General features: G+C 58.1%; 54 protein-coding genes, 4 tRNA genes and 1 pseudogene (1 of these 59 only partly in view). 36 read left to right on the top strand and 23 right to left on the bottom strand.

Annotation, left to right across the window (positions count from 1 at the left end):
• Positions 1–335 carry the 5' end (the start) of an MDR family MFS transporter gene (locus tag AAGW23_RS03640; protein ID WP_342405008.1) on the bottom strand. The gene continues 1,216 nt to the left of window position 1, outside the view, so the window shows 335 of its 1,551 coding nt (coding positions 1–335); it begins with the start codon at positions 333–335; its stop codon lies beyond the left edge, outside the window.
• Positions 325–1,359, bottom strand: a complete 1,035-nt coding sequence (locus AAGW23_RS03635; protein ID WP_342405007.1) for an HlyD family secretion protein — start codon at positions 1,357–1,359, stop codon at positions 325–327. Before AAGW23_RS03635 ends, AAGW23_RS03640 begins: the two co-directional genes overlap by 11 nt.
• Before the next feature lie 104 nt (positions 1,360–1,463).
• On the opposite strand from AAGW23_RS03635, the gene AAGW23_RS03630 reads away from it, so the two are divergent.
• From AAGW23_RS03630 to AAGW23_RS03600, 7 genes are all read left to right on the top strand, one after another.
• Positions 1,464–2,393, top strand: coding sequence for a LysR family transcriptional regulator (locus tag AAGW23_RS03630; RefSeq protein WP_342405006.1), 930 nt, complete (start codon positions 1,464–1,466; stop codon positions 2,391–2,393).
• 63 nt (positions 2,394–2,456) lie between these two features.
• The gene (gltX, locus tag AAGW23_RS03625; protein ID WP_342405004.1) at positions 2,457–3,938 is read left to right on the top strand and encodes a glutamate--tRNA ligase; all 1,482 of its coding nucleotides are present in this window, start codon (positions 2,457–2,459) and stop codon (positions 3,936–3,938) included.
• 168 nt (positions 3,939–4,106) lie between these two features.
• Positions 4,107–4,182 (top strand) — tRNA-Ala (locus AAGW23_RS03620).
• A 48-nt stretch (positions 4,183–4,230) separates the two neighbouring features.
• A tRNA-Glu gene (locus tag AAGW23_RS03615) sits at positions 4,231–4,306 on the top strand.
• Positions 4,307–4,356: 50 nt separating this feature from the next.
• Positions 4,357–4,432 (top strand) — tRNA-Ala (locus tag AAGW23_RS03610).
• 48 nt (positions 4,433–4,480) lie between these two features.
• Positions 4,481–4,556, top strand: a tRNA-Glu gene (locus AAGW23_RS03605).
• A 215-nt stretch (positions 4,557–4,771) separates the two neighbouring features.
• Complete coding sequence (locus AAGW23_RS03600) at positions 4,772–5,221, top strand: thioesterase family protein (protein WP_342405003.1); 450 nt, start codon at positions 4,772–4,774, stop codon at positions 5,219–5,221.
• Between the two features lie 12 nt (positions 5,222–5,233).
• On the opposite strand, the gene AAGW23_RS03595 is transcribed toward AAGW23_RS03600, so the two are convergent.
• Positions 5,234–5,509: a hypothetical protein gene (locus tag AAGW23_RS03595; RefSeq protein ID WP_342405002.1), complete on the bottom strand. Its 276-nt coding sequence runs from the start codon at positions 5,507–5,509 to the stop codon at positions 5,234–5,236.
• Between the two features lie 381 nt (positions 5,510–5,890).
• Here AAGW23_RS03595 and dinB point away from each other — a divergent pair, with 381 nt between their 5' ends.
• The 17 genes from dinB to AAGW23_RS03510 all read left to right on the top strand — a co-directional run bounded on the left by dinB (position 5,891) and on the right by AAGW23_RS03510 (position 24,700).
• On the top strand, positions 5,891–6,946 hold the full coding sequence (gene dinB / locus AAGW23_RS03590) for a DNA polymerase IV (RefSeq protein WP_342405490.1): 1,056 nt from the start codon (positions 5,891–5,893) through the stop codon (positions 6,944–6,946).
• Between the two features lie 269 nt (positions 6,947–7,215).
• Positions 7,216–8,136: an MSHA biogenesis protein MshI gene (gene pilM / locus AAGW23_RS03585; protein WP_342405001.1), complete on the top strand. Its 921-nt coding sequence runs from the start codon at positions 7,216–7,218 to the stop codon at positions 8,134–8,136.
• A complete protein-coding gene (locus AAGW23_RS03580) occupies positions 8,136–8,741 on the top strand; it encodes a PilN domain-containing protein (RefSeq protein ID WP_342405000.1) in 606 nt (201 codons plus the stop codon). The genes pilM and AAGW23_RS03580 overlap by 1 nt, the downstream gene beginning before the upstream one ends.
• Positions 8,734–9,399, top strand: coding sequence for a type II secretion system protein GspM (gene gspM / locus AAGW23_RS03575; protein WP_342404999.1), 666 nt, complete (start codon positions 8,734–8,736; stop codon positions 9,397–9,399). Before AAGW23_RS03580 ends, gspM begins: the two co-directional genes overlap by 8 nt.
• A complete protein-coding gene (locus AAGW23_RS03570; protein ID WP_342404998.1) occupies positions 9,392–9,724 on the top strand; it encodes a Type II secretory pathway component in 333 nt (110 codons plus the stop codon). The genes gspM and AAGW23_RS03570 overlap by 8 nt, the downstream gene beginning before the upstream one ends.
• Entirely contained in the window at positions 9,721–11,319 is a 1,599-nt protein-coding gene (mshL, locus tag AAGW23_RS03565; protein WP_342404997.1) for a pilus (MSHA type) biogenesis protein MshL, read from the top strand. The genes AAGW23_RS03570 and mshL overlap by 4 nt, the downstream gene beginning before the upstream one ends.
• Positions 11,320–11,327: 8 nt before the next feature.
• Positions 11,328–12,260 carry an ExeA family protein gene (locus tag AAGW23_RS03560; protein ID WP_342404996.1) on the top strand — a complete coding sequence of 311 codons (933 nt, stop codon included), beginning with the start codon at positions 11,328–11,330 and terminating at the stop codon, positions 12,258–12,260.
• Positions 12,257–13,660: a tetratricopeptide repeat protein gene (locus AAGW23_RS03555; RefSeq protein ID WP_342404995.1), complete on the top strand. Its 1,404-nt coding sequence runs from the start codon at positions 12,257–12,259 to the stop codon at positions 13,658–13,660. The genes AAGW23_RS03560 and AAGW23_RS03555 overlap by 4 nt, the downstream gene beginning before the upstream one ends.
• Positions 13,657–15,381, top strand: coding sequence for a GspE/PulE family protein (locus AAGW23_RS03550; protein ID WP_342404994.1), 1,725 nt, complete (start codon positions 13,657–13,659; stop codon positions 15,379–15,381). Before AAGW23_RS03555 ends, AAGW23_RS03550 begins: the two co-directional genes overlap by 4 nt.
• Before the next feature lie 178 nt (positions 15,382–15,559).
• Complete coding sequence (locus AAGW23_RS03545) at positions 15,560–16,798, top strand: type II secretion system F family protein (RefSeq protein ID WP_342404993.1); 1,239 nt, start codon at positions 15,560–15,562, stop codon at positions 16,796–16,798.
• Positions 16,799–16,963: 165 nt separating this feature from the next.
• Positions 16,964–17,467, top strand: a complete 504-nt coding sequence (locus AAGW23_RS03540) for a type II secretion system protein (protein WP_342404992.1) — start codon at positions 16,964–16,966, stop codon at positions 17,465–17,467.
• Between the two features lie 25 nt (positions 17,468–17,492).
• Positions 17,493–17,954 (top strand): type II secretion system protein, encoded by a 462-nt coding sequence (locus tag AAGW23_RS03535; protein ID WP_342404990.1) that lies wholly within the window; start codon positions 17,493–17,495, stop codon positions 17,952–17,954.
• Between the two features lie 80 nt (positions 17,955–18,034).
• Entirely contained in the window at positions 18,035–18,478 is a 444-nt protein-coding gene (locus tag AAGW23_RS03530) for a type II secretion system protein (protein ID WP_342404989.1), read from the top strand.
• The gene (locus AAGW23_RS03525; protein WP_342404988.1) at positions 18,475–18,948 is read left to right on the top strand and encodes a prepilin-type N-terminal cleavage/methylation domain-containing protein; all 474 of its coding nucleotides are present in this window, start codon (positions 18,475–18,477) and stop codon (positions 18,946–18,948) included. Before AAGW23_RS03530 ends, AAGW23_RS03525 begins: the two co-directional genes overlap by 4 nt.
• Positions 18,939–19,820, top strand: coding sequence for a type II secretion system protein (locus AAGW23_RS03520; RefSeq protein WP_342404987.1), 882 nt, complete (start codon positions 18,939–18,941; stop codon positions 19,818–19,820). The genes AAGW23_RS03525 and AAGW23_RS03520 overlap by 10 nt, the downstream gene beginning before the upstream one ends.
• On the top strand, positions 19,810–20,223 hold the full coding sequence (locus tag AAGW23_RS03515) for a hypothetical protein (RefSeq protein WP_342404986.1): 414 nt from the start codon (positions 19,810–19,812) through the stop codon (positions 20,221–20,223). Before AAGW23_RS03520 ends, AAGW23_RS03515 begins: the two co-directional genes overlap by 11 nt.
• A gap of 88 nt (positions 20,224–20,311) precedes the next feature.
• Positions 20,312–24,700: a DUF6701 domain-containing protein gene (locus AAGW23_RS03510; protein ID WP_342404985.1), complete on the top strand. Its 4,389-nt coding sequence runs from the start codon at positions 20,312–20,314 to the stop codon at positions 24,698–24,700.
• Positions 24,701–25,054: 354 nt separating this feature from the next.
• Here the strand turns inward: AAGW23_RS03510 and AAGW23_RS03505 are convergent, their stop codons facing one another.
• The 8 genes from AAGW23_RS03505 to AAGW23_RS03470 all read right to left on the bottom strand — a co-directional run bounded on the left by AAGW23_RS03505 (position 25,055) and on the right by AAGW23_RS03470 (position 31,433).
• Entirely contained in the window at positions 25,055–25,456 is a 402-nt protein-coding gene (locus AAGW23_RS03505; protein ID WP_342404984.1) for an META domain-containing protein, read from the bottom strand.
• Positions 25,453–25,890 (bottom strand): hypothetical protein, encoded by a 438-nt coding sequence (locus AAGW23_RS03500; protein WP_342404983.1) that lies wholly within the window; start codon positions 25,888–25,890, stop codon positions 25,453–25,455. The genes AAGW23_RS03505 and AAGW23_RS03500 overlap by 4 nt, the downstream gene beginning before the upstream one ends.
• Before the next feature lie 445 nt (positions 25,891–26,335).
• Positions 26,336–27,133: a dienelactone hydrolase family protein gene (locus AAGW23_RS03495; RefSeq protein WP_342404982.1), complete on the bottom strand. Its 798-nt coding sequence runs from the start codon at positions 27,131–27,133 to the stop codon at positions 26,336–26,338.
• Between the two features lie 193 nt (positions 27,134–27,326).
• Positions 27,327–27,923, bottom strand: a complete 597-nt coding sequence (locus tag AAGW23_RS03490; RefSeq protein WP_342404981.1) for a cytochrome c3 family protein — start codon at positions 27,921–27,923, stop codon at positions 27,327–27,329.
• Between the two features lie 10 nt (positions 27,924–27,933).
• Positions 27,934–28,416 carry a nitrate reductase cytochrome c-type subunit gene (locus tag AAGW23_RS03485; RefSeq protein WP_102834686.1) on the bottom strand — a complete coding sequence of 161 codons (483 nt, stop codon included), beginning with the start codon at positions 28,414–28,416 and terminating at the stop codon, positions 27,934–27,936.
• 11 nt (positions 28,417–28,427) lie between these two features.
• Positions 28,428–30,932, bottom strand: coding sequence for a nitrate reductase catalytic subunit NapA (gene napA, locus AAGW23_RS03480; RefSeq protein WP_319297883.1), 2,505 nt, complete (start codon positions 30,930–30,932; stop codon positions 28,428–28,430).
• Entirely contained in the window at positions 30,929–31,189 is a 261-nt protein-coding gene (locus AAGW23_RS03475) for a chaperone NapD (RefSeq protein WP_342404980.1), read from the bottom strand. The genes napA and AAGW23_RS03475 overlap by 4 nt, the downstream gene beginning before the upstream one ends.
• A gap of 73 nt (positions 31,190–31,262) precedes the next feature.
• Positions 31,263–31,433: a nitrate reductase gene (locus tag AAGW23_RS03470; protein WP_342404979.1), complete on the bottom strand. Its 171-nt coding sequence runs from the start codon at positions 31,431–31,433 to the stop codon at positions 31,263–31,265.
• A 286-nt stretch (positions 31,434–31,719) separates the two neighbouring features.
• Here AAGW23_RS03470 and AAGW23_RS03465 point away from each other — a divergent pair, with 286 nt between their 5' ends.
• Entirely contained in the window at positions 31,720–32,904 is a 1,185-nt protein-coding gene (locus tag AAGW23_RS03465) for an MFS transporter (RefSeq protein WP_342404978.1), read from the top strand.
• Between the two features lie 12 nt (positions 32,905–32,916).
• Here the strand turns inward: AAGW23_RS03465 and AAGW23_RS03460 are convergent, their stop codons facing one another.
• The 4 genes from AAGW23_RS03460 to AAGW23_RS03445 all read right to left on the bottom strand — a co-directional run bounded on the left by AAGW23_RS03460 (position 32,917) and on the right by AAGW23_RS03445 (position 35,637).
• Positions 32,917–33,411, bottom strand: coding sequence for a SprT family zinc-dependent metalloprotease (locus AAGW23_RS03460; protein ID WP_319297877.1), 495 nt, complete (start codon positions 33,409–33,411; stop codon positions 32,917–32,919).
• A 54-nt stretch (positions 33,412–33,465) separates the two neighbouring features.
• Entirely contained in the window at positions 33,466–34,131 is a 666-nt protein-coding gene (locus tag AAGW23_RS03455; RefSeq protein ID WP_342404977.1) for a Yip1 family protein, read from the bottom strand.
• 139 nt (positions 34,132–34,270) lie between these two features.
• On the bottom strand, positions 34,271–34,870 hold the full coding sequence (locus AAGW23_RS03450) for a Yip1 family protein (protein ID WP_102834680.1): 600 nt from the start codon (positions 34,868–34,870) through the stop codon (positions 34,271–34,273).
• A gap of 137 nt (positions 34,871–35,007) precedes the next feature.
• Positions 35,008–35,637 (bottom strand): DNA-J related domain-containing protein, encoded by a 630-nt coding sequence (locus AAGW23_RS03445; protein WP_342404976.1) that lies wholly within the window; start codon positions 35,635–35,637, stop codon positions 35,008–35,010.
• 113 nt (positions 35,638–35,750) lie between these two features.
• Between AAGW23_RS03445 and AAGW23_RS03440 the strand changes: the two are divergent.
• The 5 genes and pseudogenes from AAGW23_RS03440 to AAGW23_RS03420 all read left to right on the top strand — a co-directional run.
• A pseudogene (locus tag AAGW23_RS03440) lies at positions 35,751–35,879 on the top strand (tRNA 2-thiocytidine(32) synthetase TtcA); the annotation flags it as partial.
• A gap of 203 nt (positions 35,880–36,082) precedes the next feature.
• Complete coding sequence (locus tag AAGW23_RS03435) at positions 36,083–37,282, top strand: site-specific integrase (RefSeq protein WP_227343405.1); 1,200 nt, start codon at positions 36,083–36,085, stop codon at positions 37,280–37,282.
• Positions 37,279–38,931 carry a hypothetical protein gene (locus AAGW23_RS03430; protein WP_023082702.1) on the top strand — a complete coding sequence of 551 codons (1,653 nt, stop codon included), beginning with the start codon at positions 37,279–37,281 and terminating at the stop codon, positions 38,929–38,931. The genes AAGW23_RS03435 and AAGW23_RS03430 overlap by 4 nt, the downstream gene beginning before the upstream one ends.
• A complete protein-coding gene (locus AAGW23_RS03425) occupies positions 38,894–41,221 on the top strand; it encodes a hypothetical protein (RefSeq protein WP_041106970.1) in 2,328 nt (775 codons plus the stop codon). The genes AAGW23_RS03430 and AAGW23_RS03425 overlap by 38 nt, the downstream gene beginning before the upstream one ends.
• A gap of 1 nt (position 41,222) precedes the next feature.
• Positions 41,223–41,633, top strand: coding sequence for a hypothetical protein (locus tag AAGW23_RS03420; protein WP_052649197.1), 411 nt, complete (start codon positions 41,223–41,225; stop codon positions 41,631–41,633).
• 103 nt (positions 41,634–41,736) lie between these two features.
• Here the strand turns inward: AAGW23_RS03420 and AAGW23_RS03415 are convergent, their stop codons facing one another.
• The 4 genes from AAGW23_RS03415 to AAGW23_RS03400 form a co-directional block, all read right to left on the bottom strand.
• Complete coding sequence (locus AAGW23_RS03415; protein WP_023082699.1) at positions 41,737–42,945, bottom strand: GIY-YIG nuclease family protein; 1,209 nt, start codon at positions 42,943–42,945, stop codon at positions 41,737–41,739.
• Positions 42,938–45,049, bottom strand: coding sequence for a DEAD/DEAH box helicase (locus AAGW23_RS03410; RefSeq protein WP_041106968.1), 2,112 nt, complete (start codon positions 45,047–45,049; stop codon positions 42,938–42,940). Before AAGW23_RS03410 ends, AAGW23_RS03415 begins: the two co-directional genes overlap by 8 nt.
• A gap of 101 nt (positions 45,050–45,150) precedes the next feature.
• The gene (locus AAGW23_RS03405) at positions 45,151–47,952 is read right to left on the bottom strand and encodes a class I SAM-dependent DNA methyltransferase (protein ID WP_045428537.1); all 2,802 of its coding nucleotides are present in this window, start codon (positions 47,950–47,952) and stop codon (positions 45,151–45,153) included.
• 349 nt (positions 47,953–48,301) lie between these two features.
• The gene (locus AAGW23_RS03400; protein WP_041106964.1) at positions 48,302–48,523 is read right to left on the bottom strand and encodes a helix-turn-helix domain-containing protein; all 222 of its coding nucleotides are present in this window, start codon (positions 48,521–48,523) and stop codon (positions 48,302–48,304) included.
• A 104-nt stretch (positions 48,524–48,627) separates the two neighbouring features.
• Here AAGW23_RS03400 and AAGW23_RS03395 point away from each other — a divergent pair, with 104 nt between their 5' ends.
• The 4 genes from AAGW23_RS03395 to AAGW23_RS03380 all read left to right on the top strand — a co-directional run bounded on the left by AAGW23_RS03395 (position 48,628) and on the right by AAGW23_RS03380 (position 51,553).
• Positions 48,628–49,215: a hypothetical protein gene (locus tag AAGW23_RS03395; RefSeq protein WP_041106962.1), complete on the top strand. Its 588-nt coding sequence runs from the start codon at positions 48,628–48,630 to the stop codon at positions 49,213–49,215.
• A complete protein-coding gene (locus AAGW23_RS03390; RefSeq protein ID WP_342404973.1) occupies positions 49,212–50,612 on the top strand; it encodes a DEAD/DEAH box helicase in 1,401 nt (466 codons plus the stop codon). The genes AAGW23_RS03395 and AAGW23_RS03390 overlap by 4 nt, the downstream gene beginning before the upstream one ends.
• Before the next feature lie 66 nt (positions 50,613–50,678).
• On the top strand, positions 50,679–50,942 hold the full coding sequence (locus tag AAGW23_RS03385) for a BPSL0761 family protein (protein WP_023083089.1): 264 nt from the start codon (positions 50,679–50,681) through the stop codon (positions 50,940–50,942).
• Positions 50,943–50,956: 14 nt separating this feature from the next.
• Positions 50,957–51,553, top strand: coding sequence for a DUF6088 family protein (locus tag AAGW23_RS03380; RefSeq protein ID WP_041106958.1), 597 nt, complete (start codon positions 50,957–50,959; stop codon positions 51,551–51,553).
• 102 nt (positions 51,554–51,655) lie between these two features.
• On the opposite strand, the gene AAGW23_RS03375 is transcribed toward AAGW23_RS03380, so the two are convergent.
• Both AAGW23_RS03375 and AAGW23_RS03370 read right to left on the bottom strand, forming a co-directional pair.
• Complete coding sequence (locus tag AAGW23_RS03375; RefSeq protein ID WP_031653271.1) at positions 51,656–52,810, bottom strand: helix-turn-helix domain-containing protein; 1,155 nt, start codon at positions 52,808–52,810, stop codon at positions 51,656–51,658.
• A gap of 6 nt (positions 52,811–52,816) precedes the next feature.
• Positions 52,817–53,467 carry a hypothetical protein gene (locus AAGW23_RS03370; protein ID WP_045428535.1) on the bottom strand — a complete coding sequence of 217 codons (651 nt, stop codon included), beginning with the start codon at positions 53,465–53,467 and terminating at the stop codon, positions 52,817–52,819.
• A 333-nt stretch (positions 53,468–53,800) separates the two neighbouring features.
• Between AAGW23_RS03370 and AAGW23_RS03365 the strand changes: the two genes are divergently transcribed.
• Both AAGW23_RS03365 and AAGW23_RS03360 read left to right on the top strand, forming a co-directional pair.
• On the top strand, positions 53,801–54,034 hold the full coding sequence (locus AAGW23_RS03365) for a hypothetical protein (RefSeq protein WP_031653269.1): 234 nt from the start codon (positions 53,801–53,803) through the stop codon (positions 54,032–54,034).
• A 166-nt stretch (positions 54,035–54,200) separates the two neighbouring features.
• Complete coding sequence (locus AAGW23_RS03360) at positions 54,201–54,524, top strand: hypothetical protein (RefSeq protein ID WP_342404972.1); 324 nt, start codon at positions 54,201–54,203, stop codon at positions 54,522–54,524.
• On the opposite strand, the gene AAGW23_RS03355 is transcribed toward AAGW23_RS03360, so the two are convergent.
• A protein-coding gene (locus AAGW23_RS03355) for an IS3 family transposase (protein ID WP_085985502.1) occupies positions 54,440–55,593 on the bottom strand; the annotation gives its coding sequence in 2 pieces (ribosomal slippage) (positions 54,440–55,347 and positions 55,347–55,593; 1,155 coding nt in all). The two genes, AAGW23_RS03360 and AAGW23_RS03355, sit on opposite strands and share 85 nt — an antisense overlap.
• A gap of 66 nt (positions 55,594–55,659) precedes the next feature.
• The gene (cadR, locus tag AAGW23_RS03350) at positions 55,660–56,094 is read right to left on the bottom strand and encodes a Cd(II)/Pb(II)-responsive transcriptional regulator (protein WP_008175821.1); all 435 of its coding nucleotides are present in this window, start codon (positions 56,092–56,094) and stop codon (positions 55,660–55,662) included.
• Positions 56,095–56,130 lie beyond the last annotated feature (36 nt).

The raw sequence follows: 56,130 nt of genomic DNA, 5'->3' as shown, positions 1-56,130 counted from the left end.
ACGATCATGCTCTCGAGGTTCCAGGCGAAGGAGCAGAGCAGGGAGGAGATCAGAAAACCGATCGATACCCAGACCGCCAGCCGGCGTGCCGAGAGCAACTGGACCAGCCAGGCCGTCAGCGGAATCATGATGATTTCCGCGACCAGATAGGACGTCGAAATCCAGGAGCCTTCCTCCAGCGTGGCGGACAACGCGCCTTGGATGTCCTTCAGCGAAGAGTTGGTGATCTGGATATCCAACACCGCCATGAACGCACCCAGCATGGCGCTCATCACGGCAATCCAGTCACGCCGGCTGGGCTCGCCCACCGGCCGGATCAGCGCATCAGCGGCCACGGATATCGATCTTCACATCCACCGACATGCCGGGGCGGATGCGGCCCGTGAGCGGGTTGTCGCTGGCGAAGGTCACTTTGACCGGAATGCGCTGAACCACCTTGGTGAAGTTGCCGGTGGCGTTGTCTGGCGGCAGCAGGCTGAACTGGGCGCCGGAAGCGGGGAACAAGCTTTCGACACGGCCTTCGACAGGTGTATCGGGGTAGCTGTCGAAGGTCAGTTCTGCGCGTTGGCCTTCCTGCATGGAGCCAATCTGGGTTTCCTTGAAGTTGGCCTGTACCCAGATCTCCTTGTCGGGGACGATGGACATCAGGTACGCGCCGACAGGCACATACTGACCGCTGCGCGCCGATCGTTGGCCGACGATGCCGCTGATGGGCGAGCGGATTTCCGTTCGGCCGAGGTTGAGCTCGGCTTGCTCGATGTCGGCTTGAGCACTGGCGATCTGCGCTTGCAAACGCTTGACGTCGGCTTCCAAGGCCTCCACCTGTTGGCGCTGGGCGGCCAGATCCGCTTCAGCCTTTTGTCGCTGGGAGCGGGCGACCTTGGCATCGGCAGAGAGCGTAGTGACGCGTTCTTCCGAGATGAAGCCGGGCTTTCGCAACGCCTCGACGCGCGAAAGGTCCATCTGGCTCCGCTCGAGATTGGCCTGAGCGGCGCCGACCGATGCCTGGCTGGCCGCGATCGTGCTGCTCTGCTGTGCCAGCCGGCTGCGCGCCTGGGCGAGTTCGGCTTCACGGATGGCAAGGGTGGCTCGGGCTTGTTCGAGTGCCAGGCGGAAGTCGCCCGGTTCCAGCGTCACCAACAGGTCTCCGGGCTTCACATGCTGATTGTCCTGAACGTGAAGCTGTTCGATACGGGCAGGAAGCTGGCTGGAAACGCGCGTGATTTCACCTTGCACATAGGCATTGTCGGTGTGCTCGTAGTAACGGCCAACAAAATACCAGTGGGCGAAAAAGGCAGCCGCCACCAGCAGGACCAGGGCAATGAAAATGAACAGTCGGCGTTTCAGCTTGGTGGGCATTTTGTCGCTCTTGGCCGGTAAGTGAGCCGGTCAATCTATCAGTGTTCCGGTTCTGTAATAAGCCGTTACAATCGCTAAACTTTGTTGCGCATAGGGAACAATGGATGGGGCTGGACGACGCGTTGATCTTCACCCGCGTGGTGGAGTGCCACAGTTTTACCCAAGCAGCTACAGGTCTAGGGATGCAGAAATCGACTGTGAGCCGGCGCATCGTCCAGCTCGAAGAACGACTCGGTGTGCGTTTGATCCACCGCACCACAAGGCGTTTGCGCTTGACGGAAGTCGGCCAGGCCTACTACGAGCGCTGTCGGCAGATCATGCTCGACTTTGCCGAGGCTGAGCAGACGGTGATGCAGCTTCAGCAGGCACCGGCAGGTTTGCTGAGAATCACGGCACCTATCGAGGTTGGTCAGTGGATTCTGGGTCGGGTGCTGGGAGAATTCATGCGCCTGTATCCGGATATCAACGCTGAAGTCGAGTTGGCTTCACGGTCTGTCGACCCCGTGGAAGAGGGCGTCGATATCGCCATATCGGTCGGCCAACCGCAGGATTCAACGCTGATCGCGCGCAAACTGTTCGAGACCCGGCGGCGATTTTGCGCAAGCCCGGCGTATCTGGCACAACACGGTGTGCCACTGCAGGTAGAGGATCTGGTTCATCACCGAGCGATCACGCTGTCGCGAGACCCTGTGCGCTACTGGCCGATCACAGAGCAGAACATCACCTGCCACCGCGCCTTGACCTGCAACAACATCACCTTCGCCCGTGAAGCGGCCCTGGCGGGGGCAGGTATCGCAGCATTGCCAACCATGATCACTGATCAGGAGGTGCGTGAGGGGCATCTGGTGGAGCTCTTGCCCGATGTCGTCTTGCCCACCGGAGAAGTCTACGCGGTGTACCCAACGCGTCGGTTCCAGGCGATGAAGGTCAAGGCGTTTCTCGACTTCCTGATGCAATCGCTGCCGGTTGTTGAGGGGCGTCTGGTGGAGCCGGTAGAGGCACGCCTGCTAACATCGCGCCTTTACACGCGCTGACTCAGCCGACCGAGCCGGCTATTGCAGCCGCCGTGTCTTCCTGTGCCTTGATTCGAGAACATCATGACCACCGTTCGCACCCGCATCGCACCATCCCCCACCGGCGATCCACACGTCGGCACCGCTTATATCGCGCTTTTCAATCTCTGCTTCGCACGCCAGCACGGCGGCCAGTTCATTCTGCGCATCGAAGACACGGATCAGCTGCGCTCCACGCGCGAGTCGGAACAACAGATCTATGACGCGCTGCGCTGGTTGGGGATTGAGTGGGACGAGGGCCCGGACGTGGGCGGCCCGCATGGCCCCTATCGGCAGAGCGAGCGCGGCGAGATCTATAAGAAGTATTCCGACGAATTGGTCGCCAAAGGGCATGCCTTTCCGTGTTTCTGCAGTGCAGAGCGTCTGGATCAGGTCCGTGCCGAGCAGATGGCGAACAAGGAAACGCCGCGCTATGACGGCCACTGCATGCACATCCCGGGCGAGGCCTCGCAGCAGCGTATTGCGGCGGGCGAATCGCACGTGATTCGCATGAAGGTGCCGAGCGAGGGCGTGTGCCAGGTCAATGACATGCTGCGCGGTACGGTCGAGATCGGCTGGGATCGCATGGACATGCAGGTGCTGATGAAGGCTGATGGCCTGCCCACGTACTTCCTGGCCAATGTCGTCGACGACCATCTGATGGGCATCACCCATGTGCTACGCGGCGAGGAGTGGCTGCCGTCGGCGCCGAAACTGATCAAGCTGTACGAGTACTTTGGTTGGGAACAGCCGCAGCTCTGCTATATGCCGCTGCTGCGCAACCCGGACAAGAGCAAGCTTTCCAAACGCAAGAATCCGACCTCGGTGACCTTCTACGAGCGCATGGGCTTCATGCCCGAAGCGATGCTCAACTACCTCGGCCGCATGGGGTGGTCGATGCCGGACGAGCGTGAAAAATTCACGCTGGCGGAAATGATCGAGCACTTCGACATCAGTCGTGTCTCTCTGGGCGGGCCGATCTTCGACGTCGAGAAGCTGTCCTGGCTCAATGGCCAGTGGCTGCGTGAGCTACCCGTCGAGCAGTTCGCAGCCGAAGTGCAGAATTGGGCATTCAACCCTGACTACATGATGAAGATTGCGCCCCATGTGCAGCAGCGTGTCGAGACCTTCAGTCAAATTGCGCCATTGGCAGGGTTTTTCTTCTCTGGCGCACTGAATCTCGATCCAGCCTTGTTCGAGCACAAGAAGCTAGACGCCACACGGGTTCGACAGGTGCTGCAATTGACGCTGTGGAAGCTGGAAGCGTTGCGTCAGTGGGACAAAGAGCGCATCACCGAGTGCATTCAGGCGGTTGGGGCGCATCTCGAATTGAAGCTGCGCGATGTCATGCCCTTGATGTTCGCCTCGATCACGGGCCAGGCCAGCTCCGTGTCGGTACTCGACGCCATGGAAATCATCGGGCCAGACCTGACCCGGTTCCGCCTGCGTCAGGCGCTGGAGCTGTTGGGAGGCGCCTCGAAGAAGGAAGTGAAGGAGTGGGAGAAGCTCTTCGCTGCGATGGGCTGACCCGCGCTTGCTTCATGGGCGGCGGTTGGCGCTGCGCCGCAGTTGTCCGCCGCTTGCCACTCGTCGCCGGTAAGTATTTGTTCTGCTGCTGAAAAATCTTCGGGGTCAGGCAAAAATATCGTTGACACTCCGAGAGGCCACACCTAATATGCGCCCCGTCCTCGAGATGGGGCTATAGCTCAGCTGGGAGAGCGCTTGCATGGCATGCAAGAGGTCGACGGTTCGATCCCGTCTAGCTCCACCAATCTCGATTGCCACACCAGTTCACGCTGGTTGCCTTTGAAGGGCTTGCGTCCCCTTCGTCTAGTGGCCTAGGACACCGCCCTTTCACGGCGGTAACAGGGGTTCGAGTCCCCTAGGGGACGCCATTATTAAAATCGCGACGCGAAAGCGAGGCGAGTCGAGAGACGTTAAATCCGGGGCTATAGCTCAGCTGGGAGAGCGCTTGCATGGCATGCAAGAGGTCGACGGTTCGATCCCGTCTAGCTCCACCAATCTCGATTGCCACACCAGTTCACGCTGGTTGCCTTTGAAGGGCTTGCGTCCCCTTCGTCTAGTGGCCTAGGACACCGCCCTTTCACGGCGGTAACAGGGGTTCGAGTCCCCTAGGGGACGCCATTTTTTTTGCCCGGTTTGGGCGTCGAAGGGTCATTTCTCACGAAATGACCCTTTTTGTTTTGCCTGTAATTCAGCGCCGCGTCATCAATCTGAAATGAACCGGCATGCTGAATGGTTCGTCATAGATGTCCGCAGTTCGCGTGACAATCATCCATGCGTGGCTTCCAATAGGCGACACGGCCGCATCGGCGGCGCACTGTACAGCGAGGGTATGCATGATCTGGGACCAGGCCGACGCATTCGTCATCGATATCGAGGTGCAGTCCGAGCATATCGACGAGCTCGGCCACGCTAACAATGCGGTGTATGTGACCTGGCTGGAAACGTGCGCCTGGCGCCATTCACAGAGTCTAGGGCTGGGGTTGGAGGATTATCGCCGTCTGGATCGGGCGATGGCCGTGCTACGGCACGAGATCGACTACCTGGCTGCTGCGTATAAGGGCGATCAATTGCAGCTTGGCACCTGGATCGTGGACTCTGATCAGCGCTTGAAGATGAAGCGTAATTTCCAGTTGATCAGATCGGCAGACCAGGTGACGCTGCTGCGTGCGCAAACCACGTTCGTCTGCATTCAGCTGTCCACCGGCAAGCCTAAACGCATGCCGGGCGAATTTGTCGAGGGGTACGGCAAGGCGTTGGTTCAGCCTTATCCCCTCGAACTCTGATGCCAGTATCGATCAGCGCTGTTCTGGCTTGCTGACATCTGCCTCGCGACGCTCCTCGGCATCGCCGCGCCAGTCGTCCTGCACCTCGTTCTCCATTTTCTGCTCGAGAGTCTTGGGGTCATTCTTGATGTTCGCCGTGTTGGCGCGCTGGTGGTTTTCGTTCATTGCGCTGCCCTGGGCAGTGCTGGATAAGCCAAGGTCGTCATCCTGCGTGGCTTCCTGATTGGCCATGGCGCCGGTTGCAAGCAGACTGGTGAAAAGGGCAGTGGCAATACTCAAGGTCTTCATCGGTAATCCTCCGGGTAGGTTGGAAGTGTTTACTGCTCTACCTCTTAAAATCCGACTCGGTGGCCCGGAAATTGTTCGTGGATAGCCCCGGCCGCCCTGCGTGCAGGCGTTGGCGTCGCCTCTAGCGCAGCGCTTTCGAGCGTCTTACCTCTGGTCGGTTTGCCGTCTGGGTGACTTGATCAGGTGGGTAAATACTTTGATTGAAGAGCAAGCGGCTAAGTTTTCTGGACGAATCTCAGGTCGACGCCTCGCTTATCCGCTCATCCTCGCAATATCCTCGCGGCCGTCCGGATCGGCCATAATGTCGCGCGGCCCGCTTCGCTCTTGATGGCCCCGTCCAGAGGCGCGGCGTTTCAGTCCACTCACGAGTCTCCTACCGTTATTCCGTCCAGAAAAATCATCCATGTCGATTGCGATTGCTTCTATGCCGCGATTGAGATGCGCGACGATCCCAGCCTCGCTAACCGGCCCATCGCGGTCGGCGGCTTGGCTGATCGGCGCGGCGTGATCGCAACCTGCAACTACGAAGCTCGCGCCTACGGCGTGCGCTCGGCGATGGCTTCCGGTCATGCGCTAAAGCTCTGTCCGGATCTGCTGATCGTGCGGCCGCGGATGGATGCCTATAAGGAAGCGTCACGCGAGATCCACGGGATTTTCCGGACGTACACGGATCTCATCGAACCCCTATCGCTTGACGAGGCTTTTCTCGACGTGAGTGGCTGCGAGCATTTTGCCGGCAGTGCCACGCGTATCGCTCAGGACATCCGTCGGCGAGTCTGGCAGCAGCTGCGCATCACGGTTTCGGCTGGTGTTGCGCCGAACAAGTTTCTGGCGAAGATCGCCAGCGATTGGAACAAGCCGGACGGCCTGTTCGTGATTACCCCAGATCAGGTGGACAACTTCGTGCTCGCTCTGCCGGTCACCAAACTCCATGGTGTCGGCCGGGTGACGGCGGAGAAGCTGAAGCGCATGGGCATTCACACCTGCGCTGATCTGCGCAGTTGGAGGCGCCTTGATCTCATTCGGGATTTCGGTTCGTTCGGTGAGCGGCTCTGGGGGCTGGCGCATGGCGTCGACGAGCGCCAGGTTCAGGTCGAGAGCCGGCGCCAGTCGGTCAGTGTCGAGAACACGTACGAACGCGACTTGCCGGACCTCGCCGCCTGCCTTGAGTGCCTCCCGGAGCTGCTCGAGCAGCTCGCCGGCAGAATGGCCCGACTCGATAGTGGCTACCGGCCCGGGAAGCCTTTCGTGAAGCTGAAGTTCCATGACTTCACCCAGACGACCCTCGAACAGTCCGGTGCGGGACTGGAGCTTGAAGACTATGCCGACCTTCTGGCGGGTGCATTTGCCCGTGGCAAGCGACCGGTGCGGCTGATTGGCGTCGGGGTTCGTCTGATCGACCTGCGCAGCGGTTTCGAGCAGTTGCGGTTGTTTTAGGTCACCACCCGTCGGCCAATCGTCTCTGTAAAATTTCATCCTGCTTTCTGGTACGCCTGTTGCTGCAGGCGTAGCGGTCGCCCATATGGCGCAAGTTTCTTGACGCGCTTCAGTGATGAAGAGGCGCCGGAGACGGTGATTGGACCGGGCGACGCATTTTGTTAGGCTTCCCGTGGTAAAGGTGGCAATCTGATTTCAGGCTGGGTGAGTGTGTTCCGTCTCGTGTTTACAGTTGTGCAAGTCGCGAAGCGGCAGGAGTGCCTTCCCTGATGGGGCTATTTTTCAAGCGTCGCAAAGCCGCTGCAGCTGGGCTGCTGGGCCTAGAATTCGCGCCGCAAGGCGTCGCGCTCGCGCAGGTCCAGCGGGCTGACGGCGATGCACCGCAATTGCTGCGTTGCGACTACCTCGAAGGTCAGCCGGAGGCACAAGCCGAGCTGCTCAGGCAAGTCGTTGCCGACCATGGACTGAGCGGTATGCCAGTCAATCTCCTGCTCCATCCTTCGGCTTATCAGATGTTCCTGCTGGAAGCGCCAGATGTTCCGGCCGAAGAGCTGCGCGACGCCATGCGCTGGCGCGTCAAGGATCTGCTCAGCGAACCGCTTGAAGACGTTGTCATCGATTGTTTTAGCCTCCCTGAAGATGCCTACCGTGGCCGCACGCGCATGGTTTATTGCCTAGTACTGAAAAAGTCCCAGATGAACGAGTTTAGCTCGCTCGTTCAGCAGGCCGGCCTGACTCTCGCAAGCATCGACATCACCGAGATGGCCTTTCGCAACCTCGGGCTGCTGGCGGGTGCCGATGCCATCAATCTGGCGCTTTTGCGCCTGCGCACCAGTGAAGGCTTGATCAGTGTGCAGAATGGCGCCTATCTGTACATGGCGCGGCGTATCGAACACGGGCTGGCGCGTGCCGAGCAGGACCTGTCCAGCACGACGCTGGAAATCCAACGCTCGCTCGATTACTACGAAAGCCAGCTGGGTAAAGGCTACATCAGCCGCCTGCTGCTGCTGCCGATGAAACAGGACGGTGAGCGGACCCATCAGGCGCTGGCGGCCGGGTTGGCAGTCAATCTGCAACGGATGGACCTGCGCGAGCTGTTCCCGGGGCAACCGGCGGCTGACCTCTCCGAATCGAGTCAGGCCTTCTGTATCGGCGCGGTCGGCGCCGCCCTGCGTCAGGATGCAGGCTGATGCAGAACATCAACCTCTATCAACGCGAACGCCGTAGCGGCGGCGGGCCACGACCCGGGCAAATGCTGCTTGGCGCTGTACTGGTTATCGCAGTGCTGGCAATCCATGGCGCATGGCAGGGTTGGCAGCTGCATACCGCTGGCCAAGCGGCCATGCGAGCTGAACAACAGGCCGCGCAGTCAGAGACCCGGTTAGATGTAGTCAAGGCGGATTTTCGCGAGCCGACACTCGACCCGCAGCTCCCGCTGCAGCTGGCCGAACGTGAAGCCGAGAACCGCGAACTGCAACGACTGGCCGACCACCTTAAAACGCTCGATGCGCAGCGCAGCAGCGGCTTCTCGGCGTTGCTGCAGGGTTTGGCTGATCGCCACCCGCCGCAGGGGCTGTGGCTGACAAAGATTCGCCTCCAGGCGGGCGGGGATGAGATGGCGCTGCTGGGGCTGACGCAGGATCAGGAACTTCTTCCGCTCTATTTGCAGAGTCTGGGCCAGAGCAGCGCGTTCAGCGGGCGAGCGTTTGCCCGGTTCGAGATTCAGCGCGACGACAGTGATCTGCTGCAATTCCGCTTGTCCTCGCAAGCCGTGACGGAGCAGAACGATGAATAAGCTCATCCAGCATTGGCAGGCCCTGGCGCCGCGTGAGCAATGGTTGACCTACGGCGTCGGGTTGGCACTGCTGATCGTGTTCTACGTGTTGCTAGTCGCCGAGCCGCTGGGCTTGCGCATCGCGGCCGAAGGCAGTCGGCAACAGGACGCGCAGACCCGTCTCCTCGCGGCCGACAACAGCTTGCTGGAAATCCAGGCCAAGCTCGCGGCTGATCCGAACCTGAGCTACCGCCAGGCCTTGGCGGTCGCCCAGACCAGCCACGACAACCTGTTGCAGCGCATCGATCTGGAAACCAGCACGCTGATATCGCCGGCACGAATGAAGGCGCTGCTGCAGGATCTGTTGCGCAACCAGGTCAAGTTGAAACTGGTCGCCCTGCAGAGTTCGAGCGGGCCCCTTGCTGTGCCTTCTGCTGTGACAGCCGATAACAAAGAACAGAAGACGCCGCCGGTGGTGTTCTACCGTCACGGCCTGCGCCTGACGCTGGAAGGTGGCTATTTCGATCTGCTGGCCTATCTCAACGCGATTCAGGCAAGTGGCTGGCGCTTGCATTGGGACAGCCTGAAATACGAAGTGGGCGAGGAGGGCGCCAGCCGGGCTCGCGTCATCCTCGACTTGCATACCTTGAGTCGCGATGCGGGGTGGGTTGGTGTTTAAGTCTGCAGTCAACTCGATCTGCCTGGCCGCGCTGTGTTTCACGGCGCCGGTCTTGGCCCTTGATCCTACCCAGCCGCCGCCCGGGCGGGTTGCTGGCGATGCACCCGCAGAGGCTACGGCCGACTTGCATCTGCAGGCGATCCTGCGAGGTCCTGGGCGCGCCAGTGCCGTGATCAACGGAAACATCCTGCGGGTTGGAGACCGAGTGGGGGAGGCGCGCATCCTCGCAGTCCACCGGCACGCCGTCGTAATCGATCGCCAGGGTCAGCAGCAAGAACTGCGCCTGAGCGCCCCCCTCATTCAAACGAGCCGTACCCAGCCATGATGCCGATCCAGATGTCTCGCTTCGGCGTGTTGAGCCTGTTCTGCCTGCTGTCTGCCTGTCAGACCTTTGAAGACGGCGACAAACGCCTGTACGAGCAGAGCAATCGACTGTTCGAGGAAAGCCTGGAACAGAATCAGCTGAAGGTTGTGCCTCCGGTTTCGGTACAGGCCGGTCTGATACCGCCGCTGGCAGCCGACAACCTGGTCGTGTCGGGGCCTCGGTTCGATGTGGCCGTCAGCGACATGCCGGCCCGCGAATTTTTTCTGAGCCTGATGGAAAGCGCTGGGGAGAATCTGCTGGTGCATCCCGGGGTGACCGGCAACGTGACCTTCAGCCTGCGTGACGTGACCCTCGAAGAAACACTGTCGGCGGTACGGGATAGCTACGGCTACGATTACCGCCGCACTGCCTACGGCTATCAGATCCAGCCCAATCAGGCGATCACGCGCACCTACGATCTGGACTACCTGAACGTCCAGCGCCAAGGCATGACCGATACCCGCGTGAGTTCCGGCCAGGTCACCAGCAGCGACAGTACCGGTGTGGGCGCGGCAGGCACCACGACCAGCAGCACCTCCTCGACCGTGAACGCCAGCCAGTTGCTGACCACCAGCAACGTAGACTTCTGGAGTGAAGTACGCGCGGTGATCGAAATGATGATCGGCGGCGAAGAGGGTAATCAGGTCGTGGTCAATCCGCAAAGCGGATTGCTCGTGGTACGCGCCTCCAGCGCAGACCAGCAGGCGGTGGAACGTTTTCTTGCCCTGGCGCAGCGCAACCTGCAGCGTCAGGTCATCCTCGAAACCAAGATTCTTGAAGTGAATCTGTCCGATGGCTTTCAGTCCGGGATCAACTGGGCGCAGCTCGGCAGCATGGGCAACGCCGATTTCAGCCTCGGCGTGCAAGGCGACACCCTGAGCGGACCGAACAGTGTTGGCGGTGTGTTCAGTGCCGCTGTGCAGGTCGGCGATTTCAGCGGTGTGCTGCAGCTATTGGAGACCCAGGGTGAAGTGCGGGTGCTGTCCAGTCCGCGGATTTCGACCCTGAACAACCAGAAAGCGGTCATCAAGGTCGGGACCGACGAATTCTTCGTGACTGATGTCTCGACCACCACCACTTCCCTGGTGGGCGGCACCACCGCGCCAGATCTGGACATCACCCTCACTCCCTTCTTCTCCGGCATCTCGCTGGACGTCACCCCGCAGATCGATGAAAGCGGCCAGGTCACGCTGCATGTGCGGCCTACTGTCAGCCGCGTGCAGGACCAGAACAAGAGCATCCAGTTGGGCGGCTCGGACAACGTCTTCAATCTGCCGCTGGCACTCTCGACCACGCGTCAGTCCGACTCCATCGTGCGCGCTCGCAGCGGTCAGGTTGTAGTGATCGGCGGCCTCTTGGAAAACCGAAACACCAATACCGACGCGAACATTCCTTGGGCATCGAAGCTGCCAATAGTCGGCACGCTGTTTCAGCAGCAGCGCAAAGCCTTGCTGCAGACCGAGCTGGTGATCCTCATGCGGCCACAGGTGGTGGACGATCAGGTCTGGCTGGATGACCTGCGCAAATCCGCCGAATCCTTCCGGTCGACCAGGTAACGGCCGGTATGTACGAAGCATTTTTCGGCCTGCGCGAGAAGCCCTTCGCGCTGACGCCGAACACAGGCTTCATGGTCCAGTTGGCGCCGTACCAGGCCTGCCTCAATCTGCTGCGCGTGGCACTGGGCGAAGGCGAAGGCTTCATCAAGGTCACCGGGGAAGTGGGCACGGGCAAGACGCTGCTGTGCCGCGCGTTGCTCAACGAACTGGACGCTGCTCAATACCAGGTCGCCTGGCTGCCGAATCCGACGTTGACGCCGATGGCCTTGCGCCAGGCGCTGGCGCAAGAGCTACATATAGCCGAGGCGGCGGAGCTGGATAATCACGGCTTGCTCACCGCGCTCCATGCGCGCCTGATCCAGCTGGCCGGGCAGGGCAAGAGCACCGTCTTGCTGATCGACGAAGCCCAGGCGCTGCCGACAGCGACGCTGGAAGCGTTGCGCCTGCTGACCAACCTCGAGACCGAACACCGCAAGCTGCTGCAAGTGGTGCTGTTCGGTCAGCCGGAATTGGACGCGACGCTGGCCCGTGAAGACTTTCGCCAGCTGCGTCAGCGCATCACCTTTTCCTATAGCCTGCGACCGCTGGATGTCAGCGATGCTACCCGCTACCTGCAGGAACGCCTGGCCGTGGCCGGCTACCGTGGCGAGCCGTTGTTCAAAGCTGCGGCGGTACGTTTGCTGGTGCGCGGCAGTGGCGGCATTCCACGCTTGCTTAACATTCTGGCGAACAAGTGCCTGATGGTGGCGTTCGGCGAAGGGGCTCGTCAGGTCCTGGCCCGCCATGTCCGTCGGGCGCTGGACGACACCGAAGGGGCAAAGCCGTTCTGGCGAAGCGCCTCGAGACTGTTTGGTTGGAAGATCGCTGCTGGCGGCTTGTCACTGGCGCTGATCGTCGGTGCCTGGCCCTGGCTGTCGCACCTCGCGGAGGTGCTGCCGTGAGCCTGGTCAACGACATGTTGCGGGATCTGGAGACACGCCGCGCCGCGCCGGCCGAGCGTGAGCAACTGGGCAGCCTTTACGCCGTGGACGAGGCCGGTGCGGCAAGGCGTGAGCGCTATCGGCGCATGCGTCGTGGCTTGCTGGTCGCTGGGGCCCTCGTGGTAGCGGCCGTTGGGCTGTTCCTGCTTTCAGAACGCCTGCAGCCGGTTGCCCAGCCCCCCGTCGTCTCAGCCCCTGTTGCCCCGGCATTGATCGAAGAGGTGGCACCGCCGCCAGAGGTTGTCGCTGCGACGCGGCTGCTGGATGTGTTGCCGCAAAACGACGGGCGGCGTTTCGTTCTGCAACTGCTGCTTGATCGATCCGTCAGCTATCAGCGCGTCGATACGACCGGATCGGTCAACTTCCGGCTCAACGATGTGCAGTTCACAGGCGAGCCACGCACCGGGCGCATCGAAAAAGCCGGGCAGACCCTCTCATGGCGCGTCGAGCCGCAGGACGGCGATGTCAATGTGCTGATCATCGGTTTCGGCGACCAGTTGAACGTCGCTGATCGCCTCGAATCGATGGGTGAACGCTCGCAGCTCTGGCTCGATGTGTCGCTTGGCAGCATCGCTGAAGCCGACCCGCAGACCCTGTCGCTGCCAGTTGCCGAATCGCCGGATATGGACGAGGAATTGCCGGACTGGGTGACCCGTGAAGTCGAGCCGGCTGAGACGCTCAACGAGCCGGCCCGCGCCAAGCCGTCCCCTGAGCCCAAGGCTATGCTCCGCGCTGCAGTTGCAGCAGAGCCCGTTGCTCCCTCAGCGAAAGCAAATCTCACCATCGGTGCGCATCAGCCCGATCCCCTCGCGCAAGCCCGCAGCGCCCTGGATCGCGGTGATCATCTAACGGCTATTCAACAATTGCAGGCACTGCATCAAGCACAACCTGACAACCCTGAGATCAGCCGCTGGCTGGCTCGTGCGTACCTCAGTGCCGGCGACACTGCCGCATTGCTCAAGTGGCTGCCGGACCAGCTGCAGGCGCGTCCGTTCGATGCCGAGCTGCGCGAGCTGCTCGCGCGCGGCCAGCTACAGCTCGGGGATCAAGGCGCAGCCATCGCGACGCTGCAGCAGAACGCGCCGCCACTGCAGCGTCACACGGCGTATCACGCGCTGCTGGCTGCGCTCTACCAGCAGGTCAACGACTGGTCCGCAAGCGCTGCGACCTACCGCCAGCTGATCGCGGTTCAACCCGGACACGGCGCTTGGCAGCTCGGCTTGGCTATCGCGCTGGAACAACTCGATCAGCCGGCGCAGGCCGGCCGGCATTACCGGCTCGCTCTGCAAGGGCAGGGGCTGGATGAAAGCGCGCGTCGGTTCGCCACCGAACGCGCCGGTTCACTCGGAGGCACGCAATGACTCAGGATATCCGCCAGCGCAAGATTCGCCTCGGCGATCTCCTGGTCCAGGCCGGGCTGATCAGTGACGCTCAGTTGCAGCTCGCGCTTCAGGACCAGAAGCGGACCGGCTCCAAGCTGGGTCGCACGGTGCTGGACCTTGGCTTTATCGATGAAGGCCGCCTGCTCAGGGCTCTGTCTGAGCAGTTGCAGATTCCCTTCGTCGAGCTCAAACACTACAAATTCGACAATCAGCTGACGCAGAGCCTGCCCGAGGCGGTGGCGCGACGTTTCCGCGTGATCGTGCTGTCGCGCCAGACAGAGGGCGTGCTGGTCGGCATGACCGATCCACTCGACCTGTTCGCCCAGGACGAGATGGAGCGCATGCTGGGCAAGCGGGTATTCCCGGCCGTGGTGCGCGAAAGCGAGTTGTTAGGCGCGCTCGACCAGCTCTACCGCCGCACCAGTGAAATCGCCTCGCTGGCCGGTGAGCTGGAAGGCGAACTGCAGGAGAGCGATTTCGACCTCTCGCGCCTTGGTGCCGAAAGCAACAGTGACGCACCCGTGGTGCGGCTGCTGCAGACGCTGTTCGAAGATGCCGTGCAGATGAAGGCGTCGGACATCCATATCGAACCCGACGAAGGCGTGGTGCGGATCCGTCAGCGTATCGATGGCGTGCTCAATGAGCAGGTGATGAAGGAGCACCGCGTCGCCTCGGCGCTGGTCATGCGGCTGAAGATCATGTCCGGTCTGGATATCTCCGAAAAGCGCCTGCCGCAGGACGGCCGCTTCAATATCCGGGTCAAGAACCGCAACCTCGATGTGCGGGTCTCGACCATGCCCGTGCAATTCGGTGAGTCGGTGGTGATGCGCCTGCTCGACCAGAGCGGGGCGATGTTCCAACTCGATGGCACCGGCATGCCGGTAGCGATGCTCGAACGCTTCCGTCGCTTGCTGCAACGTCCGCACGGCATGGTGCTGGTCACCGGCCCGACTGGCTCGGGCAAAACCACCACGCTCTACGCCGGCCTGTCGGAGCTGAATAGCCCGGAAAAGAAGATCATCACCGTCGAGGACCCGGTGGAATACCGCCTGCCACGGATCAACCAGGTGCAGGTCAACGCCAAGATCGAACTGACCTTTGCCCGTGTGTTGCGTGCCGCGCTGCGTCAGGACCCGGACATCGTCCTGGTCGGCGAGATCCGAGACCAGGAAACCGCCGAGATCGGCCTGCGCGCGGCGCTGACCGGCCACCTTGTGCTGTCGACGCTGCACACCAACGACGCCTTGACCTCGGCCATGCGCCTGATCGACATGGGCGTGGAGCCCTTCCTCGTCGCCACGGCGCTCAACGCGGTGCTGGCCCAGCGCCTGATTCGCCGCGTCTGCGAGAACTGCCAGGAAGACCACCAGCCGGATCCGCGCCAGCTGGTTTGGCTGGAGACGCTGCACGGTGGCTCGCTGGCTGACAAACGATTCCGTCGCGGCAGCGGCTGCCACCAGTGCCACAACAGTGGGTACAGCGGCCGGATTGGCGTCTACGAGCTGCTCGAACTCGACGAGCCGATGATCGCCGCGCTGCGGCGGGGTGATCCGCAAGGTTTTGCCGAGGCGGCACGCCAGCAACCGCACTACCGACCACTGGCCGAATGCGCGCTGGATTACGCCATCGCCGGCATCACCAGCGTAGATGAAGTGCTCAAGGTCTGCGCGACCCTCGCGGATGACGAGGTGAGCGCGTGATTGCCGTGCTCGCACCACTCTGCACCGCTCCTGTAGGAACCCGCTTGCTGGCGAACCCGGGATGCTCGACGGAGCACCGCTTTCGCGATCGAGCTCGCGCCTACGGACGCTTGAACGGCTCGCGGGTCGTGGCTGGCACCCTGCTTTCGGCACTCCGATTTGCCGGAGCGTTCAGCTGATGCCTGCCTTCCGCTACACCGGCCGCAATGCCCAGGGCGTGAAGGTCAGCGGAGCGCTCGAGGGCACCAGCGCCGACTCCGTGGCGGGCGAGCTGCTGTCACGGCAAATTACACCGCTGACCATCGAAGCCAGCGAGAGCCAAGCGGGTAGCAGTGATGCGTTGGCGATGCTGCGCGAAAAGCTGCGCCGCAAGCGCGTCGATCTTGATGAGCTGATCATCTTCAGCCGCCAGATGTACAGCCTGAGCAAAGCGGGTGTGCCGATCATCCGCGCCATTGGCGGTCTGGCCGAGTCGAACCGAAACCTGTTCTTCCGTCAGATCCTGCAGGACGTGCGCGCCAGCCTGGAAAGCGGCCAGTCGATGGCCGTGGCGCTAAATGCTCACCCCAAGGTATTCAACAACCTGTTCGTCAGCATGGTCAGCGTCGGCGAGAACACCGGCCAGCTCGATCAGGCGTTCAGGCAACTGGCGGCCTATCTCGAGCTGGAACGCGAAACCCGCAAGCGCATCAAGCAGGCCACGCGCTACCCGATCTTCGTCATGGTCGCGATGGGCGTCGCGCTGGCGGTGATCAACCTCCTGGTAATCCCCGCGTTCGCCAAGGTGTTCGCCCAGTTTCACGCCCAGCTGCCCTGGGCCACCCGCGTGCTTATCGGCACCTCCAACTTCATGCGCGACTACTGGTGGCTGTTGCTTCTGGGCATCGTTGGCGGACTTTACGCCTTCTTCAAATGGATCGAGACCGACCCAGGTCAACTCAAGTGGGACCGGATCAAGTTACGGTTGCCCATTGTCGGCGGCATCTTCGAACGCATCGCGCTGGCGCGCTTCACCCGCACCTTCGCGATGATGTACCGCGCCGGTGTGCCGTTGCTGCAGACCCTCTCGATCAACAGCGCCAGCGTCGGCAACCAGCATATCGGCCAGGCGATTCTCGGCATCCGCGAAAGCGTCGAACGCGGCGAAGCGCTGACTCGCTCTGCCCACAACTCCGGCTTATTCACTCCGTTGGTCCTGCAGATGATGGCCGTCGGTGAAGAAACCGGCGCGCTGGACGACCTCTTTATCGAAGTCGCCGACTTCTACGAACAGGAGGTCGACTACGACCTCAAGCAATTGGCGGATGCCATCGAACCGATTCTCATCGTCTGCATGGGCGTGATGGTGCTGGTATTGGCGCTGGGCGTTTTTCTGCCGATGTGGGAGCTGGGTAGTGCAGCGCAGGGGAGGGGGTAAGACAACTGGCCGGGAGCTTGCTAAGGCCGTGCACCGGCGGGATTACCGTCAAGCACTCGGCGTGACGTGCAAAAGATTGCTGACAGGTCAGGGAAGACGTGTTGGTACAAACAAAACGGTTCGGCCACGGAAAGGCCGCGTTGACCGGCAAAACGAGGAGCAGCAATGAGCAGGAACAAGGGTTTCACGATGATCGAGCTGGTGGTGGTAATCGCCATCCTCGGCATCTTGGCGGCGGTTGCGCTGCCGCGTTTTATCGATGTCGCAGATGATGCACATGAGGCTTCGGTGCGAGGCGTCGGCGGTGCGCTAGCGTCCGCAGTCATGCTCGCGCGTGCACAGTGGGAAGTTAACCGGGGCAAGGGCATTACGTCGAACGATAACGTTGTGGGCTTTGGCGCTGGCAACGTCGACGTCAACACCAGTGGCTGGCCGGTAGGTATCGATGGCGGTAACACCCTTGGCTCGGTTGCCGACTGTCAGGCGCTCTGGACCAACCTGCTGCAGGGCTCCGCACCGACCATCACGGGAACCAGCGCGGATTACGTCGCGACTCTGGCTGGCGCCACTGGCCAGGCCTGCACCTATACCTATCAAGGGCAGGGCAACAACGACACGATCGTCTACGACTCGGCACTCGGTACTGTCGTCACCACTTTCAAACCGTAATACCAACTGCCTCGGGGGCATAGAAATGAAGAAACAACAAAGCGGTTTCACCATGATTGAGTTGATTATGGTGATTGTGATTCTGGGGATTCTGGCGGCATTTGCTATCCCTCAATTCGTAGATCTAGGCGGTGATGCACGGCGGGGCACCCTTCAGGGCGCCTATGGATCGATAAAGTCTGCCTCTGCGCTGACACACTCTGCCTGGCTTGCCCAAAACAATGCTGATGCCGCTTCGGTAAAGGTTGAAGGAGGCACGGTCGCGATGGTTAAGAAAAGTGGGTATCCGGCGGACTCTGCAATCGCTGCAGCGGCTGGAATTATCTCCTCTGACTTTACTATCGATACTGATGCTACTGCAGGAACTGTGATCAGCCCTAAAGGCGCAACGGATAAAACAAAGTGCAACGTAACCTACAAGGCTCCTGGAGAGACTGCAGGGACAGTGCCGACGATCACCTTGTCGTCTGACTTGACGGGTTGCTAATAGCTATCAAGAAAGCGAGGGCTCTTTATCAAGGCCCTCGGGACGGGTGCCAGCCAACACGAAACACTTTTGAGACTGCAATGAGCGATGCCCGCGGCTTCACCCTCGTCGAGCTGATCATGACACTCGTCGTCATCGGCATCCTCGCCGCTGTGGTGGGGCCGCGATTCTTCGATCGACGGGTGTTCGACGAGCGCCTGTTTTTCGAAGAGACAGTCTCGGCCGTGCGTTACGCACAGAAGCTAGCCTTGGCGAGCGGCTGCCTGACCGAGGTCAGCTTGGGGACTGGTGGCTACCATCTGCGCCGTGCGGCGAACTGCACCTCGGGCGCGTTCAGCGCCGAGGTGCAGGGACCGGACGGCCAGACACCCTTTGCCAATACCGACTTGCCTGCGGGCGTATCGGTGTCGGCTTCCAATTTCCCCGTGGTGTTCGACTCGCTGGGGCGGCCCTCCAGCGCGGCGAGCGCGACCATCGGCGCGTTCACCTTTAGCGTGACTGCCGAAACCGGGCTGGTGCAATGAGACGCCAGCGCGGCATGACGCTGGTCGAGCTGGTGATCACCATCGTGATCATCGGTATTGCGGCCGCGGCACTGTTTAATGCCATGGCCTCGATAACGGCACGTTCCGCCGATCCACTGCTGCGTCAGCAGAGCCTGGCGATCGCTGAGGCATATCTGGAAGAAATCGAGTTGCAGGCGTTTGTCACACAGGCCAACGGCGCGTGCAGCCCTGCGCGCGCCTGCTTCAACGACGTTCGTGATTACGCAGGGTTGTCCGAGACGCCGCATGATGCCTTCGGTACCGCGATTGCTGACTTGGCAGCCTATAACGTCGCCGTTTCGGTGAGCGGCCCAGATGCCTGGAGCGGCGTACAGGCTCTGCGTATTGACGTCAGCGTAACCGATCCGGCTGGCGCTACATTGCAGCTCAGCGGCTATCGAACCTGCTACGGCGAAACGGACGCCTCGGGGGCGAGCCTATGCCCCTGAAGTTGCGCGGCTTCACTTTGGTCGAGCTGGTTATGGTCATCGCACTGGCCGGCTTGGTGGCTGTGATGATTTCGACGGTGTTGGGTCGACCGATGGAAAGCTTCGCGGCGCAGAGTCGTCGTGCCGAGTTGGTCGATCTCGGTGCGAGCGCCCTTCAGCGGATGACGCGGGACGTCAGGCTTGCGGTCCCCAACTCCCTGCGTGTGTCCGCCGACGGGCAGGCGCTCGAATTGCTGTTGATCCACAGCGCCGGTCGATACCGTCCGAACCGCAACGACAGCGATGGGCTGCGTTTCGGTGAAGCCGCGACCACCTGCGGAAGTACGACAGCTGATCTGAGCTGTGACAGCGTTCAGCTGCTTGCTCCGTCGATGGATCTCTCGGGGGCGCGTTGGATGGTGCTGTACAACGTCGGCGCCGAGTCTGGCGGTGTACCGCTTGCCGGCGCGAACGTCTGGAAGTTTGCCAATCCGGGTGTGATCACTCCGAGCGGGACGACCTTTTCGCTGCGGGCCGGTGCGCCGGCGGACGAGTCGCTCATTGCACTTGGCAGCCTGCCTGCCAGCGGGTTCCGCTTCGCCCTGGCCTCACCCCAGCGGCGGCTGTACTTTGCTGAAAGCGTGGTTGGGTATCGCTGCCAGGGTGGCGAGCTGGTGCGCTATAGCTACAACCAGTTACTGGAGAGTCTGCCCCTGTCGCCACCGAGCGGTTCCAACCCGCGAAAACTCACCGGCGACGTCAGCCAGTGCCGCTTCAGCTACCGAGCCGGCACCGCGCAGCGGGGAGGGCTGTTGAGCCTTGAGCTCGGTATCGCTCAGGATGGTGAGACCCTTCGCCTCACCCAACAGGTTCACGTCGACAATGCGCCCTGATTTCCGAGCACCACGACATTCGGCCGGATTCGGCCTGGTTGCAGCGTTGTTCCTGATGATTGTGGTAACCGTCATCATCATGACCATGGCACATCTGTCTGCGATCCAGCACGGGACCAGCAGTCTTTCGATTCAGCAGGCACGCGCGTACCAGGCCGCGCGAGCGGGGCTTGAATGGAGCATCGCTCGAACTCTGGACAACGGGACCTGCGCGGTGGGTTCACTGAGCCTGAGCGGCAGTCTGTCGGAGTACAGCGTGGCCGTAACCTGCGTCTCGAGTGTTTACACGGAAGGCACATCCAGCGTCGCGATCTACCGACTGACCGCGACTGCACAGAACGGCACGCCAGGCAGTCGCCCGGATTATGCCTATCGCCAGTTGACCGCCGTCGTGGAGCGTTGAGTTGAAAGAGGCAAGCGTAATAGGGCGTCTATCGATGGTTGTTTGCCGGCTCTTGACGCTGGGGACGCTCCTCCTGACGGGACAGGCGATGGCCGAGAGTTATGCGCTGGAGACGAACCAGAAGAATCTGCCCCCCTGCAGCGGTGACTGGAGCAGGAGCAACGGCAATAGTGTCTACACCTGCTCGGGTCAGGTCACGCTCAGTGCTGGTGACATGCTTGCTGCAAGCGGTGCTGTAACGCTGCGGGCTGCCGGTTTCTCAATTGCCAGCGCCACGATCGGCAGCAGCAGCGGGCCGATCTCCATCGAGGCTGACTGGGGTGGCATCACGGCGACTGGCACGTCCAGTTTCAGCGGGACGGTGTCGTCCAACGGCAATATTTCGTTGGACAATACGACCATCGCTGGCAGCCTGACTGGGAGAAGCCCAATCGCCATGAGCGGTGGCAGCGTCGGAGGGGATGTCAGCTCGGTATCGGGCTCGATTCGGCTCACCGGGGTTACCGTAACAGGCGCGGTAACGGCCAATAGCGGATCTATTACGCTCAGTGGCGGCAGCGTGGCAGGGCTGGTCAACAGCGACTGCTGCGACGTGGTGACCACTGGAACCAATCTTCAAGGCGGAGCCCGTTCGGGGTCGTCTTCGCTGTCGATCACCGGTGGGGCCATCCAGGGCGATTTCTCCTCGAATAACGCTGCCACCTTCAACACCGTGACGATGGTGTCCGGCACGGTCTTGGCGGGATCGATTTCATTCACTGACAGTACGGTTGGCTCTTCCACGGCGTCTGTGACCATGACGTCGCGCAATAACGCGATCACTTTGTCCGGGTCGCTGGTGTACGGCGATCTCACTGCCCCTAATTACTCGACGGTGAATGTGAAAGATGGCAGTGCCGTCTATGGCACCTGCCGGCCAAACTCTACGCCGGCTAATGCCTGCAAGAGCAAGACGTTGCTGCTTAGCTGGTGGCTGAACGAGGGGAGTTGGAGTGGGGCCGCGGGCGAAGTGCTGGATCGCTCTGGCAACAACCTGAACGGTCAGGCTTATAACGGTGCTTCGACCGCCGCTACGACGCCGGCGCTCGCCACGGTAGGCGGGCAGGGCACCTGCCGCTATGGCAGTTTTACTGCGGCGTCCCGGCAGTATGTTCAGACCGCTCACAGCGATCTACTGAGCCTGCAGCAGGAATTCACCATTGGCGTATGGGTCAGACCGCGGACCCTGCCAGCAAGCGGTCTCATGAGCATTCTGTCCAAGGACGAAAACTACGAGTTCCATCTGCGCCCGGACGGCACGGTCAACTGGTGGTGGCAAACCACCGGCCCGAGCGCCACTCGAGAGTTCAGCAGTACTGGCAAGGTTACGCTTGGCCAATGGAACCATGTGGTCATCCGATATACCGCAGCCCAACAGTCCATCTACATAAACGGAGCGGTGGCAGGCCAGGCGAGCCTGAGTGGTACGCCGCGCTCCAACAACGACCCACTGCAATTGGGCTGGGATCAGCTTGCCGGACGTTACTTCGACGGCGATCTGGACGAGCTGCGCATCTATCAAGGGGCGCTCAGCAACTCGGATATCGCTGCGTTGGCGACCGAGCGCCACGCCTGCAGCAAGGCACTGCAGTGCGTCAGCGATGATTTCAACAGGCCGCAATTGGGTATCGATTGGGTTGTATCCAGCCGAGGCTTGACGGGATTCACGCCTGCGATCACCGGCAATCGACTGCGCCTGACCAGCAATCAGGGCAACGTGGCCACGGCGAGTGCCTTGCAACGACTGTTTCCGGGGGAGGGCAATTTCATCCAGGCCCAGTTCAAGTACTACGCCTACAACGGTAATGGAGCTGACGGCATCGCGCTGATCCTGTCGGATGCTACGCAGACGCCACAGCCGGGAGGGTACGGCGGCTCGCTGGGCTATGCCCAGCTCAATTCCACCAGCGGCTTTGCAGGCGGCTGGTTGGGGATCGCGCTGGATGAATACGGTAACTTTTCCAACCCGACGGAAAATCGCCAGGGTGGGCCAGGACTGCGACAGGACTCCGTTTCCATACGCGGCCCAGGCTCGGGAACATCCGGTTATCGTTACCTTGCAGGCACCCCAGCAGGGCTGAATCCCGGAGTAGACAGCGCCACCAGCAGCAGCGCTGCGCCTGGCCACACCTACCGCATCACCATAGATGCGCGGACGGCGGGCAAGGCGTTGGTTACCGTCGAACGCGACACCGGTTCAGGCTTCGTGGTACTTCCGGGGCTGGAGAGTTTCGATGCCCTGGCCGCTTCAGGCCAGACATCAATCCCGGAAAACCTCTACCTGTCCCTGACGGGGTCAACCGGCGGCTCGAACAACGTCCATGAGATCGATGACCTGCAAGTCTGCGCCAGCGAGATCAAGCCAATCGGTCAGCAGATACATCATTTCGACCTGAGTTATTCGACCCCTGTCCTTACCTGCAACCCACAGGCGGTCATCGTGACGGCATGCTTGAACGCCGACTGCTCGCAGCGCTATACGGATCCAGTGAAGGTCACATTGACCGCAACTAACGGCGCAGTCTGGCAGAACGGAAACGCCGTCAGTTTCACAGGCGGCCAAGGCAGGGCGAGTGTCCAGGTCACCAAAGTGGGCGAAGCCGTGATTGGCGTCGGCGGATCGACTCCGTCCGCGCTGTCATTCAACACCACGACCTGTTCCAGCACTGGGTGCAAGCTGATGAGCGTCGAAAGCGGCTTCATATTCGATGTGCCTACACTTACTGCTGCCAAGCCTCGGGAGAAGATTGCCTTCCGTGCGGTCAAGGCTGATCCAAACGATCCCTTGCAGTGCATACCCGGTTTCGATGGCGGCACGCGGAACGTCGCGTTCAGTTCAACCTATGCCAACCCGGCCACTGGCACTCAGCCTGTCATCGTCAACGGTCAGGCAATAGGCGCGAACGCGACCGAGGTGCCGCTCAGCTTCGACAGCCAGGCGGTCGCCTGGCTTTCGGTGCGCTACGACGACGCCGGGAAGATGATCCTAGCAGCAAGTTACGCGCCCACTTCCGGCAACGAGGCAGGACTGCTGATGCACGGCAGTGATCAGTTCGTCAGCAAGCCCTACGGACTCTGCATCCAGACGATTCCTGCTGCGGAACAAGCCTGTACCAGCAATGACACCACGTGCCCATTGTTCAGCAAAGACAGCACAATCATCCGAGCCGGCGATCCTTTCCCGGTCTCGGTTCGGGCAGTGGGTTGGCAGAGTGACGGCGAGGCGCTCACCGCTGATCAACTGTGTGTCGGGAATATTACAACGCCGAACTTTGAGCTGGCCGGAATCGCACTGACCACTGAATTACTGGCTCCCGCGTCCGGTAAGCCCGGGACGCTCTCGTTGACGGCTTACTCCCATGTTCGGGGCGTAGAGACAAAGCTGGTCGATGCCGCTCAGCGAAACGTAATGTCTGTATCTGAAGTCGGCATCTTTCGCTTGATCGCTACGCCGCCAGTTTACTTTGATGAGCCAATAAACGGTGGAACGAGCAACCGGCTCGGACGGTTCTCGCCGGCCTTTCTCGGCGCGACCGGCAGCGCCAGCCTGACGCCCAGCTGCGGCCCTGGATTCAGCTATCAAGGCCAGCCGATGGAATTCGCGGCTGGCTGGGAGCCGACGCTGACGGTGACCGGACACAACCGTCAGGGTGGTATCACGCGAAACTATGACCGAGGGGGATTCTGGCGATTGAGTCCGCCGGAGGCAGGCAGCTACAGCTCGGCAGTAGGGCGCTCTGGACTCGACACACGGTTGACCACGATTGGAAATGCCACGACTGCCATTGAAGGCGCGGGCGATGGTGACGGCAGCCGGACCTACCGCTGGAGCGGGCAATCCCTCGTCTATGACCCGGCGGCCAAGCCGTCAGCCGATGACTTACCGTTCAAGGCGAAGATCAATCAAGTGTTCAACGCTGCCAGTCTGACCGACGCCGATGCTGCATGCCTGATGGGGGCTACCCTGTGCCAGTCATACAGCTACGATTTTGTCGACCAGCCGGGCAGTGCAGTGCGCCTGGGTCGATTGAGCATCGGCAATGGCCACGGCTCGGAACTGCAGCCATTGACGCTGCCGTTGACGGTGGAGTCCTGGCAGACGATGCCGGCCGGTCACGGCTTTCGAACCGAGTCCGAGGACTCGTGCACCAATGCAGCTTCGCTCGGCAACGCGCTGCTGGATGGTTTCACCGGGCGGCTGACCGATGGCGAAACCTCGGCGGTCGTGCCCGGCCTCGGTTCGGGGATGGGGCGCGTCGAACTCAATGCGCCAGGGCCTGGTAACGATGGGTCTGTACAGGTGTCGTTTCCCGGCATCCCTGAATGGCTCCGCTATGACTGGCGCGGAGCGGGGCGCGAACCAGGACGAGGACTTGCTACATTCGGTATCTACGGCGGCTCGAAGCCGCTGATATTCCGCCGCGAACTCTATCGCTAGATAAGCAAAAGGGCCGCATTTGCGGCCCTTTTGGCGGGTGTAAAAGAGGGGAATCCCTGGCCTGCCTGTACCAGGGTCCCCAAAACTGGTTACCTGGGTTATTGCAGAGGGCGTGCCAACTGTTGCAACTTTCTCTGCTGTCACGGTTGGTGGCTGTCAGACGGTAGCCTTGGGGCTTCGGTGAGTGGCCTGGGTGCAGCGTCTGTGCGGGTTTCAGCGGCTTTTGGCGGTTTTGACTGCAGACGGCCCGAGCGGTATGGCTGGTTGCCAGAGGCTTTAAGTGCTGGCCCAGGCAGGGTCTTTACGCTTGTTCGAAGGGCACGCCACTGTCGTCGTGCCCACCTTTGGCGCAGCTCAGTTCTGTTCCGGCCAAACTCGCAGCGGAGCGCCTTCTGCGGGCCAGAAGCGCAGTTGATCGATCCTGGAAACGTCCCAGCGCTCTATCTGCGAGAGTAGTTCGAGGAAGTGCTGTTCCTGCTTCATGAGGTGTTCAGGGCACATCTTGCGCGTACTACCGATTTCGCTGAAGCGCAGCTTTTGGCCGTCCAGCTGGTTGCTGGCGAACCAGTGGTTACAACCGGCGTTGCCATAGGCGCGGTCTTCGCTGAAGGTCAGCGAGACAGGGTTACGGCCTACCACGGGATCGTCACCGATCCACTCGGCGATATAGGTGACTTCGTTCTGCAGGGTCAAGGGTTCTACCGAACAGCCCGTTGTGGACAAAAAGGCCAAACCGGCCAACAGGGTTTTTTTCATGGATTTGCCCTCTGGCACGCAGGACACAGGTGACGGCCTGCGTCGTTCTTCCAGCCCAGTTCGGCGATCCGCGCTTCGGCCGCAGGGGCGCGGGCGGCTTCGCCCTTGGCGGCATCTACGGCGAACTCGAAATCCAGCTGTTTGCCGCATTCGTCGCAGTCGACCTGCCAGTTGATGATCGCCAGTTCCTTGAAGACCGGCCCGTTCGCCACGGCCATCCACTGGCCTGGTGGATTGATCAGGTGACGAACCTTGTCCACGGTCAGGCGCTGGGATAGTTCACGGCTGCCCTTGAGGGTGACGATCAGGACGTCACCGGCGCGCACGTTGCCGCCGTTACCGGTGACCTGGTAACGGCCCGGTGCCAGGGCGCGGCATTCGGTGAGGGTGTGTCCGGGATTGAGCAGGGTGTAGCGGAAATCGTGTTCGGCCATGACTCGCGATCAGTTCGAAATGGGGAGGGGCGATGAGGCCGCAATGCTAGCACGGCATCGGCTAGGTGGGCTGTCGAGACAAGGTTTGGCGGCTCTAGTGGCGAGATAGATGTCGCGGATTCTTGGAGACCAGGTGGTGCGGGACGGCCGATCACTACCGCGAATTGCACATATGTGATCGCTAACGAGACAAATCGCGGGTGGGTCATAGGCAACCGGTGTTTCGGCGACGCTAGCCCCTCACCCCAGCCCTCTCCCCTCAGGGGAGAGGGGCCAGGCCATGCAGTAGTTTCGGATGTATTGGAACTGCATCCACTAAGCCATCCTTGGCATTGGCTATCAGGAGTGGTCAATGCCTTCAATACAACCAGAACGCTGAAGCAGAGCGTTCAGCTATCCATCATCCAAGCCATTCGCAACGAGTGCCGGTGCAATCCCCGGTAAGTCATGGTCGGCTGCTATCGAATGTTTCGTCGAGAAACCGTTGCATGTCGTTCCAGGAGCGCTCGTCTGCAGCCTTGTTGTAGGCCACGTCAACGCCTTTTTCCTGAAACTTGTCAGCGCCTGGATTGGTGAAGCCGTGTTTGGCGCCGGGCAGGTTGACGAATTGGTAGTCGGCGCCGGCCTTGACCATCTCCGCGCTCAGGGCTGCGACGTCTTCGGCGCTGACCATGCTGTCTGCGCTGCCGTGCTCTACCAGTACGCGCGCTTTGACGATGCCGGGCGCTGCGCGGGTTTCGGTGGCCAGTGCCCCGTGGAAACTGACAACGCCTTCCAACGGTACGCCTTGACGCGCCATGTCCAGCACGACCTTGCCGCCGAAGCAGTAGCCAACCGCAGCAAGTTTGGCAGCGTCGGTCTGCTGTTGCTGTTTCAGCAGATCCAGGCCGGCGTTGAAGCGGGCTTTGGCGGCGTCGGCATCAGCCAGCGCGGCTTTCATGAAGCTCATCGCGTCCTTTGGATGCTCGGTGTTCTTGCCTTCGCCGTACATGTCGATCGCCAGAGCGCTATAGCCGAGTCCGGCCAAGTCGCGGGCGCGGCTTTTGGCGTAGTCATTGAGGCCCCACCATTCATGGACCACCACGACACCCGGGCGCTGGCCTTCTATTGCGTCGTCGTAGGCGTAATAGCCGACCATCTTGGTGCCGTCGGCGGCGGTGTAGGGGATTTCCTGGGTCTGAATATCAGCGTGAGCGAAGGCGCTGAAAGCCATCAATGCTGCACCGAACAGGGGATAGCGCATGGTGGAATCCTTGTTGTCGTTGATGTCGAGACAATCCGATAAATAGCTGGAGTTCGACATAGCTGCAACAGGGTTGTTCAGTGCCTTGGCAAAGGGGTGAAGCGTATTCGGCTAGCGAGTTTCGATGACCCGAGCCCGTACCTGGGCTCAGGTTTATCAGTCCAATCCGGCGTCTGTCCGAGCCGAAGCCCGTTTACCAGCCCGGCACGCCATGCATGTCCGGCAGGCGGTGAGCGATGCCCTTGTGGCAGTCGATACAAGTCGCTTCGCCTTTACCCAGGGCAGTGGAGTGGAACTCAGCGGCGCGTTTGCTCTGGCGGGTGAAATCCATGAACTCGTAGTTGTGGCAGTTGCGGCACTCCAGCGAGTCATTGGCCTTCAGGCGACGCCATTCACGCTCGGCCATTTCCCGGCGCATGCCGAGGAACTTTTCGCGTGTGTTGATGGTGCCGAAAATCTTGCCCCAGACCTCCTTGGAGGCCTGCATCTTGCGCGCGATCTTGTCCGTCCATTCGTGCGGCACGTGGCAATCCGGGCAGGTCGCGCGCACGCCGGAGCGGTTGGTGTAGTGGATGGTGTCCTTGATCTCCATGTACACGTTGTCTTTCATCTCGTGGCAGGAAATACAGAAGGCTTCGGTATTGGTCGCCTCCAGCGCGGTATTGAAACCGCCCCAGAAGATGATGCCCGCAAGAAAGCCCCCGAGTGTCAGCACGCCCAGGCTGTAGTGCACGCTCGGTCGGCGCAGGACGGTCCAGTAACGCTTGAGAAACGACAGTATTGACTTCATCCAGGCGTCCTCACTGTTCGTTCTGTTTGTTTTCGTGGTACAGCAGCTCGTCGATGTTCTCGAAGTTGTTCTGCACCAAGGGTTTCACATCGTGCTGCACCACATGGCACTGGGTGCAAAAGTAGCGACGTGGGGCAACAGCGCCCAGCGTCTGGCTATCGCGGTCGGTGAAGTGCGTGATGCTGATCATTGGCGCCTGGGTACGCGCACTGTTGGCACGGCTGTGGCAGGACAGGCACTTGTTGCTGTTCTTGTCGACCTGATAACCGCGAATGGTGTGCGGAATGGTTGGTGGCTGCTCCGGATAGTTGCGTTCGCGCTTGAGGTCCTTGTTCTCCTCATCCTTGAGCGGCGGCGGGGTGAACTCCTGGGTGATGGTGCCGCCCGGCCGGCGACCGTCCGGAGCAGGCGCATCCAGTGGGTAATCGGGCCCGGCTGCGACGGCCAGGCCAAACACCGCGAGGAGCATCAAAGGCAGTAAACGGTATTTCATGGTGACTCTCCTCAGGCGATGCTGACCACTTCGATCTTCACGGCACACTTCTTGAAGTCGGTTTGCTTGGAGATCGGGTCGGTAGCGTCGAGGGTGACCTTGTTGATCAGTTTGTTGGCATCGAAGAAGGGCACGAAGATCAGCCCCTTCGGTGGCTTGTTGCGACCACGGGTTTCGATGCGGGCCTGCATTTCACCGCGACGACTGATGACCTTGACCACACTGCCGCGACGGGCCTTGAGGTCACGCGCATCGTCGGGGTGCATGTACACCAGGGCATCGGGTACAGCCTGGTGTAGCTCATCGACACGCTGGGTCATGCTGCCGGTGTGCCAGTGCTCCAGGACGCGGCCGGTGCTGAGCCAGAACGGGTACTCTTCGTCCGGCATCTCTGCAGGTGCTTCATAAGGCAGTGCGAAGATGATCGCTTTCTTGTCCGGGTAGCCGTAGAACTGGACGCCTGAGCCTTTCTCGACGTAGGGGTCATGGCCTTCACGGTAGCGCCAGAGGGTTTCCTTGCCGTCTACGACGGGCCAGCGCAGGCCGCGCTCCTGGTGATAGCGGTCGAAGTCGGCGAGGTCGTGGCCGTGGCCGCGGCCGAACTGGGCATATTCCTCGAACAGGCCTTTCTGCACGTAGAAACCGTAGTCCTCCGACTCTTGATTTCGATAGCCTTCCTGGATGTCCGACACCGGGAAATTGTCGACCTGACCGTTCTTGAACAGCACCTCGAACAGCGTTTTGCCCTTGAGGTCCGGTGTCTTGGCCAACAGCTCCGCCGGCCACACTTCCTCAGTGGTGAAGCGCTTGGAAAACTCCATCAATTGCCAAAGGTCGGAGCGCGCTTTGCCAGGCGGGCTGACCAGTTGATGCCACAGGTGCGTGCGACGCTCGGCGTTGCCGTAGGCGCCTTCCTTTTCCACCCACATCGCGGCGGGCAGGATCAGGTCTGCTGCCTGGGCAGATACGGTGGGGTAAACATCGGAAACAATCACGAAGGTTTCCGGGTTTCGCCAGCCCGGCAGCACCTCCTGCATGATGTTGGGCCCGGCCTGCATGTTGTTGGTGGCCTGGGTCCAGTAGACCTTGAGGTTGCCATCCTTCAGCTCGCGGCTTTGCTGCACGGCATGGAAACCGGGTTTTTCCGGGATGGTGCCTTCGGGAAGCTTCCAGATCTTTTCGGTAACGGCCCGATGCTTGGGATTGGTAACGACCATGTCCGCAGGCAAACGGTGCGAAAAGGTGCCGACTTCACGTGCCGTACCGCAGGCTGACGGCTGTCCGGTCAGCGAGAAGGGGCTGTTGCCGGGCTCGCTGATTTTCCCTGTCAGCAGATGAATGTTGTAGATCATGTTGTTCGCCCAGACCCCGCGGGTGTGCTGGTTGAAACCCATGGTCCAGAACGACATCACTTTCGTTTTCGGATCGGCATAGAGTTCGGCGAGCATCTTCAGCCGTTCTGCCGGAACACCCGATTCACTGGCTGCACGCTCCAAGGTGTAGGGCTTGAGGAACTCGGCATAATCTTCAAAGCTGATGTCGGTCCAGCCGCCAGCGGTCGCCGCGTTCTCGGCCTTCATCTCCAGCGGATCGGTTGCCCGCAGGCCATAACCGATGTTGGTATTGCCTTTGGCGAATTTGGTGTGGTTCTTGATGAAGTCCTGATTGACTGCGCCACTCTCGATGATGTGGTTGGCGATGTAGTTGAGGATCACCAGGTCGGTCTGCGGGGTGAACACCATCGGAATGTCCGCAAGATCGAAGCTGCGGTGCTCGAAGGTCGACATCACGGCGACTTTCACATGCGGCGCGCTCAGGCGTCGGTCGGTCACTCGTGTCCATAGCACCGGGTGCATTTCGGCCATGTTCGAGCCCCAGAGCACGAACGCGTCGGCGGCTTCGATATCGTCATAGCAGCCCATGGGCTCGTCCATGCCGAAGGTACGCATGAAGCCGACGGCGGCGGACGCCATGCAGTGCCGCGCGTTCGGGTCGAGGTTGTTGGAACGGAAGCCGGCTTTCATCAGCTTGCTGGCCGCATAGCCTTCCCAAACGGTCCACTGGCCGGAACCGAACATGCCGACGGCGGTGGGGCCGTGGTCCCGCAGCGCAGCCTTGTACTTCTCTTCCATGATGTCGAACGCTTGTTCCCAGCTCACTGGCTGGAATTCGCCTTGCTTGTCGTACTTGCCGTCCTTCATTCGCAACAACGGCTCAGTGAGGCGGTCGTCGCCGTACATGATTTTCGACAGGAAATAGCCTTTGACGCAGTTGATGCCGCGGTTGACCTCGGCCTTCACATCGCCATGCGTGGCGACCACGCGGTCGCCGCTGGTGGCGACCATCACACCGCAGCCGGTGCCGCAGAACCGGCACGGCGCCTTGTGCCACTTGAGTGCCGTCGCTTGCGGATCAGTAACGAGATTGCTGGCGCTGGTAGCGATAGGCATGCCTGCCACGCTGGCGGCGATGGCCGCGGCGTTGGCTTTGGCGAATTGACGTCGTGTGAGGCTCATTCAGGCTCTCCTTCGGGGCTGAGGAGTTCGTGGTAAATCAGGGCAGCGTTGAGGACGCCGGGTAATTGTTGGATGTGGCTGATGGTGTCGAGAATGCGGCTTTCATGCTCAGCCTCGAGGACCACCACCACTTTTCCGGCGGCGCTTTCCTGATGCAGCTCTGTGCCAGGCAATACCACCAGGTTCTGTTTCACTGCATCCATCAGCTCGGGGCGGCAGTGCACGAGCAGGCTCGCGATATGCAAGGCATTGGTCATTTTTGTTATGAAGCTCCGCCTGCCCGAAAACGAGCAAGCAAACATTGGAGGGAGGTGTTCAGGGCTTAAGCAATCAGCTCGGTGGGCCGGGCGGGCCGAAAAACAGCTGGCTTATCCAGATGATGAAGCCATAGCCGGATACGGTCAGGACACTCAAAAGCGGAAATAGAAAGACCAGCAGAAAGACAAATAGCCGTGTTTCTTCCGGCTTTCCCACAGGTGCAGGATCGGTATGGTGCGGCACTACGTTCACCTTTAATCCGAGTGGCGTAGTGGGAGTCTAGTAAGCGTTCCCGGCTTAATCAAAGTCAGCTGTCTATTTGACTAAGGGCTATAGGGGCTAAAACCACTTATATTGATTTGGCGCAATAAACTGGCTCGTGCTGGATCTGTTTCGTCCGCCGCGCTCGATCGCAGTTGGCCTGGGTACGAGGCTCAGGGACGGTATGCAGGCAGCTGCTGATACCAAGGTTGTGCTAGCCTGTGAGGCTTTTTTGGGCCCGTGTTGTGCGGGCGTAGAGATTGTTGTCATGTCTTATGAATCGCTTGATTCCCACCTGAAACGCGGCACCGCTGCTTACCGTCGAGCGACGCTGGCATTGTTCTGCGCCGGGTTCGCAACCTTTGCCATGCTCTATTGCGTGCAGCCATTGCTGCCGCTGCTGGCCTTGCATTTTTCAGTGTCCGCCGCCACCAGCAGCCTGGCCCTGTCATTGACCACGCTGTCACTGGCGCTCTGCCTGTTGATTTCAGGTGGCTTGGCAGAAAGCTGGGGGCGCAAGCATGTCATGGGTGTGGCGCTCCTGTTGGCGGGCTTGCTCGGGCTTGCTTGCGCCCTGGTGGAGTCCTGGACGCTGCTGCTTGTGTTGCGGGCTTTGCTGGGTCTCGCACTCAGCGGGCTGCCAGCATTGGCGATGGCTTACGTGGGGGAGGAGTTCGAACCCGAATCGTTGCCAGCGGCAATGGGGCTGTATATCGGCGGAACTGCACTGGGTGGCCTGTTGGGCCGGCTCCTGTCGGGCCTGCTGAGCGATCTGGGCGGTTGGCAACTGGCGCTCGGCGGAATTGCCGGCTTGGGTCTGGTGGCGCTGGGTGCTTTTGTCTGGCTGCTACCCGCGTCTCGTCACTTCAAGGCTCAACCGCTGTCGCTGCGCGGGTTGCTGAGCAATTTTGCCGAGCACCTGGGCAACCCGATCCTGCGTAATCTCTTCCTTCAGGCTTTTCTGCTGATGGGCGGCTTCGTCGCCTTGTTCAACTACATTGGTTTCCGTCTGGCCGGAGCACCGTTCGGGCTTTCGTCGACCGTTATCGGTCTGCTATTTACCGTTTACCTAGCCGGAATCTTCAGTGCGGGTTGGGCCGGGCGGCTAGTGCCACGCCTGGGGGCGAGAACGGTGCTGCAAGGCGGTGTCGGGTTGATGCTGCTGGGCGTGGGGTTGTGTTCGACACCCTGGCTGTTCGCGATCGTGGTCGGGCTGGCGCTGTTCACGCTCGGCTTCTTTGCCGCGCACGCCGTGGCCAGCGGACAGGTTGGCGTACATGCCAAGGGCGCCAAGGCGCAGGCATCGGCGCTCTACCTGTGTGCCTATTATCTGGGCTCGAGTGTGGTGGGTTATGCGGCGGGCTATGTCTGGGAACATGCGGGATGGCTGCCGCTGATGGCGGTGCTGGCTACGCTGTTTCTGATTGCCGCCTGGCGCGCCAGGCGCCTGTAGCGCGCCGGTCGCTCAGTCGATTCGCAGTTCGCCGCTGAAAGCCAAGGTGGCACGGCAGCTGCGGCAGAAGTAGCGGCGACCTTTGCGTACCAGGGCATGACGCTGCGCTGTAAATGGAAAGTCTCGCTCGGGACAGGCGCAGCGATAGATGTAGGCGCTGGTCTGCCGACGGGTGATTGCGTAGCTATGGCAGCGATCGGGTGTCAGTTCGTACACGCCGCGCATGATCAACTGCCACTCTTCGCCATGTGGGCGGATTCGACCGCCGAACATCTGATGAGCGACCAGGTGGGCCACTTCGTGCGCCACGGTCTGTTTGAGGAAGTGCTCTCTGTTTTCCTGATACAGCTGAGAATTGAATCGCAGTAGGTTGGTGTTCAGGTGCGCAACACCGGCCTTCTGTCCACGCAGTTTGAAACTGACTTGTGGCCGCTCGAAGCGCTTGTTGAAAAAAGCTTCGGCCTGTTGGTAACAGGCTTCGACTCGCGCGTGTAGCTGATCGGGCATAGGGCCTCCGAGGAAGCCCTGAATTATGCCGCATTCAGATTGGCTGACAACCACTCACAGCTTAGGAGGAACACGTTCTGGGAGATCATCCTGAGTGCCGTAGGCTTGGTCCTGCTGCACAGTTCGTTCGTATGTGGGCGCTAGAGAGAGATTCCAGTACAGAATCGTGGTAACCATTACCGTTACTAGCGTCAGTAACGCTACCCCCCAGATTGAAGCAGCATAGAGAAATCTCTGTGAGCTGCGCTGACGCATGAATGCAGGCAGTCCGGTAAACAGCAGGTAGGTCGAATAGATGCCGGCGATAAGCAGCACGATGGCGGCAAACCAGCGATTCGGATACAGCCCGGTCACACCGGCGAGCAAAAAAGGCGTGATCACATAGGCAATGAAACCGATGCACTGGTTGAGGTTTGGGCGAGCATCAAACGCACGTGCCATCCAACGCACAAAGAACCCCATGATCACCGTTCCGATAACGATAGCGAGATATAGCAACAGGCAGAGCTGTAAGGCGCTCGCGGTATCGAGCCGAACGCGCTCCTCATCCACCAGGCTCCAGCCTACGATTGTGACGCCGATGAAAAGGCACACGGCGGGGACCAGGGCCAGCAGAAGTAGGTGCATCAGGTAGTGAAGCGAGTGCGCATCTTCCTTCTGGCGGATGGTTTCCCAGGCGCGGTCGGGCCGGGTGAACAAGCTGATGAATTCTGGGGTCATGAGGCCTCCGGATGCTGATGCTTGAGCGGGTCTTGTTGGTTTAGACGCTCAAGCGCGGCAGGGATTCAACGCCACAGTGTCGCAGGCAAAAAAACGGGCCGACGCGGAGGCCATCGCGTCGGCCCGTTTCGTGGTCAGGTCAGCGTACGTAGATCGGGCCAACCCCCATGCCCCACATGATCACCGACAACGCAAGGATCGCCACCAGCACAACCAGCCCGACAGCCAATACTGAGCTGGAGAACAGGAAGCCCTCATCGGCGTGGATGTTCATGAAGGTCGGCAAGCCGACATAGAGCAGGTAAGTCGTATAGCAGATCGCAGCCGTACCCACGATCATGCCCAGCCAGATATGCGGGTAGAGCGCGGCCAGGCCACCGACGAACAGCGGCGTGGCGGTGTATGCGGCAAACACGATGCATTGCACGAGCGTCGGGCTGGCGTCGTAGGTGCGCGACATCCAATGGATGAAGCCGCCCATGACCGCGACCCCCGCGAGCATCGCCAGGTAAGAGAGGATGGTCAGTTGCAGTGCACTGCTTTCGGTGAGCTTGACTGCTTCGCCTCCGCCAATGCTCCAGCCGACCTGCGTTGTGCCGATGAACGCCGAGATGGCTGGAATCGCTGCCAGTACCGCCACTTCTCCAAGGTGCAGTCGGCCAACAGCGCGTTCTTCTCCGGTAATTTCCTGCCATTCCTGGCCAGGGTGTGCGAACAGTCCCCAAACGTGATTGATCATGCCAGCGTCTCCTCGGTTTTGGAGGGTCGCTTCGCCTGGCGTGCCGTCAGTTGGACGGGCGTGCGACCTTAAGTCGCAGTATAGGAAGAGGACGATACGGCGCACCGGCCGGATTAGAGCATTTGGGAGCTATGAGCCTATCGGTAATAGCGTTGCAGTATTTCCATCGCCAGATTGATTGACTGCAGGCGTGTGGTACTGCCGCCCCGGTCCGGATGATGGATGCTGACCAGCTGGCGATAGCGCCGCTTGATGGTGTGCAAGCTCAATGGCGCAGCTTCCTGGTCCAGTTCGAACAGCTCCAGAGCAGCGCGCTTCTGATCTGGGTCCCAGCTTTCGTCGCGCTCACCCAGATGATCGCCGCGCATGCGCGACCAGAAGCTCGCAAGCAAGCGCTCCACTTCAGCCTCATCGGTATCGCGAAGGTTGGTCATGTCGAGGTAGTAATCGCGCAGCGGATCGTTTTCAACAATACCGCTGACCCCGGGTACGTAAGGTTGAAGCTGGACGCACAGCGGCGAGATCTGCACGGTATGGCTCGCCTCGCCCCAAAGCTGGTCGCGCAAGCGATATAGCGCGTTGAACACCAGGAAATGGGTACGGAACAGCACGAGCTTGTCGAGCAGCGGAAGGTTGGGGATATGCGTGCAATGGCGGGCCTTGAGCTGCTGAATCAACTCATATTCGCTGCAGCCTTCCGGCTGTTCGCGCAGCAGCACGAATACCTGCTCGGCCAAGTCCATTTCGGGTTCGAGATCATCGTTCATGTCGAAAAGCCTAGCACAAGGCCAGCGTTACAAACGGCTGGATGGATGGGGTGGGGCACCGGTGCTTTTTGCGCGTAAAATGCGCGCCTTTCGCATCTCACCGGACTCCTGAAATGGGCAACCTCTCGGTCAACCAGAACAAACTGCAGAAGCGTCTGCGTCGCCTTGCCGGCGAGGCGGTCACTGATTTCAACATGATCGAGGAAGGCGACAAGGTGATGGTCTGCCTGTCCGGCGGCAAATTATAACCAAAAAAATATTTGTAAAGCCTATAAACCTGTAGACATTGCCTGTAAGCCCCGCCTTCCGTCGCTTTTCCTTTCCTCTCGTTTGACAGAACTCATTTATGGACTAGTTTGTAACTAAATCGGTTATTGGACTAGCTTTTTTGTCAATTATGAAAGTCAAACGATACCAATTCAATTCGTTGCCCTTCGTGTCGATAGTGGACGAAGCGGATTGCCCTATTGATCCGTATGTTTCCTGCTACCTCAATGGTGCTTTATCTGCTAAATCGGCCAATACGAGATTTAGGTACGCAAATGAACTGCTGTTCGTGCTGCAGTACTTTTCGGAAAAAAATATTGACCTACCCGAACGAGTTGCGTCGGGCATTTTTATCTCCCAGATGGAGTACATGCAGTTCTATGACAGATGCTGCTTAAGTAAGGGTTCTGGTGATGAAGGTATAAATATAAGATTTCTAGATATAAATGATAAACATCTAAGGAACATCATTGTTGCCAATCAGAAAGGGATGGCAAAGGTCGCTAGCGAAACCTTGCAAGGTCGCATCAGACGACTTCGACAATTTCTTTTATGGTTGTTCGATGAGTTTCACGAAGTGCAAGATGCTGACGAAAAAACAAAAAATAAATTTAATGGGCTTATTGCAGAAATTAGGTTAGATGAAGATGCCCTTGGCAAGAATGGAGGGCAACATGTTGGCGATCCTGAGGAATCGGTGATCCCGGATGACGTTTTCGTAAAGTTTTTAGAGATGGTGATGCCGTCCTCTCCTAATAATCCCTTTAAAGCATCTAGGGTGAGGAATTACTTGATCGTCAATTTGCTAGTCCTAAGCGGCATCAGAAGAGGTGCGCTGGCAAAATTGAAGATTTCTGACTGTCTATTTCATGGCACTAACGATCAGCTAGCTATTTATCGATCTGCAAATGATCCAACAGATCTGCGCTCTGAAAAACCCAATCAAAAGACAAAAGCACACTTCGCCTCGGTTGATCCAGGTTTTTTGGAGAAGGTTAAGTTCTATATTGACAACGTTCGTATTGTCTTTCCTCGTGCGCAATTCCATGACTTCGTGTTTGTCAGCGAAAATGACTCTAAAGGCACTGCGGGTCAGCCTCTTTCTTTAAAGGCAATAAATGCAATATTTCAAAAGCTCTCTAGGTCGCTGGGCTTTCATGTCCATCCTCATTTGTTGCGCCACAAATGGAATGAAATTTTTGATAAGAAAGGGGAGTCGCTTGGGGTCAATCCGGCTTTGCTTGAGGATGCTAGAAAATATGCCATGGGCTGGTCGCAAAATACGACTCAGAACAGACGATATAATGAAAAGCGAATTGCGCTGAAGACGAGAGAGATATCAATGGCGCATCAAAAAAGAGTGGATCCGCAAAAATGACTCGCGAGAAGAGGCGGGAAGTTTTTAAGTCTCTGACTAATGAAGGCTCATGGATTACGGCCAAATCTGGCCTGATGGTAAATACCTCGGAGGATGTATGGATATTACTGCCGAATAATGGAAAAGGAAAACGGTTGTGCGTTGACTGGGTTCATTCGTCTAACATGCCAGATGATGATAAAAACTTAATTCTGAGTGTATTTGTGGACTACGTACGAACCAAGGCTGCGAGTACGGCGTCAGGTATCGTTTGCAATGTAAAGCCATTTATGTTGAATGGCATTCCGTCCTTAGCCAGAGTTAAATCTATATGGAGTGGGCTGCAGACAAACAATAAGAAGGGGCTCAATCAGTTCTTTGGGACGCTCTCTAGGCAAGGTAATACACGGTATGAAGAATATCACAAGTATACGCGGACACATTTGGACAAGGGTAAAGACAATACTCTTGATCCTTCCATTGGGGCACTAAGCGATATTGAGTTTGACTCGTTAGCCAGGCAGATCAATGAAAATATACAAGAGTTCGACTGGGGCGCCAGTCGGGATCTTTTGTTTTTTCAGTCGCCGAGGCTATATGCGCGGCTCAGAAATATAGTCACTAACAAGTTGTTGCTCTCCATCGTAAGGCGGCCAATTCAAATTGCGCTATTGAAATGGTCTGATTTGATCCCCTCGGGTGCGAGTTTTCGCGACGCGGGAATTCTTCCTGTGGACGAAATCGGCACGGTAGGGGGGCAAACATTGCAGCTTAGAGTGTTCATAGTTAAGTCTAAGGGCGCACAATTCTCAAGGGAGCGGCCCGAGCGCTATCCAATACATCTTTCCGAATATATCTCAGGGGTTCTTATAGACTATAAACGGGTGGTATTGGAAGGGCTCAGACTAGTGATGGACTCAGCAGAGATTAAAGTGGATCAATCTGAACTCTTGAGCCTCATGAATGATATGCCTATGTTTCCAGCGGTTGATTTTTTTAAAGTGCGATTTGACTCTTTAGATTTGTTCAAAAGCATGTTTACGCCAAAGTCTACTGCCTACCACATATCGGAGACTGCAGTTGCACACGCCATGAGATGGGTTCCGGTTGCCTCTGATCGAACTGTCGAATGTATGGCTACTTCCAATAGAATTCGTCACACCGTATTAACTCGCGGTGCTCAAAATGGTCTGCCCGCCGTTCAATTGGCCAAGATGACAGGTGTCACCGTGCCGGCTGCAAGGCATTACATAGATTTGGATTATGTATCTAGGAGAGAGATTGACACAAAGTATATCGGAAATGAGTTTCTAAAGAAGGCTTTTAGCCATACCTTAACTGTCGTTCCGGAAGGCGATGAGGTCATTGTCGACAATAAGTTCAACCCTGTTGGTGGGGCACTCAACAAGCATTCCTGCGCGACCTGTTCAACTGTTTTAGGGAGACCATTGGGGTGTTATGGGTGCCCAAACTTTCGTCCGATGCTAGAAGCTGATCACAGGTCGGTATTGGCTGATGCAGAGGGCAAGCTTGCTGCAAACCGCAACTCCCTAGTTAGTCCTATTTACGCCCGAAGTATTGAAAAACTGGAGAGACAGATTGTTTGGGTGAAGCAGACAATAATGGTTTGCGATGAAGAACTCGCAAGGCAGCGCACAATCAATGCTTAACAAATACCTTGGCCGATTGGAGCGGCTCATCAACGAATATCGCGAAGCCGAGCTAGCGCAATTTGAAGGACATGGCGGCAAGAAGGCGGAGTTTGATGATTTGGTCTGGTATCACGTGGACCCCAATACTGGCCGCCGAACCAGATTCTTGTGTGGTGTACATGGGCGTAAGGGCAAAAGCAACGCCGGCAACCATCCCATATACGCCCTTCCTTACCCCTATGACCACCTGATAAAAGTGTGGATCATAGAAACAACGAACACACCACTTTCCGTCAACGAGAAAAAAATTCGGACGTCGGTAGCTAGGAAATTGTTGTCACTCATGGATGGTGATCTCTATGAGCAATCAGAGTGCACAATCACCAGTCTTAATTTGGGGGCGCGTTCAGCTGACCGCTTGCGGCCGTTTCTCGCGTTCTGCGCTGAAAAGGGGGTGATGCGAAAGGTCAACCTGAAGGGCAGCGACAGCAGAGACAGGACGGGACATGCCACGTTTGACAATACGCTGGAGAAACTTCCAGATATCCAAGCAGTGCTTGCGCTAGCCGACATCTTCTCTACTGTATTTGAGTATGTGGATGAACATGGCTCGCTGCGCCCTGGTAAAGAGATAAAAATCCATGATGCCTTAGTAGTGACTTTTGGAACGCTGTCGCTGGCGTCGCCTAATCGAACTTCTGCGGAAATACCTGTTCTTCCTAAACAAAGACTGCATTGTTACTCTGAAAGCAATGGAGAGCCAGTTTATTACCTCGACTGGATTGGAAGTAAAGGCTACGGGAACAACAAGAACCACATACTTGCGGTGCTCGCTGATCCGATAAAGAAAGCCATGAACTTCTTTTACAAAGCATGCGAGCCAGCGAGAATTCTATGTCGATTCTACGAGAACCCGGACCAAAGCTTGAAAGCGTTGCTTGGTGGGTTCGAGATAGCGCCAGAACTAAAGAGGAATTTAAATTTAGCGCAGCGGCCCAATCTTTTCACATTGGGTTATGCATTAGGGTTCTATGGGGCTAATGATTGCGTTCCGATCCTTAAGGAAGGAGTTGATCTGACTTCCACCTATAAAAGTCAAAGAGGCCATTTTTTCGAAAAAAAACCGATTTATTCATTGCGGCCTAAAGATCAGTTGTCCGTGTCGCAAACAAGAAGTGCAGCTTTAGCAGGATTACCCCACTTGTTCGGGTACGCCAATATGCCAAAAGTTTTTTCCGATAAGTCTGTCGTTTCGGTTGAAGAAGTGCAGGAGTGGTGGATTGCTTTCTATAGGACATCAATTTTGCCGGAATTTCCACTCTCATTTTCAAGCGGAGAATCAAGTATCAAGCTTAAGGATGCCATGTTCTGCTTCTTGGGGAGTTGGCTTTATGGTGCGCCCGAGAGTGTCGGAAGTGGTGGGAAAGTTTTTCAAAAGACAAACTATGCGGTGGTGCCATTAGCGTCGCTAGGCGCCTCGGTTCTTACTCGACTGGTCGGCCAGGGGCGCTACACGACATCGATTTTTCAGGATTACGGATTTTCGTCAGAATTAATTCTGCGACCGCATAGTCTGCGGCACTTATCTAACACCCTTGCTGATTTAAGTAGCATTCCAGTTGAAATTATCACTGCTTGGTCTGGCAGAAAGAATCCCGAGCAAACCCATACTTATATTCATACGACTCACGACGAGAAAGCCAGTCGTGTGAGTGCGATATTGAATCCGCCAGATATCGACAGGCGGGATATTCGAGTCGTTTCCCAAAATCAACTTACACAAACCACCAACCTGCCGGCATCTGTCACCTCCACCGGTCTTTGTACTCAAAATCTTAATGTAACGCCTTGCAATTATTTGAACGATTTCGTCTCGCAGTGCTTCATGTGTCCGGAGACTTGTCACATAGCAGGCGATGTGAAGACAATCGAGTTTTTTGAGAAAGATTTATCGTTTCAAACTTTGAGATTAGAATCGGTAGCGTGTGATCCACGCTTACCAAACTCCCAGGCGATGAGGCAGTGGTATCTAATTCACTCGCGAAATACCCATATTCTATCCATGCTGAATGATTTGATGAAAAGTAAGCCTGTCGGAACGATGATTCGTTACTCAAATAAAAATTCTGAGTTCAGTTTGACCGATCTAAATACCAAGATCATTACAAAGGTCGCGTGTGCCCTACCGGATTTTGAGGCTCGCCTGAAGGGTATTATTGAAGATAAGACTGCCAGAACAGCATCTGATGCTAATCCCGAGTTGCGCTCTCTTTTATCCTCTTTCGGTCTGTCTGAAGGGGAGGTGTGATGTGGTAGTACCAAAAATATCAGCTCAGCAACAGCGTAAAATTGAGATTATGTTAGCTAAGTGGGTAGGTAAGCTGACTTGGGACGCGCTGGTCGCTAAGGTAGAGCTTGAGCTTGGCATAAAAACAACTAGACAAACCCTATGCACTTATGTCGGTATCAATACATATTATAAGAATAAAAAAGCTCAACTTCGTGGCGCAACTCCTTCCCTGCTCACAAAGATAACTGCTTCTGAAGTAAAGCTTGTGGAGCAAATAGAGCACTTGAAGGCTGAGGTTGCGGTTCTCAAAAGAAATAATGCAGAGCAACTGCGTATGATTGAGAGGATGCTTTTGAACGCCAATGCCATTCCCAACCTTGATCTCTATGCCTTGATCAAGAAAAGACCTGAAGAGATACAAAATGGCTAATCATTCGTACACCTCCTCGACTATGCCGTATTGGGCACACGCTTGGTGTGCAATCCAAGGGGGCATCCAGGAGAGAAGACTTGCTTTCTCCCGGATATGACCATCACGCTTTAATTGCCCCTTCGCTGACTAGGCGAGCTGTTTGCGGGTCATACGCAAAACCGGTAATCGACCCATCTCGAATGCGCTCAACCGCCTCATCAATCACATGCAGCGGCACCAGAAACCACTCCCTAGGTTTGACCGGATGGCCGAAGCGGTCTTCGATGGTCAAGTCCAGCTGCGCCGCGCCGAACAGGCGGTGGAAGATGTTTTCCAGCCGGGTGCGGTTCAGGTTGTGCAGCTTGTAAGTAGCGACCACCTCCACATCAGCCAGCAGGTAGGTGGCGTCTTTGTCTGCGCCTGCGATGCGGGTTTCCACTCGGCCTCCGGTTACGCCGATCTTGTGGATCAGCTCGCGGTGCTCGGCCACGAAGGGGTGGTTAGACTGGCTGCGCAGCACATAGATAGTGCCGCTTTCTATGTCGTCCGGCTCGGCGATGTCGCTGAACAGTGGGCCTGAGTCGACCTTGATCAGCCGAGATCCGGCACGCCCCTCACTGTCCTTGTAAAGCGCCCGCTGTAGGGATCGTAGCAACAGATCACTTTCCGTCTCATTGGAGTAGATGACGCGCAAACGCCCGTTCGTCTCCGCATTCGGCGTTTTGTAGGTGTCCCCGACTTCGGCGACGTAGGCAATGAGCCCGCTCAGAATGAAGAAGTCTCCAGCCTCAATGCTGGCGTTCTTGCCAAAAGGCTTGGTCACCCAGCGCTTTTGCTTGAGGCCTACTTCCACTTCATCAAACAGCGGCTTGAAATTCTCGAAGTCTTTACAGGGGTTCCGAGCGGCCATCTCTTCAGCCGCTTTTATTGCCGCACTGGAACGCACATGCCTCAGTACCGTTATGTCGTCCTGCTCGACGGACTCACTACCGATGCCCAGCTCGGCGAGCAAGGCGTCCTCATCCAGGTCATCCACATTAGTCGTGGTGACCGCAGTACCTGACAGTAGGCCGTGAGTATCCAGACCGGCCAGTAGGGTTTGTGCCTCTGGCAGTTTGCGCAGTTGATCCAGGCGCACGGCATACAAGCGCTCAAAAATGTCGCGGTCTTCGCCATGCAGCGGAGCGCGGCCGTGGGTCTGATAGAAGCGCTGAATGTCCTCGAAACCAGCGATGATGCGCTCTTCGCGAGGAGTTCGAGTGGCTGTCTTGAGCGTGGGGACTTCTACCCCCAGCGCCTCCAGCAGGTCGTCATCGTTCATATCAGCCATTGGCGGATTCCCCCTGCGCCGCTTTGGCTTGGGCGCGGTAGCGTGCCAATGCTGCTACGCCTTCAGCCAAGCGTTTTTCCCAGGCATCGGCAGAGTTGATGTCGGGCAGGCGGCCGCGCTCGTTCTTGAACTGCAGGGCACGCTTGGCCAGCTCTCGCGCCTCATCTTCGGGGATGCTCACCTTCTTGGCGGCAATGCTGGCCTGAACCTGGCGCAGAGACTTTTCATCCATTGCCTTCGCCAGTACCGCATAGGCGGCATCGAAGGGGTTGATGCGGTCGATCAGGTCAATGTCCAGCTCGCGCACGTTAACGAATTTGCGCACGCCATCAAGCAGTGCTGTGCTGCCCTGCACGTTGTCGCTACCGTTTGCATCTGCCTGCGCCAGAGCCAACTTGGCCTGCTGGGTAATGTTCATGGCGGCGATGGCGTGCTGGCGGATGGCTTCCTGGTCGACGTCGCTCAAATCGGGGTACCGCTCGCGCACGATCTTGCCCATGCGCAGTTGAGTCAGCTCTTCCGGCAGGGTGTTCTCCTTATCGAACAGGCCGCGCTCCAGCACGGTTTTGTCCTGCAGGAAGCTGGTCACTACTTCGTTCAAGTCTTCTTTGCAGATGCGCGTGGCTTCTGTGCTTTGCGGCGTGGTCAGGCCGTTAATCTCGACATGGAACTGGCCCGTGGTTTCATTCACACCCAGGTTGGTGCCGCCCGGTTGATACCCCTCCGGGCCATAATTGAAGCCTTCTTTCGGCCCGGTATCTTTCGGGGTGAACTCATAGCGCGGGGCGAGCACCTGTTCCATCAGCAGGCTGGCAGAAATGGCCTTGAGCATATCGTTTACCGCTTCGGCTACAGCTGCTTGATCAGCCATTGGCTCTGCGATCAGGTTGGTGAAGCGTGAGCGCTCTTTACCTTCTGCATCGCGGGTGGCACGGCCAATGATCTGCACGATTTCGGTCAGGCTCGAACGGTAGCCGATGGTCAGCGCATGCTCGCACCAGATCCAGTCAAAGCCCTCCTTCGCCATGCCCAGAGCGATGATCACATCGACGTTGTCGCGGTTGTTTTTCTGCGCCGGGTCTTTCAATGCGCCGAGCACTTTGGAGCGTTTGCCTGGGTCGCTGTCATCCACCAGGTCGGCCACTTTCAGCGTGCGGCCGTCCTTGGCTTTGATCAGGTGAAAGCCGGTGGTCGGGTCTACACCCTGCCAATCGCCGAGCGCGCTCATGATCTCGTTGACCTCGCGCTCTTTGTCCTTGAGGCTCTCGCGGGCATTTACGTTTGGAATGTGGACGATGGTTTTCAGTGCCGGGTCCAGCACCTTGGCGACCGCATCCACGTACCGGCCGGTGTAGAAGAAGTAGCCAATATCCAGCGACTTGAGCCAGCGGTAGCCGTTGAGCTGCTCGTAGTAGGTGTAGGTGACTGTCTCAAATTTGTTCTCTTCCGACGGGGCCAGCACGGCCTCGCTGTCACCACGGAAGTAGGAGCCGGTCATGGCAACCAGATGCACCTTGTCGCGGTTGATAAACGCGCTCAGTTGGCTGCCCAGTTTGTTGTCCGGATTGGCGGAAACGTGGTGGAACTCGTCGATGGCAATCAGGCGGTTGTCGAAAGCGTCGATGCCTAACTCTTCCACGGCAAAGCGGAAGGTGGCATGGGTGCAGACCAGCACCTTGTCGCTGCTGGTCAGGAAGGCGCGCACTGCATCTACCTTGGACTTGGCCACACGCGGTTCATCGATGCCTGGTGCATTGCACAGGTTCCACTGGGGGGCTACTTGCCAGTCCCAGTAGAAGCCATGTTGGCTCAGCGATTCATCGGCAAAGCTGCCGCCAATGGAGCGCTCCGGCACTACGACGATAGCCTGTTGCAGTCCCTGGTTATGGAGCTTGTCCAGGGCGATAAACATCAGGGCGCGGGACTTACCTGATGCCGGTGGCGATTTAATCAGCAAATACTGTTCGCCGCGCTTGGTATAGGCGCGTTCCTGCATGGTACGCATGCCCAGCTCATTTGCCTTGCTGGATGCCCCAGTGTGCGCGGTAGCAATGGATACCGACGGCACCGTGTATCTGTTGGTCGGGTTGGTAGTGTTAGTCACTGTGATTCTTCCTCCATGAGAGTACCGTCGCCTGGGCATTGTGGATGCGGCCTTTGAGATCAGCTAACCACTCGCCGTAGCCTTCGGGGGGCGTGGTCAGGTTAGCAAGGGTATCGCTCATGCCTTTTCCCTCGTGGCTTTTTCGGCGCGGCCTTCGATGTATCTGCTGTCATCTTGGTGTAGAGGTCAAACAGCTTTTCCAGTCGTTCGGTATCGTTTCTAAAACGCCGACCGATGTAGATACGCTCCAGCACTTCATCGTTGCGCTCGTGGGCGCGGCGCAGGTTGGCCGGCATGGCGTCCGGGGCGTACAGATCGGCGATGGTGGCGGGGAAGTGGGCTTCGCGGGCCAGGAGAATGTCCTCGGCGCAGCGCGTCAGGTCCGCCTTGTTCTGCTCGGTGAGTAGCGGCACTGGGAAGGTGTTCCAGCCAAGAGTGTTCGAGTAGCGAAAGTCAGTTTTCATTTTTCCGCAGACAGTGCCGATCCAGACTAAGTGCAAGCGGGAAGCAATCAGGGCCATGTTCCAGAGCGGAGCATCGTAGAGGGCGAAGGCGAGATTGGAAACGATAGTCCCGGCAGGCGCATAACCGCAGGGCAGATACGCGCGAGTTTCGGAGGAGACGCTAGGGACAATGAGCGTTGAATGCTTGCCGAAGTACATTCTTTGGAATTGGTGTGGTCTTTCAGCGATGTCCCTTGCTGTCTTCCCACCGTTGAGTCGCATATTGCGCACATCACGAAGACGTTGAGCAATAGGATGGATCGTTTGTGCTTCAGCCAAGTGCTGATCTTCGATCCACAGACAGTAACGCTCCAGGCCGCGAATGAACTCAGCGGAGCCATAAATCCGGCGAATAAATCGGCCTTGCTGAGCAGGTGTGAGTTGCAGGGCGTCGCGTTCGTCCCGCGAGAGCAGCAAATGACCGCCATCTATTGGAGTATTTCCAAAAGTCATCTCACTCTGCGTACCCAGGGGCTGGCTAGTCTTATCCACAATGACACTATCACCTACCGCCAGATATGCATTGATATGCGCACATTGGCGTTCGATGGTCTGTCCCGAGTCGTCCAGAGAGAACAAGCGCCTCGGATTGCGTGGCTGCGTTGTGATGCCAATGATGACTACAGTCACACCTGCATTGTGGCTGGCAAGATTGGCCCAACGAAAGGATGTGTGGGCAAATTCGATTTGGCGGCCACTGGCAAATATCTCCGGCCACAGGATTGGAACTTGCAGACCCTGGCAAATGGAGTTGGTGGACACGAAAGCCGCAGCAGAGCGGGTTTTGGTGCCGTAATCAGCGGCCTTAATGAACCAGCCGGCAACATAATCGAGCGACTTCCAGTTCTGGATTCGCCTATCGAAAAGAGTCTGCAAGTCAGCCTTTTGTTCGTCCTTCTGATCCCGTGAGCCAAGATACGGCGGATTCCCGCAGATATACGTTTCCCCACCTTCGTTCTCGAAATCAATTTCTGTCTGATTGAGAGGCGTGCCAAATAAGTCATCGGCGAGCACTCTCACGCCTGTTCCCGTTGGCGGGCAGATGCTCAGCCAGTCCAGCCGCAGCGCATTGCCGCAAACGATCCAGTTCTGCGCATCCAGAGGCAGAAACTCCGCCAGCGCATCCTGCTGGCCGCGATACAGCACATCGCACTGAAATTCGGCAATGATTAGCGCCAGACGGGCAATCTCTGCCGGAAAGTCGCGCAGTTCGATGCCGCGAAAATTGGTCAGAGGGATTTCCGATTTATTGTTGGCCTCGCCTCGGCGGCGATTGATCTCGGCTTCAATCTCGCGCATCTGCTTGTAGGCGATAACCAGGAAGTTGCCGGACCCGCAGGCAGGGTCAAACACACGGATGCGCGCCATGCGCTTGCGCAGGTTCAGCAGCTTGGCTTTGTTGTCGCCCGCAGCGTCTAGTTGAGCACGCAGGTCATCCAGGAAGAGCGGGTTCAACACTTTCAGAATGTTGGGCACGCTGGTGTAGTGCATGCCGAGTGCGCCACGCTCTTCATCATCGGCTACGGCCTGGATCATGCTGCCGAAGATGTCTGGGTTGATTTTTTGCCAGTTGAGGTTGCCAGCGTGCAGCAGGTAGGTGCGCGCCATGCGCGTGAAGCGTGGCACTTCGGTACTGCCGGAGAACAAACCGCCATTCACATAAGGGAAGGTGTTGGCCCAACTGGGTAGGCGCGGCTGAGCGGTGGCGCGCTCGGCCAGCTTGATGTTCATGGCGCGGAAGATTTCCGACAGCACTTGGTGGGTGTTGGAGCCGTCGCGTTCGCTGAACTGCTCAACCGTCTTGGTAAACAGACCATCGCCAGTGAAGATGTCGGTGTCTTCGGCAAAGAAGCAGAAAATCAGCCGCGCCATAAAGTGGTTCATGTCATGGCGGCGTTCGGCTTTGGCCCAGTCTGGGTTTTCATTCAGCAGCTCGACGTACAGCTTGTTCAAGCGGCTCGTGGCGCGCACGTCGATGGGGTTGTCCTTGATCTCCTTGATGGTGGAGATGCCGGCCAGCGGCAGCAGGAAGCCGAAATGGTTGGGAAGGTCTGGATAGCCGCAGGTGATGGTTTCACCCGTGATCAGCTCCTCGGCCTCCAGCGTTTGTCCGTCGGTAGCGAGGATGAATTTGGCCTTGGCTTTTGCGGTGGCCGGGCTGGCACGCAATGCCTTGAGCGTATCGCCCACGCTGCCGGGCTCGCAGGTGGCGATATGAATGTTGTTGCGCAGTAGTACGCCGCGAGGTACGTCCGAGGCGTTGTTGTTGCCGGCGCGCAGCCGCTTGAGAGCGGTTTCCTTATTGCCGAATGCGGCCAGGAAGGTGAACGGAAACTCCACCGCGTCAAAGGGCTCAAAGGCCAGGTCCGAAATGGCGGACTCAATTTCTACTGCATTCATGGTTTACCACTATCCAGATCGCTGATGCGCGAATGCGGCGATTTTAGCCGCTAAATTTTTGGGTAATGGCTACCTCCCGGCCGGCACATGCTGCTCTGTCAGCCTGGCGTCAGCATCGGCAACTCAGCTCTGCTCAGAAGCGTTGACGCATGCCTAATGCCATCGGCAGCGACATCTGAGCGCCCTGAGCCAGTGACCGGGAAATCAACCACTACACGATGCCGGGGGATGATAAAGGAAGGCGCTTCTGTAATGCGAAAAAGCCGCAGACCAGGTTTTGATCTGAGAGCGAAATTTGGCCTGGATCTGGTCAGGCCTTCTTGAACACCGCTCTCGATCAGATGCGGAGCTACAGCTCTGACAACTGAGGCAGAAGGCAGGATGGATCGCAAGCGAGCTCGCTTGCAATGCGATAGAGCTTCTCGACGGTGATGTTTACTTCGCCACGCTCGATTCGCCCCATATAGCTACGGTCCATACTGCAGGCCAGCGCTAGAGCATCCTGAGAAATCCGACAGGCCTTTCTCTGCGTCCGGATGCGTTCCCCTAACGCCTTCGCCAACTTATCCATGACCGTCTCAATTCCACTTGAGGCGGCACTATCGTGTGTTTGCGGACGTACGAGCCACGGATTATAATCCGCATTTCCTCTGCGTTAACTCTTCTGGTGCCTCAATGAAATCGGCCTCGTTTACCTTCGACAGGCGTCTGTATGAGCTGCTTCAGGAGGAAGGGCGTTCAAGGTTCACGACGCGTGAACTGCGTGATGCCTATGCCAAGCGCCTGGATGGCATGACTTTCCGTATCGGTGATGTGCGCCGCTATGTGTATGAGCAGATCCGCCGAATGCTGCGCATGGGTTGGGTTGTGCTCGATGAAGAGCGCCGTTCGCGGGGACAGGTCTACCACCTGCTGCCGATTCCGGCACATCTGCAATTGGAGCTGATCGACAACGGGTTCGAGAACAGCCATAAGACTGCTTGTGAGCCAGAGCAGGAGCCGTCAGCGTTCGATAATTCGGCGGTGCCGCAACCATCAGTCGATGCGGATCAGCACCTGGAGGCGCTCCTCAAGGAAATCAGGCTGGACTTCCTCGCATCGATGGGCGAGGCGGAGCGATACAAGCTGCTCCTCGATGATATGCCGCATCTCCGGGATAAGGTCGAAGGCGAGTACCTGGAAGCTAGAGACCGAAGCTCGCGCCTGCTGGGCCATCTTCGCGCCATCGAGAAGACACTCAAGACGCTTGCCTCCGCACGATGACCACACTGCTGCGAAACTGGCAACGCCGCTGCATCGACGCGGCACTGGAGCACTTTACTGCCACGCCGCACTTCTTCTGCCAGGCAACGCCGGGTGCCGGTAAGACGCGTATGGCGGCAGAGCTGGCCAGCAGGCTGCTTGAGCAGGACCGGATCGATCTGGTGCTCTGCTTCGCACCATCCTGCCAAGTTGTCGAGGGCTTTCGCTCGTCCTTTGCTGCGGTGCTCGGCAGACGCTTGGACGGCCAACTCGGCGCAGTTGGGGCGGCGTTCACCTATCAAGCCATGGAATACCGAGATGAGACGTTCTGGCGACTCCTCGATGACTACCGTGTGTTCGTGGTTTTCGACGAAATCCACCACTGCGCCGGCCACGATGTACTTCTGAGTAACGCCTGGGGCCAACAGATTCTTCAGCGGATACAGGACAGGGCAGCCTTCACCTTGGCCCTCTCCGGCACCCCATGGCGTTCGGACGACCGGGCCATTGCCCTGGCCCGCTACTCGACGCCCGAGGGGTACCTGATCTGCGACTACCGCTACGGATTGAAAGAGGCCATTGCTGATGGTGTGTGCCGTTCCCCTCGCATTGTCCTGCTCGACAACCAGAAGGTGATACTTACCGAGGAGCTGGACACGGAGAGCACTGTCAGGATGTTTCCCAGCATTGCCAAACTATTGGGGGAGTCCCCTGTCACCTACGAAGAGCTGTTGCGCCATGACGAGGTGATTGACCAGTTACTCGGTCTCGGGTGCAGCAAGCTGGATGAGCTTCGCCTGATCAAGCCTGATGCGGCAGGCTTAGTGGTTGCCACCGACATCGAGCACGCCCAGCAAATTGCCTTGGCCCTGGAAACCCTGGGTGAAGGTTGCCGCATCGTGACCAACAAAACCCCGGCTGCGCAGCAGGTTATCAATGCGTTCAGACACAGCGCCTGCCGTTGGATTATCGCAGTTGGAATGATCAGCGAAGGCACGGACATTCCTCGACTCCAGGTGTGCTGCTACCTCAGTCGCATCCGCACTGAGCTGCATTACCGACAAGTGCTTGGGCGAGTGCTTCGGCGCACAGGCGAGCCCGATAATCAGGCGTGGCTATTCATGTTAGAGGAGCCGACACTGCAGTGCTTGGCAGAGAGAATTGCAGATGATCTACCGGATGACCTGGCAGTGCTGAACGAGGTAGAGATGCCAGCCTCCACTTCAGGTTCAATATCTGGCTGGATTGGGGCTGCTGGTAATATCGATGTCCTGGATGACAGTAATGGAAGTGGCATTGCGCAGGTAATTGGGGCAGGTGCTACATGCGCCTTATCCCTGGGGGGCTCTGCCGCTGAGCCAAACCATCTGGTCAGCTTTTCCAAGCACTACCGGCAACAGTTGCTGGCTTGCTTTTGATGCTTGTATGGAGGACTGAATTCAAGCGTCGGCAGACGTGGTTGACTGAATCAGGAGATAGCCGCATTGACCCTTCCTCACGAAAGAACCCGCAGCGTCATCAAGACCGAAGAGTTCCTGCGAGAGCTCGCCCGTAACACTGAGCTGCCTCAGGATATCCGCAGCTATGCGAAAAGCCTGCTCAGGCACTACCCGTCGGCCGACCAGATCCTCTCGTTGGGGCGCCTTGAAGAGTGCCTGGTGAGCGATGCACCAGATGATGAATATCGACGGCGGGTGATCGCTTTTCATCAGCCGCTGTTCAGCTCGTCATTGGACTTCACGCGATAGAAATGAGAGCCGCAATGTCCAGCACTGATTTTGCTCTGTCGGTATCCACCCGCATTGCGCAACGGATTAAGCGCTTACCCAAAGGGCAACCCTTCTGCATCGGCCGCTTTGCGGAGCTTGGAGCGCGTGGCGCCATATCCAAGGCACTAGCTCGGCTGGTCAGCCAAGGCGAACTTGAACGGGTGCATCGAGGAATTTACATGCGCCCGAAATCCAGTCGATACGTTGCACGGGTCCGCCCAAATGTATGGGAAGTAGTGAGCTTGATCGCTAGGCAGAACCGCCATGTTCTACAGATTCATGGCGCTCATGCGGTCAGGTTGTTTGGACTGAGCACCCAGATGCCGCTCATTCCGATCTATTACACCAGCGGACCCAGCCGATCATTTTTTATAGGTAAGGGTGAGGTCCGGTTGGTACATGCGGCACCAATGGTCATGCAGCGTGCCGGGACCGAGGTAGGGACGGCTATCAGCGCACTATTTTATCTCGGTAAAGACGGCTCGACCCCGGAATGCATTGCCGCGATCAAGAAGGTGCTCAGGCCAGAAGACCTAACCACATTAATGGCCTGCAAAATGCCGAAATGGATGCGCATGGCGTTGGAGTAGTCAGCGCGCATACACACCGTCAACACGCTTGCTCCTTAACGCTCTGTCAGGCAGATTTCCGTTGCTGGCCGAGTCCGACCAAGCGACATCGGCGGCATCCCTTCACCCCTTGACCAAACGGAGATGGGCACCTGATTTCCCACCAGAGTCGGATGGGTTAGCGCTCTGCCCCTTCAACACGTTCAACATCAATCCGAACGTCAATTCATTGATCTCCTCAGGACTGATTGCCAGTTCTCCCGCGACGCCAGCTTTCCCAACCCCATCTGCACGTAACGCGGCGAAAATCTTCTCCAGGATCACTGACCGCTCATGAGCAATAGATTCCGGCTCTTCGGTGCGATAGCCCTCTTGAGCAATCTGAATACACAGCGTTCGGTAAGCCCACTCCGTGGAAAGCCCCAGGCTATGAAGCCGGTAATTTAAGGCTGCCACAGAAACGGACCAGAGCTTCTTGTATTTGATTAGGCTTTTGATAGTGATCGAACGTGGAGCCATCGCTAGAACGCTTGCACGTGGCATTAGAAAAGCCGACGCAAAGGCATTCGCCTCACGCTCTAAATCAGGTCCTTGTGGGTGGGCATGCTGGTGCATAACCAAATGTCCTAATTCATGAGCTGCGTCAAAGCGGCAACGCTCGGCCGACTTAAAGGTATTCAAGAACATAAAGGGGCGGCCGCCACTCCACATCGAGAACGCGTCGACCTCCTTTGCATCAATTGCAAGTGAGTAGACACGAACGCCTTTCGACTCAAGAAGCGCAATCATGTTCTTAACCGGCTGCTCACCTAAACCCCAGTGTGCCCTCAGCATCTCCGCAGCGGCCTCTGGCGCTTGGGCACTGCGTGATAGTGCCAGCTTATCGAGCGCCTCAAAATTCGTCAGTGCAGCGCGTTCGGACCCCAGGTCCGGAAGATCTGGCTCTGGCAAATCGAAACGTTGCTCGATCCAGTCATTCAGCAGGAGCGCAATTGCGCCTGCACCGAGAGCTGAATCCCTAAGGCCAGCAGTCATCTTTGAGAGCGACCGGAAACTGGCAACATCCGGCGTTGGCACCTCAGGATCATCACCAAAGAAAAACGCTTCGGGGAACCGAAGCGTTTTAGCGATTTTTGCAAGGGTTCCAGGCTCAGGCTCCTGCGTGCCACTCTCGTAGCCGGAGACTGATCGCTCCGTTACTCCTATATGAGTGGCAAGCTCACGCTTTTTCATACCTCGCCGGCGACGGGCGAGCGCAAATCGTTGTGGATTAAACATGATCTATCACGAGCTTTTACGGCGAATTTCGATGTCGATATCCGGACCGCCTGGGGAGGTAACCTCAAAGAAATCATCATCAAGAGCAAGGGTGCCAAGCATGATGCGTTCAGACCAGAAATTGATCTTGCCGCCTTTACCCATTCCCGATGGACGTGAGAGCTCGATGCGGATTTCCTTCTTCACCGTGTCGGTGTGGTGGAGCAGGATCCAGGTCTCATGAGGGCCTGATTCAGGCAGCTCCTCCGGATCGGGCAGCAAGTCATCAAACATGTCGAACTGGCAGTTCCGCTCAACAGCATCAACTGTATTTTTACCCTTCCTGGATCGGCTGCTCGGCATCCCCAGCAGATTTCCAACATAGCTATCTCCCGATGCGACAGCAATCGCGAGATTGAGCGCCGAGTGAACGGTAAGAGGGTAGTTCGACTGTTCATGCGCGACCCACCCTAGTGGGCGCAGCTGATCGCGCACCGCTCCTACCAACCAGCCCCACATTTCAAGGCCGGGAAAAATGCTGGGATGGTTAGGAGTCAGGCGAACCCGCTGTAGGTGAGCTTGATTGATAGCCTCACGCAGTGGCTCGCGCTCCAGACTCAACTGTTCAAGACGGGCGGCGATTTCATCCTGATCACTGAATACCTGGCAAGCCTGCATCTGAGGACTCCTAACACAACGGTGACTTCCGGTTATTATTCCTCAAATGAGGTAAAAAAACAAGAAGCACACGTCGCGGAGGGAGACCGAGAGGACGTTGCAGCATGCGTGTTGCCGCCTGTGCATTTTCCACCCACATGCCGGAATTTCATTGACCCAGTTTCGAGCACCAAGCGAGTTGTAGAATTTCGCTTTCAGACTGCTGGGTTAGGGCAGAATAGCGTCGGCACCTGGGTTAAAAATGCACTGGCGATAACATTTGATGTTTGCGGCAGTACCGCCTCCCGTTCCGGATTGGCACAGTAATAGACTTGATTCAAATTCGGAGGAAGCATGGGTATTTCGTATTACCTCGCATGTTTGGAGACCCGGCAATATGTCTGGGTTGGCAGGCTTGACCCACAGGGGGAGGTGCCGGCGGTGGACGTCGAAGGCTCCATCGCCATGTTCGCGCTGGAGAATCGGAACAAACCGTTGATCGTCGTTAGTGAAAGCCATCCGATCCTCGAAGAGGGAATGGAGTGGTCGCCGCCCGCAACGCAAGAAACGTGCAGCGGACAACCATGACGAACCACCGCCAACCGCATCTGTCGAAGACCTGCCATATCCACCGCCGTCATGGCACACCAGACCATGCTTGAGCTAACGCAGCGGGGCTGGAAAACTGGCAAAAGGCGCTCCGTTGCGCAGTGCCCTCGGTTACTCTTTTTAATACGAAGATGAGGTCTGCCCGGTGACAGAGAGCCATAAAGACACCATTTGCGATGTATGCGCTACCAGTACGAGGGTGCCGGGGTACGGCGAGCAGTTCGGGACGCTTCAGGCGCTCTGGGGCTATGGCGCAGGGCATGATGGCGAACGCTATCGAGTCAATCTATGCGAAAGCTGCTTTTTCGCGGCACTAGCGTTTTTGAAGCAGGAGCGCCGCACGCAGAATCTGTTCAGCGATGAGCAGCCCTGCGAGGAGGGGTTCTACCCCGTTTCCACGGACGGTTTGAAAAGGGCTGAAAACTTCAGATCTTGCCTGGCGACTCTACGACGCATTCGTGGGTTATGAAACCGCTCGATGTAGTCGAATAAATCCGCCCGTGCTTCATCACGAGTTCGATACGACTGATGGACAACGCGCTCCCGTTTGAGCTGACCGAAGAAGCCTTCACAGGCTGCGTTGTCGCCGCAATGCCCGACGGCACTCATGCTGCAGACCAGCGTGTTGCGATTCAGAAAGCGCTGGTAGTCGGTGCTGGTGAATTGGCTACCGCGATCCGAATGCAGGATTACGGACCAGTCACCCTGGCGCTGCCAAATCGCCATCTCCACTGCTCGAATCACCATCTGCCGATCCTGGCGGTGATGCATCGACCAACCGATCACCAGCTTGCTGTACAAGTCGAGCACCACGCATAGGAAAAGCTTGCCTTCCAGTGTGGCTATTTCCGTGATGTCCGTGACCCACTTGCGCTCCGGCTCCTGCGCGGTGAAATCGCGCTCCAGCAGGTTTTTCACGCCTGCTGGACGGCCACTGGCGACTCTTCCAAAACCACGCCTCTTACGGCGTGGCCAGCCTTGAATTCGCTCAGCCGCCATCAGGCGAGCAACGCGGTTCAAGCTGACGATTTCGCCCTCGTCGAGCAAATCCTCATGCATGCGCGGTGCGCCGATCACGCCACGGCTGTCCTCATGAATCTCACGAATGCGCCTGACCAGACGTGCATTCTCTTGAGTTCGCGGGCTAGGATCACGATCCTGCCAGGCGTAATAGCCACTGGCAGAAACCTTTAGGCAACGGCACATCAGACGTACCGGGTACTCGTTGCGGCAGCGCTGGATCACCGTGTACCGCTCGATGACTCCCTGGCAAAGTACGCTGCCGCGTCTCTTAAAAAATCACGTTCCTTGGTCACCCGGGCCAACTCACGCTTGAGGCGGGCCAGCTCCTCATCTCGCGGACTACCTGTTCCGGGAAAGGCCTTTTCTGCGCCTGGCTGTGCCTCTCGAACCCAGCGTGTGAGCAGGTTCGGAGCCACACCAATCTCCAGGGCCACCTGTCGACAGCTCGCCCCTGAACGACGAACCAACTCGATGGCTTCCCGCTTGAACTCGGGGCTGTATTTCTTGCGCTTCATGAACACTCCTTCAGCTCGGCATGAGCTTACTCGAAAGTGTCCGTGCTAATGGGGTAGAACCCCTGCTCAGTCCTTACGGCCTGAGCTAGCCCTATACAGCTGTTGTTTGCTCTCCTCGCTGATCCCCGTCAGGATGCCGCAGGCATTGATCTCCCGACCCTCGTTGCAACTCGCCCTCAGTGAAACGAGTTGTTGCTCAAGCGCTTGCAGAGCAGTTATCTGCGACCGCACATGAGAGATGTGGTCATCGAGCATGGCGTTGACGGCGGTACAGGGCTGGCGAGGGTCGTCCTGATAGCTCTGTAGCTCGCGAATCTCTGTCAGTGACAGGTCCAGAATTCGGCAGCGGCGGATAAAGGCAAGCCACTCGCCATGCTTCTCGGTATAGACACGGTAACCATTCTCCTGCCGTTCTGGCGGCGGCAACAGGCCCTGCTGCTCATAGAAGCGGATCGTCTGCGTGTCGATACCCGCTATCTGGGCTAACTGACCAATGCGCATCAGGCTTACTCCTCAACGGATCATCTGTCCCATTGA

Source organism: Stutzerimonas chloritidismutans, assembly GCF_038562055.1.
Classification (GTDB): domain Bacteria; phylum Pseudomonadota; class Gammaproteobacteria; order Pseudomonadales; family Pseudomonadaceae; genus Stutzerimonas; species Stutzerimonas chloritidismutans_A.
The sequence above is the reverse complement of the archived record's forward strand: the minus strand, read 5'-3'. Positions and strand labels throughout refer to the sequence as shown.

Excerpts from the sequence above, each read along its gene's own strand:
- cadR (WP_008175821.1), bottom strand. The coding sequence starts at position 56,094 with ATGCGCATTGGTCAGTTAGCCCAGATAGCGGGTATCGACACGCAGACG.
- AAGW23_RS03535 (WP_342404990.1), top strand. The coding sequence starts at position 17,493 with ATGAAGAAACAACAAAGCGGTTTCACCATGATTGAGTTGATTATGGTG.
- AAGW23_RS03465 (WP_342404978.1), top strand. The coding sequence starts at position 31,720 with ATGTCTTATGAATCGCTTGATTCCCACCTGAAACGCGGCACCGCTGCT.
- AAGW23_RS03635 (WP_342405007.1), bottom strand. The coding sequence starts at position 1,359 with ATGCCCACCAAGCTGAAACGCCGACTGTTCATTTTCATTGCCCTGGTC.
- AAGW23_RS03545 (WP_342404993.1), top strand. The coding sequence starts at position 15,560 with ATGCCTGCCTTCCGCTACACCGGCCGCAATGCCCAGGGCGTGAAGGTC.
- AAGW23_RS03495 (WP_342404982.1), bottom strand. The coding sequence starts at position 27,133 with ATGCGCTATCCCCTGTTCGGTGCAGCATTGATGGCTTTCAGCGCCTTC.
- AAGW23_RS03390 (WP_342404973.1), top strand. The coding sequence starts at position 49,212 with ATGACCACACTGCTGCGAAACTGGCAACGCCGCTGCATCGACGCGGCA.
- AAGW23_RS03445 (WP_342404976.1), bottom strand. The coding sequence starts at position 35,637 with ATGAACGATGATCTCGAACCCGAAATGGACTTGGCCGAGCAGGTATTC.
- AAGW23_RS03415 (WP_023082699.1), bottom strand. The coding sequence starts at position 42,945 with ATGGCTGATATGAACGATGACGACCTGCTGGAGGCGCTGGGGGTAGAA.
- napA (WP_319297883.1), bottom strand. The coding sequence starts at position 30,932 with ATGAGCCTCACACGACGTCAATTCGCCAAAGCCAACGCCGCGGCCATC.
- mshL (WP_342404997.1), top strand. The coding sequence starts at position 9,721 with ATGATGCCGATCCAGATGTCTCGCTTCGGCGTGTTGAGCCTGTTCTGC.
- AAGW23_RS03380 (WP_041106958.1), top strand. The coding sequence starts at position 50,957 with ATGTCCAGCACTGATTTTGCTCTGTCGGTATCCACCCGCATTGCGCAA.
- AAGW23_RS03560 (WP_342404996.1), top strand. The coding sequence starts at position 11,328 with ATGTACGAAGCATTTTTCGGCCTGCGCGAGAAGCCCTTCGCGCTGACG.
- AAGW23_RS03530 (WP_342404989.1), top strand. The coding sequence starts at position 18,035 with ATGAGCGATGCCCGCGGCTTCACCCTCGTCGAGCTGATCATGACACTC.
- AAGW23_RS03490 (WP_342404981.1), bottom strand. The coding sequence starts at position 27,923 with ATGAAGTCAATACTGTCGTTTCTCAAGCGTTACTGGACCGTCCTGCGC.
- AAGW23_RS03505 (WP_342404984.1), bottom strand. The coding sequence starts at position 25,456 with ATGAAAAAAACCCTGTTGGCCGGTTTGGCCTTTTTGTCCACAACGGGC.
- AAGW23_RS03450 (WP_102834680.1), bottom strand. The coding sequence starts at position 34,870 with ATGATCAATCACGTTTGGGGACTGTTCGCACACCCTGGCCAGGAATGG.
- AAGW23_RS03455 (WP_342404977.1), bottom strand. The coding sequence starts at position 34,131 with ATGACCCCAGAATTCATCAGCTTGTTCACCCGGCCCGACCGCGCCTGG.
- AAGW23_RS03425 (WP_041106970.1), top strand. The coding sequence starts at position 38,894 with ATGAAGAACTCGCAAGGCAGCGCACAATCAATGCTTAACAAATACCTT.
- AAGW23_RS03595 (WP_342405002.1), bottom strand. The coding sequence starts at position 5,509 with ATGAAGACCTTGAGTATTGCCACTGCCCTTTTCACCAGTCTGCTTGCA.
- AAGW23_RS03630 (WP_342405006.1), top strand. The coding sequence starts at position 1,464 with ATGGGGCTGGACGACGCGTTGATCTTCACCCGCGTGGTGGAGTGCCAC.
- AAGW23_RS03365 (WP_031653269.1), top strand. The coding sequence starts at position 53,801 with ATGGGTATTTCGTATTACCTCGCATGTTTGGAGACCCGGCAATATGTC.
- gspM (WP_342404999.1), top strand. The coding sequence starts at position 8,734 with ATGAATAAGCTCATCCAGCATTGGCAGGCCCTGGCGCCGCGTGAGCAA.
- AAGW23_RS03580 (WP_342405000.1), top strand. The coding sequence starts at position 8,136 with ATGCAGAACATCAACCTCTATCAACGCGAACGCCGTAGCGGCGGCGGG.
- AAGW23_RS03430 (WP_023082702.1), top strand. The coding sequence starts at position 37,279 with ATGACTCGCGAGAAGAGGCGGGAAGTTTTTAAGTCTCTGACTAATGAA.
- AAGW23_RS03525 (WP_342404988.1), top strand. The coding sequence starts at position 18,475 with ATGAGACGCCAGCGCGGCATGACGCTGGTCGAGCTGGTGATCACCATC.
- AAGW23_RS03520 (WP_342404987.1), top strand. The coding sequence starts at position 18,939 with ATGCCCCTGAAGTTGCGCGGCTTCACTTTGGTCGAGCTGGTTATGGTC.
- gltX (WP_342405004.1), top strand. The coding sequence starts at position 2,457 with ATGACCACCGTTCGCACCCGCATCGCACCATCCCCCACCGGCGATCCA.
- AAGW23_RS03375 (WP_031653271.1), bottom strand. The coding sequence starts at position 52,810 with ATGTTTAATCCACAACGATTTGCGCTCGCCCGTCGCCGGCGAGGTATG.
- AAGW23_RS03550 (WP_342404994.1), top strand. The coding sequence starts at position 13,657 with ATGACTCAGGATATCCGCCAGCGCAAGATTCGCCTCGGCGATCTCCTG.
- AAGW23_RS03405 (WP_045428537.1), bottom strand. The coding sequence starts at position 47,952 with ATGAATGCAGTAGAAATTGAGTCCGCCATTTCGGACCTGGCCTTTGAG.
- AAGW23_RS03500 (WP_342404983.1), bottom strand. The coding sequence starts at position 25,890 with ATGGCCGAACACGATTTCCGCTACACCCTGCTCAATCCCGGACACACC.
- AAGW23_RS03515 (WP_342404986.1), top strand. The coding sequence starts at position 19,810 with ATGCGCCCTGATTTCCGAGCACCACGACATTCGGCCGGATTCGGCCTG.
- pilM (WP_342405001.1), top strand. The coding sequence starts at position 7,216 with ATGGGGCTATTTTTCAAGCGTCGCAAAGCCGCTGCAGCTGGGCTGCTG.
- AAGW23_RS03395 (WP_041106962.1), top strand. The coding sequence starts at position 48,628 with ATGAAATCGGCCTCGTTTACCTTCGACAGGCGTCTGTATGAGCTGCTT.
- AAGW23_RS03475 (WP_342404980.1), bottom strand. The coding sequence starts at position 31,189 with ATGACCAATGCCTTGCATATCGCGAGCCTGCTCGTGCACTGCCGCCCC.
- AAGW23_RS03510 (WP_342404985.1), top strand. The coding sequence starts at position 20,312 with ATGGCCGAGAGTTATGCGCTGGAGACGAACCAGAAGAATCTGCCCCCC.
- AAGW23_RS03600 (WP_342405003.1), top strand. The coding sequence starts at position 4,772 with ATGATCTGGGACCAGGCCGACGCATTCGTCATCGATATCGAGGTGCAG.
- AAGW23_RS03460 (WP_319297877.1), bottom strand. The coding sequence starts at position 33,411 with ATGCCCGATCAGCTACACGCGCGAGTCGAAGCCTGTTACCAACAGGCC.
- AAGW23_RS03485 (WP_102834686.1), bottom strand. The coding sequence starts at position 28,416 with ATGAAATACCGTTTACTGCCTTTGATGCTCCTCGCGGTGTTTGGCCTG.
- AAGW23_RS03400 (WP_041106964.1), bottom strand. The coding sequence starts at position 48,523 with ATGGATAAGTTGGCGAAGGCGTTAGGGGAACGCATCCGGACGCAGAGA.
- AAGW23_RS03540 (WP_342404992.1), top strand. The coding sequence starts at position 16,964 with ATGAGCAGGAACAAGGGTTTCACGATGATCGAGCTGGTGGTGGTAATC.
- AAGW23_RS03370 (WP_045428535.1), bottom strand. The coding sequence starts at position 53,467 with ATGCAGGCTTGCCAGGTATTCAGTGATCAGGATGAAATCGCCGCCCGT.